The following is a 52,848-nucleotide window of genomic DNA, read 5'->3' on the forward strand; positions in this document are numbered from 1 at the left end:
TTCATCAAGGACAAGCTGATCCACCCCTACCTGGACATCAACCTGGACTACTACGACCTGGGCATCGAGCACCGGGACGCCACCGACGACCAGGTGACGATCGACTCCGCCAACGCCATCAAGCGGCACGGCGTCGGCGTCAAGTGCGCCACGATCACGCCGGACGAGGCGCGGGTCGAGGAGTTCGGCCTGAAGAAGATGTGGCTCTCGCCCAACGGGACGATCCGCAACATCCTCGGCGGCGTCGTGTTCCGCGAGCCGATCATCATCTCGAACATCCCGCGGCTGGTGCCGGGCTGGACCAAGCCGATCATCATCGGCCGTCACGCCCACGGCGACCAGTACAAGGCGACCAACTTCAAGGTCCCCGGCGCGGGTCAGCTGACCATCACCTTCACGCCCGAGGACGGCTCCGAGCCGATCCAGCACGTGGTCGCCAACTACGGCCCCGACGGCGGCGTGGCGATGGGCATGTACAACTTCAACAAGTCCATCGAGGACTTCGCGCGGGCGTCGTTCGCCTACGGCCTGCAGCGCGAGTACCCGGTCTACATGTCGACCAAGAACACCATCCTCAAGGCCTACGACGGTGCCTTCAAGGACATCTTCGCGCGGGTCTTCGAAGAGGAGTTCAAGGCCGAGTTCGACGCCAAGGGCCTGACCTACGAGCACCGCCTGATCGACGACATGGTCGCCGCCGCGATGAAGTGGGAGGGCGGCTACGTCTGGGCGTGCAAGAACTACGACGGTGACGTCCAGTCCGACACCGTGGCGCAGGGCTTCGGCTCGCTGGGCCTGATGACGTCGGTGCTGATGACCCCGGACGGCAAGACCGTCGAGGCCGAGGCCGCGCACGGCACCGTCACCCGGCACTACCGCCAGCACCAGGCCGGCAAGCCGACCTCGACCAACCCGATCGCGTCGATCTACGCGTGGACCCGGGGCCTGGCCCACCGCGGCAAGCTCGACTCGACCCCCGAGGTCACCGGGTTCGCCGAGGCGCTGGAGCAGGTCGTCGTCGAGACCGTGGAGAGCGGCCGGATGACCAAGGACCTGGCCCTGCTGATCGGCAAGGACCAGGAGTGGCAGACCACCGAGGAGTTCCTGGGCACCCTCGACGAGAACCTGCAGAAGAAGATGGCCGGCTGAGCCTTCTCGGCTGTGCTTTCTCGGCTGTGACTGAGCGGCGGTGACCCGATCGGGTCACCGCCGCTCAGTCGTGTTCGGTGATGGCATGTTCGGTGGTGGCGTATTCGGCCACGAGGGCGGCGCCGATCTCCCGCAACCGGGCCCGCACGGACGCCGGCTCGAGCACCCGCACGTCCGCCCCGAACCCGGCCAGGACCGCCGCCGCGGCCGGGGCGGCGACGAACGCCAGCTCGAGGGCGACCCAGCCGTCCACCGCCGCGGGCAGGAGGTCCGGCGGCTGCTCGGTGAGCTGCGCGCGGCTCACCCGGACCACCCGCTCGGCCACCGCCGCGCGGGCGTGCAACGCGACCACCACGCGGGTGGGCCGGTCCTCGACCCGGGCCCGCAGCCGCTGCCACAGCTCCTCGACGTCCAGCCGGTCGGGCTGCACGGCGGCTTCGTCGAGCACGGTGGCCGCCAGGATCCGCGACGCGCGGTACAGGCGGGGCTCGCCGTCGCGGGCGGCGATCAGGTACCAGACGCCGGCCTTCGCGACCAGGCCGTACGGGTCCACGACCCGGTCGTCGGCCGCGGACCGGTAGGACAGCCGCAGCCGGCGCCGCTGCCAGACCGCCTCCTGGACCGCGGGCAGGAACTCGGGCACGTCCTGTTCGCGCATCCAGCCGTGCGGGTCGACCACCACGGTCGCGCTCGCCCGGTCGGCCACCGACCGCTGGGCCTGAGGAAGGCGCGCGAGCAGCTTGCTCAACGCGCCGCGCAGCTGCGTGTCCATGCCGAGCCCGCGGCCGGTGAAGGTGAACAACGCGCGGGCCTCGTCGGTGGTCAACCCGCTGACGTCGGTGCGGAACCCGGGGGTCAGCACACACCCGCCGCCACGCCCGCGCTCGGTGTAGACGGGCACGCCCGCGGCGGACAACGCCTCCATGTCGCGGAAGATCGTCCGCGGTGAGACCTCGAGCCGCGCCGCCAGCTCGTGCGCGCTCATCCGGCCGTGCGCCTGCAGCAACGACAGCAGGCTCAACAACCGGTCGGCACGCACCAAATCACTGTGACACGCCTTCGCCCGATCGTCCGGCAGACGTGGTTTCACTCGCGCGCGCGAAGGCAGCCCCCACCCTCCCGGGGGCACCCCTTAATGCCAGTCTATCGAGGTCAGCGGGGGTGTGGGGGCTGCGGCGCGGATCTGTGGACAACCCGGTGGCTGTGGAAAACTCAGCCGAACAGGGCCTGTTCGAAGTGGGCGGTGTCCAGGTACTCCCACACTTCGGCGATCTTGCCGTCGCGGACCTCGAACACCACCGCGTAGGAGTTGTCGTAGTCCGCACCGGTCACCGTGCGGCCGGTGGTGCGCCACTGCGCGATCGCGATCGGGCCGTCGGCGGTGATCGAGCGCAGGGTCAGCGTCGCGGGGGTCGCCGGGTCGAAGCGGGCGACGGCCTTGGCGTAGAAGTCGCCGAAGATCTCGTCCGGGCCGACGTAGTCGCCCGCGAGCGTGCCGTTGCCGGGGATGTGCCAGACCGCGTCGGGGTGGAAGCTCGCGATGCGGGTTTCGACGTCACCCTCCTGCAGCGCACGGACGTACCGCGCGACGACCATGCGGGCGTCGAGGGTGCGCTGGAGCGGCCGCACGGTCAGCACCGCGTTGCCGGTGATCCGGCGTCCCCGCAGGTCGTCGATCACCCGGGCGGTGTCCGCCCAGTCGGCCTCGACGCCGATCTCCGGGTGCAGCGCACCGGTCCGCACCAAGCGGACGAGCGTCGCCAGGTCCTCGCCGAACGGGTGCTGCGGCGGCTCGTAGGTGAACCGCTTGATGGTCGCGTCGACCGGCCACGTGTCGAAGTGGAAGAAGTCGAGGCTGATCGGTTCCTTGCTCGCCTGGCCGAACCAGATCAGCGTGCCGTGCTCCCGCAGCGCCTGCAGCGCACCGGAAAATGCCGCGCCACCAACGGATTCCAGCACGACGTCGAACTTGCCCTCCACTTCGTCGACCGTCGCGACGACGGCCTCGGCGCCCAGTTCCAGCAGCCGCTTGCCCCGCGTGCTGACCGCCGTGACGCGTGCGCCCTGCGCGGCGGCCAACTCCGTGAAGTAGTGCCCGACCCCGCCGCTCGCCCCGGTGATGAGCACCCGCTTGCCGGTCACCGGGCCCGCCGCGCGCAGCAGCCCCAGCGCGGTGATCCCGGCCAGCGGCAGTGCGGCCGCTGTCACCGGATCCACGCTCCCGGGCAGTTCCGCCACCGAGCCGGTGGGCACGGCGACGCGCTCGGCCCAGCCGTTCGCCGGCGGGTGGGCGACGACCCGCGTGCCCACGGCCGGGCCCGTGCCGTCGGCGGCCGCGCGGATCACCGTGCCGGCGACGTCCTTGCCCGGCCGCCAGTTCGCGCGGTCGAGGTCCAGCAGCATCGTCTCGCCGCGGTTGATCGAGAACGCGTCCACCTCGACCAGCAGCTCGCCCGGGCCGGGGACCGGCTCCGCCACGTCGTCGAACCGGACGTTGCCGTCCTTGCCGCGGACCAATGCGCGCATCGTGTGCTCCCTGTCGTTGTGCTTGGGAGCAGCGTGCGGCCAATGGTCACTTTTCGTAAGTAGGCACCTTTGCGTGGTATAGGTACCTCATGGTGACCAACGAGGTCAGGTCGCTGGACGGCCGGTTCAACGTGATGGCTCTCGCATGCCCGACCCGCGCCGTGATCGACCGGATCGGCGACAAGTGGACGCTGCTGGTGCTCTACGCGCTCGGCAGCGGCCGGTTGCGCTTCTCGCAGCTGCGTGCGCAGGTGCAGGGCGTCAGCCAGAAGATGCTGACCCAGACCCTGCGCGGGATGGAACGCGACGGGCTGCTCAGCCGCACCGTCCACGCCGAGGTCCCGCCCCGGGTCGAGTACGAGCTCACCGAGCTCGGGCGCGGCCTGCAGGAGGTCGTGGCCGGGATCCGGCTCTGGGCGTACGGGCATATGGACGAGATCGACGAGGCACGCGAGCGGTACGACACCAAAATATGACACAAGGTGTCTTGTTATGGCTGCACGATCCACGCCATGACGACGTTCACGATCGACCCGCGCGGCCCGTTCTCCCTCTACGAACAGGGCGTCTTCGGCTTCGGCCAGAACTTCGACACCAGGTGGGACGGGGTCATGCGGCTCGCCTTCTGCGTCGACGGCTACTCGGCGCACGCGGGCGTCGAGGTCCGCCAGGACGGCGAGCTGCTGCACTGCGAGATGACCGGCGACGCCGACCCAGCGGTGGTGCGACGCCAGGTGGCCCGGGTCATCTCCGCGGACCACGACGGGCACGGCTTCGCGGCCATCGGCGAGCAGGACCCCGTGATCGGTGCGCTGCAACGGGTCCGGCCTGGTCTTCGCCCGCCGCAGTTCTACTCGCCGTACGAGGCGGCGGTCTGGTCGGTGCTCTCGGCGCGCCGCCCCGCCCGGCAGATGGCGGCCGTGCGCGACGCGCTGAGCCGGGCGCACGGCACCGTCTTCACCCTGGCCGGTCGCGAGTGCCCGGCCCTGCCGGCGCCGGCCCAGCTCTTGCGCGTCACGGAGTTCCCGGGCATCCCCGAACTCAAGCTGCGCCGGTTGCACGAGGTCGCGAAGGCGGCGCTCGACGGGCAGCTGGCCATCGACCGGCTCACCGCGATGGACCCCGACGACGCGATGCGCGACCTGCAACGGCTGCCCGGCATCGGCCCGTTCTACAGCGCGCTCGTCGTGATCCGCGCGTGCGGGCTCACCGACGTGCTGCCGACGCAGGAGCCGAAGGCGCTCGACCTGGTGCGCAGGCTCTACGACCTGCCCGCGACGCCGAGCCCGCAACAGCTCGCCGTGCTGGCCGAGCCGTGGCGGCCTTACCGCACCTGGGCGACGGTGCTGGTCCGGGCGGCGGGGGCCCGATTGCTCGAATCGCGCGCCGCGGCGTGACCCTGCGTGCAGGGCGTTGGCCCTGCCGGGTGGGTTTCCCGACCCGGTCTTCCGTTGCTCGAGCAGCGTGCGTTATACCTGGCTGGAGACCGTATGCGGGGCACGGCCAGGTAAAGGGTGAAGATCATGCCGAAGCGAACGGTGATCATCGTCGGGCTGCTCGCCGCGGTGGTCTTGATCTACCTCTTCAACGGCACGAAGAGCAACGCCAACGGCAGCACGCCGGCGCCCGCGGCCAACCAGTGCCAGGTGGCGGTGACCGCGGACGTGCTCAACATCCGCAAGGCCGCCGACCCGAAGGCCGAGGTCGTCGGCAAGTACAAGCAGGGCGCCAAGGTGAACGTGGACAAGAAGGTCACCAACGGCTTCCGCCAGGTCGGCCAGGACCGCTGGGTGGCCGCGCAGTTCGTCAAGCCCGTCTCGGGCAGCAACTGCGGCTGACCTTCACAGCTCCAGCACCAGCCCGTCCCGGGCGGCGATCACCTCGCCGGTGAACTCCTCGGCGGCTTGCGCGACGGCGGCCGACCGGTCGGTGCCCGGCCAGAAGTGCGTCAGCAGCAGTCGTTTCGCGCCCGCGGCGCGTGCCGCCGCCCCGGCCTCGCGTGCGGTGAGCAACGTGTGGCTGCCGCGGGTGTCGTCGTCGAGGAACGTGCTGTCCACGATGTACAGGTCGGCGTCCGCGCCGAGCGTGGCCAGCTCGTCGCACGGGGCCGTGTCGCCGGTGTAGGCGAGGGTGAAACCCGGTGCGGTGAGCCGGATCCCGGCGTTCGGCACGTAGTGCGGCAGCAGCACCCCGTCCACCCGCAACGATCCGATGTGGTGGGTGCCGGGCAGTTCGAAGACGTCGAAGACGTCGGACAGCTGCGCCCTCGGTTCCAGTGGCTCCACTCTGGACACCACGTCCGGCGGGCAGTACAGCGGAATCCTTGGCCCGTCGACGAAAGCGCGTTCGCGGAACAAGGCGTTGAGATCGACGCAGTGGTCGCTGTGGCTGTGCGTGATGACCACGGCGCCGACCGCGCCGGAGCCGTTGGCGTCCAGCAGCCGCGGGAACGTGGCGAACCCGAGGTCAAGCACGATCCGCAGGTCGTCGTAGGCCAGCAGGAACCCGCTGCACGCGCTCCCGGCCTCCGGGTGCGCGCCGCAGCTGCCGAGCACGGTCAGCCGTCGCATCCGCACATTGTGAGCCGTTCACCGCATGGGAGTGCGAACGGTTTGGCACAGTGTCCGCATTCGCGCTCATCGACCAGGGGGATTCCGGTGTTCGTTCGTCGTCGTGCTGTGTTCGCAGGTCTTGCCGTGGTTCCGTTGTTGTTGCTCGCCTCGGCGTGCAAGGACGACGGCGGGTCGGCGTACGGCGGCTTCCCGGGTGCGGGTGGCGACGCCAAGGCACCGGCGGCCGCGGGCACCGATGGGTCCAGTGGTGACGGTGGTGGCGCGACGGCAGCGCCCCGGCAGCCCACGTCGGCGGGCGTACCCGACAACGGCGGCGGCAACAGCGCGACGGACGCGTCGGTGCTGAACGGCGTCTGGGAGGGCCACTACGTCTGCCACCAGGGGCCGAGGAAGATGCGGTTGCACCTGTCGGGGCTCAACGAACAGGTCACCGGCACGTTCGACTTCGGCGACGGGGACCCGTCCAGCAGCGGCTCGTACATGGTGAGCGGCACCTTGTCGGGTGGGCAGGTCACGTTGCACGCGGGGCAGTGGATCAAGCAGCCGGACGGCTACGTCACGATCGACCTCGTCGTCACGACGATCACGCCGGGCGCGATCTCCGGCAGCGTCGACGGCCCGGACTGCACGACCTTCGAGGCGACCAAGACGAGCGGCGACTGACGTCGAGCGCGGAGCGTCACCAAAACCGCCACGATCGAGGGACGCGGCGCTGGGAAGGTCATCGCTAGCTGGCCTTACGGCGCCGCCTGGCTCGCCCGGGGTGGTTACCCCGCGACACGCCGACCACCCCTCGCCGTACCCCTTTTCCGACAGCGCTACGCTCGCTCGCCATAACCCGTTGTGTGAACTCGACCTCGCTGGGTTGACACACTGGGTAACTTCTTGGCAGTCGCGTCACCCATGTGGGTTACGCGGAACGCGGGTTGACGACCAGGAGGCGCAGCAGTGCGCGACCGAGGAATCCACACCGACTCGTCGGTGCGGGATACCGCGACCCATCCGGTGCAGACCCTCGCGAAGCTCGTCACCGCGTTCGTCGCGGTCCCGGCCGTGATCCTGCTGACCGGCGCCGGCATCGCGAGCGCGGACACGCCGGGTAGTGGTCAGCTCCCGTTCAACGTGGCGGGGCCGGTCGGCATCGGCGCCGTCGTCCTCGGCATCTTCGGCGTCGTCATCGGCCTGGTGCGCCGCCGCAAGCTCGCCAAGGTCATCCCGGCCAACCGCCCGGTCGCCATGGCCGCCAAGGCCCAGCAGGCCGTCACGAGCGCGCTCACCACCCCGATGGAGCGCGTCGTCGACGAGCGGGTGGCCTGAGCGCCACGCCCCGGCCCGCGCCTGGAACAATCGTCGGCGTGTCCAGTCCCAGCGCTCAGCCTGAGCGGATCCGCAGGGTTCTGTCCGGCATCCAGCCCACCGCGGGCTCGTTCCACCTCGGCAACTACCTAGGCGCGCTGCGCCAGTGGGTGCGCATGCAGGACGACCGGGAGGCGTTCTACTGCGTCGTCGACCTGCACGCCATCACCGTCGAGCAGGACCCGAAGCAGCTGCGGGAGAACACCCGGGTCTCCGTGGCGCAGTTGCTGGCGCTCGGCATCGACCCGGAGCGCTCGACGCTTTTCGTGCAGAGCCACGTGCCCGAGCACGCCCAGCTGGCCTGGGTGCTGCAGTGCATGACGGGCATGGGCGAGGCCGGCCGGATGACGCAGTTCAAGGACAAGGCGGCGCGGCAGGCCGCCGACCACGTGAGCGTCGGCCTCTACACCTACCCGATGCTGATGGCCGCCGACGTCCTGCTCTACCAGGCCGACGAGGTGCCGGTCGGCGAGGACCAGCGCCAGCACCTGGAGCTGACCCGCGACCTCGCGCAGCGGTTCAACTCGCGCTACGGCAAGACGTTCCGGGTGCCGGAGGCGTACATCCCCAAGGAGACCGCGAAGATCTACGACCTGCAGGACCCGACGTCGAAGATGAGCAAGTCGGTGCCCAGCGGCGTGATCGAGCTCCTCGAGGACCCGAAGCGCTCGGCGAAGAAGATCCGGTCCGCGGTCACCGACACCGGCCGCGAGATCGTGTACGACCCGGAGCACAAGGCGGGCGTGAGCAACCTGCTCTCCATCTACTCGGCGCTGTCCGGCAAGCCGGTCGAGACGCTGGTCGCCGAGTACGACGGCAAGGGCTACGGCGACCTCAAGGGCGACCTGGCCCAGGTGCTGGTCGACTTCGTGACGCCGGTGCAGGAGCGGGTGCGCGGCTACCTCGACGACAAGGCCGAGCTGGACAAGATCCTGCGGCGCGGGGCCGAGCGGGCCCGTGAGGTCGCCGCGCCGACGCTGGCCAAGGCGTACGCCAAGGTCGGCTTCATGCCACCCGCCTGAGGTCTTCGAGATGCGGTCGCCGTGACCGCTGGTTAGCGTCGACAGGTGACCGAGGCCGAGCCCAAAGAGTCCAAGCTGGACGCCATCCGGCGCAAGCGGCCGGGTATCGACCACCTCCTGCGCGCCAACGAGGCGTACGGCGAACGCTACGGGAATCATTACGCGGCCGCCATCACGTATTTCAGCGTGCTGTCGTTGTTCCCTTTGTTGCTGGTCGCTTTCTCGGTTCTCGGTTTCGTGCTGGCCGGTCAGCCGGAGCTGGTGGCAAAACTGCAGGACGACATCACCAGCGCGGCCCCGGCGAACCTGCGGGACCTGTTGAAGCAATTGGTGGACACGGCGATCAGGCAACGCAGCACCGTCGGCATCATCGGTTTGGTTTCCGCGCTCTACACCGGGCTCGGGTGGATGAGCAACCTGCGCGACGCGCTCACCGCGCAGTGGGGCCAGGAGAAGGTGAAGCAGCCGTTCCTGCGCGGGATGGCCGTGGACCTGTTGTCGCTCTTGGGTTTGGGCGTCGCCATGGCCGTGTCGTTCGGGTTGACTGCCGTGGGCAGCGGGCTGGCCGACACGTTGCTGAAGCTGGTCGGGCTCTACGGCTACGGGTGGGCCAAACTCTTGCTGGTCGTCATCACCGTGGTGTTGTCCATCGGCGCCAGCTGGGTGATTTTCCTGTGGGTCCTGTCGCGATTGCCGCGCACACCCGTCAGTGTTCGCAGTGCTGTTCGCGGGGCTTTGGCGGCGGCCGTCGGGTTCGAAATCCTCAAGGCGGTCGCGACGTTTTACCTGCAGGGCGTGACGGGTGGCCCGCTCGGCGCGTTGTTCGGGCCGATCATCGGTTTGCTGCTGTTCGCGAACCTCGTGTCGCGATTCCTGTTGTACGTCACGGCGTGGGCGGCCACGGCCAAGGAGAACATGCTGCCGGAGACCGTCGAGCCGCCCCCGCCGGCCGTGATCCGGCCCGTGGTCCAGGTGCAGGGTTCACCCGGCCCCGCCAAGGCGGCGGGCCTGCTGGGCGCGGGCGCGTTGCTGGGCTTGGCGTTGCGCCGGCGCCGCTAGCCGATCGGCCGGGTTTGCTCGGACTCGTCCGGCGGAGGCACCGCAGTGGCCGGGGAAGTGGTGACTAGGGAAGGGCTGACCAGGGAAGGCTTGCGCCGGCGCCACAACAGCAAACCGACCACGGCGACCAGGACCACCGCGATCAGCACCGGCAACACCACCGACGCCATCGACGACGAACTGGCCGAACCGGGCGAGGTCGTCGCCCGCACGCCGGAACCCTGCGCGCCGCCAGGTTGGTTCGGTTGCGCCGGCGTGACCTGTTCTTCCACCAGTTGCCCGACCGGCGGCTTGCCGAGCAGGCCGAAGCCGTAGTCGAAGAGGTGCGCGCCCTGGTCGGCCATCCGCACGGGGTGCTGCTCGCCGTGCATCAGCACGACCTCGACGCGGTGACCGCCGCGTGAAGCGCCACCGAGGTAGGTGTGGCGGGCGTCGTCGGTGAAGCCGGTCTTGCCGCCCAGGAAGCCGGGGTAGACGCCGAGCAGCTTGTTGTCGTTGTTCACCTGGAAGCCGGGCTTGTCGGCGTAACCGGGGAACTGCACGTGCTTGGTGGCGACCGCCTCGGCGATGCGCGGGTCCTTCATGGCGGCACGGAAGATCAACGCCAGGTCGTACGCCGACGTGCACATGCCGGGGGCGTCGAGCCCGGACGGCGTGGCCGCACGCGTGTCGAGCGCGCCCAGCTCCTTGGCCGTGGCGTTCATCTTCGCGACGGCCTGGTCGACGCCGCCCAGCTGCATGGCCAGGGCGTGCGCCGCGTCGTTGCCCGAGCGCATCAGCAGGACCTTCAGCAGCAAGCCGACCGTGTACTTGCCGCCAGGCCCGAGACCCACGCGGGTGCCCTCCTGGTCGGCGTCCTGCTGGGTGCCGACGACCTTCTTGCCCATGTCGAGCTCGCGCACGACGACCAGCGCCAGCAGCGTCTTGATCAGCGACGCGGGCCGCAGCCGGGCGTGCGGGTTGTGGGCGGCCAGCACGGCGCCGGTGTCCATGTCGGCGACCAGCCACGAGGAGACCGTGACGTCCTTGGGCGGGTTGCTCGCGCCGGCCGGCTTGGCGATCCCGCAGGTGCCCATCTGCGCGCCGCCCACCGGCGGGTTCGGGACCGGCAGCGGCGTCGGAGCCGGGTTGCCCGGCTTGAGGTCCTCGGAGGCGTCGATCGCCTTGGCCGGCTTGTGCTGGAACGGGCAGTCGGCCTCGGCCGCGCCGGCGGCCGGGGCGAGCACGGTGCCGAACAGCAGGACCGCGGCCAGGACGAGGGAGGGCAGTCGCACAGGGAGCAAGGTTATCGGGCTCGTGTTCGCACGGCCGCCGGGCGTGACCGACCGACCTAGTGAACCGGGTAGTTGCTCGCGCGGGCCTGGGCTCGCCTGCGCCGCATGGCGGCGGCGCGGTCGGCCTTGCGCTTGAGGGCGAGCACGAACATCAGCAGCACGGCGAGCCCGCCCGCCGCGACGACGAAGCCGCCGACGTTGCCGAACATCGACCGGTCCATGGCCACCCGCTGGGCGGCCGCCGGGTCGTTGTCCGGGGTGTTGGACGCGGGCCCGTCGGCCGGGGGCTGCGGCGTGACCACGCCCGCACCCGCCTTGTTGTTCAGGTCGCCGACCGGCGCGGTGTGCGCCGCCGTGAGCTTGAAGCCGTAGTCGAGCAGCTTCGTGGCCTGGTCGAACGCGCTGCTCGCGCCGAGCAGCGCCACCACGATGCGGCGCCCGCCGCGGGCGGCGGAGCCGACGTAGATGTTCTTGGCGGCGTCGGTGAAGCCCGCCTTGCCGCCGGTCGCGCCGTCGTAGGTGCCGAGCAGCTCGTTGTCGTTGGACCGGACGATCTTGGCGCCGCCCCGGCCGACCGGGCTGAGCTGCACGCTGGGCGCGCCGGTGGCCGCGGCGAAGTTCTGGTTGCGCATGGCCTGGCGGTAGATCAGCGCCGTGTCGTAGGCCGAGGTGGTCATGCCGTCGGCGTCCAGGCCCGTCGGGTCCTTGATGTTCGTGTCCAGCGCACCCATGCTCTGCGCGAGGTTGTTGACCCGCTTGAGCGCCTCGCCCTCGCCGCCGAGCTGGCGGGCCAGTGCGTTGGCCGCGTCCGCCGCCGGCGAGACGATCAACGCGACGGTGAGGTCGCGCACGGTGTAGCGGCCGTCGGCGACCAGGCCGATCCGGCTGCCCTGCTGCGCGGTGTCCTCGCGGGTCGCGGTGACGACGGTGTCCGGGTTGAGGTCGCGCAACGCGACCATGGCCAGCAGCACCTTGGCGATCGACGCGGGCGGGCGGTGCACGTGCGGCGCGTTCGCGGCGAGGACCTGGCCGCTGTCCTGGTCGGCGAGCAGCCACGAGGCGGCGTCGAGGCCGTCGGGCGGCAGGTCGGCGTTGGCCGGCAGGACCACACCGCACTCGGCCATCCGCGGTCCCCCGACCGGGGGCTTGGCGCCGTCGCCGCCACCGCAACCGGGCTGGGCGGAGGCGATGGGTGCCATCCCGGTCACCATGCCGAAAAGGGTGGCGACCAGCGCGAGGATCGTCAGCCGGCGTGTGGACGCGACGGACGGGCGAACTCGTCGAGGCACTCGTTCAGGTTAGTCATCCGTTCGTGACCATCCGCAGCGGGTCGGGCGCTCGCGGGTGACCTGGGCCGACCAGGCACGATGACCGGGTGCGGTTGACCCGACGGACTTCGTTGCTCCTGCTGGCCTTCGCCGTGTGGTCGTGGATCATCTGGCCGACGTTCCTGAAGAACGTGTGGTCCGACCCGCGATCGTTCGCGCCGGGGCCCACGTCGTTCTTGATCGTCCACGTGGTGCTCACCGGCGCGTCGCTGATCTTCGGCACGGCGATCGGCGTGCTCGGCTGGCGCGGCTACACGGCCTCGCGCCGGAAAGGCTGACCGGTGCGGGTGCTTTCCTCGGCCCTGCCCGGCGCGATGGTTGGTGACTGACACACTGTCGCTCGTGCGTGTGTTGCTCCGGTTGGCCGTGGTCGTTGCGCTGCTCGGCCTCACGCCCGTGCCCGCCGCGGCCGAGCCGGCACCGCCGAAGTTCGACGTGGGGGCGGCCATCGCGGCGCTCGGGCACCAGCCGATCTACGTGGCGCCCGGCTCGGTGGCGCGGATCGACCTCGACGCCGTGCGCGGGACCATGGGGCCGGCCAGCCGGCTGCTGGTCATGCCCTGGCGGTCGAAGGAGATGTCCGGCGACCAGTTCTACAAGGACATCTACACGCCACTCGACGACTGGGCCACGAAGAACCACCTCGAGCTGACCTATGTCGAGGGGATCCAGGTGTCCAACGGTGCGGTGACCACCGGTCCCACGTCGCTCGCCGACCTGCGGGAGCAGACCGCGTACCACGAGGTCACCGGGCCGGTCCTCGGGTCGATGGCCTGGTTCAAGAACCACAACGCCCCGATCCCGTACCCGCCGTACCAGGTCATGGCACCGACAGCCGCCCAGCTCGACGCCCTGACCGCCAAGCTGCGGGCGAACCCCATCTACAACGCCCCCGGCGTCGACGACCCCCTCGTCCAGTTCACGCCCGACCTGTTCGCCACGGCACGCAAGGCGGTCGGCCACGACCTGCGGGTCGCCGCCCTGCCGCTGCTCACGCCCGGCGAGCCGTTCGTCGACTACGCCCCCGCGCTGGCCAAGCGGTTCCCCGGCTCCGTGGTCATGGTCGGCCAGGGCGACTGGCTGGAGGTCAAGGGGCCGAACCAGGCGCTGCTCACGTCCGCCCGCGACTACGCCTACGGCCGCTACCAGTACTCGTCGTTCACCGACGGCATGGTGATGGCCGACCGGATGAGCACCGTCGCCGGTCGCTACTTCGAGCTGACGCAGCGCAAGCCGTTCGGCCGCCCGCAGCCGGCGTCGCAGCCCAAGCCGGTGCCCTACGACGTGCGCCGCACGATCAGCAACGCGGCGCCGTGGGCGTTGCTCGGCGCCGCGATCGTGCTGACCGGCTCCGGCCTGGTCTTCCGGCGGCTGCGCACGGCCCGCGCGGACGCCGAGGAGAAGACGGCGATGCGCCGCGAGCGGGCCCGCACGTTCGCCCGGATCGGTGACCTGGACGCGAAGCTGCTCGCCGTCGAGGACGCGGGCGGGCGGGTCGACCCGGCGGTGGCCGAGCGGCAGTCGACCGCGCACACCCTCTACGGCCAGGCGCTCACGGCGGCGGCCATGCGGGAGGTCGGGAAGGTCGCCGACGAGGGACTGCACATGCTCGTCGAGACGGCGGACCGGTGAAGCGCATCCTCGGACTGCCGCGCTGGCTCGTCGGTGGCCTCGCCGTGGGCATCCTGTTGTCCTACCTGTTCTTCGCCAACCCGCCGAAGCCCGAGCACGTGCCGTCGCCGTTGGTCGGTCCGATCATCGAAGGCCTGCGCACGACGTCGGTCTACGCCGCGCCCGGCGCGCCGCCGCTGGTCGACGTGGCGCGGGCCCGCCACGTCATCGGCGACCGCCCGATCGTCGTCGCCGTGCTCGACCGCACGCCCTTGCCGCACGAGAACATGAGCCTGGAACGGCAGAACCTGTGCGAGGACGTCGCGGACGCCACGCCGACGAACATCGTGATGGTCTTCGCGCAGGACTCCCGCGAGTACGGCTCCAGCATCTGCATGGGGCCGGAGTTCTCGAACCCGACCAACCCGGTGGACGCCGACGACTTCGACCTGGGCCTGACCGTTGCCGCCGAGACGGCGTGGGAGTACCGGGCGACCGCCACGAACCTGACCCCGCAGATCGAGGAGTACGTCCTCGCCTTCGACGCGCAGGCGGCCAAGAAGTACCCCGAGTTCGTGCCGCGGCGGGCGATCGTGCCACCGGCGCCACCGACGGCCTCGGCGTTGCAGACCCGGCAGATCGTCCTGGCCATCGTGGGCCTGATCGTCGCGGTGATCGCCGTGTTCGCCTTGCTGCAGCTCGTCGTCCGCCTGGTGCGGCGACGCCAGGACCTCCGCGCGGCGAACGACAGCCGCACCGTCGCGATGACCGCGCGGCTGAACCGCCTGGCCGACAATGTTTTGCGGCCGGACAAGCCGCGCGGCGCGGACGACGCGGCCCACCAGGCCGAGGTCGCGCGCCGGTACCTGCTGGCGTTGCAGCAGTTCGAGCAGGACGGCCCGAACGACGAGACGGAGACCCAGGTCCGCGAGCTCGAGGAGTTGGTGAAGTGACGACGGGCGTGGTCGTGGCCATCGTGGTGGTGATCCTGGTGGCGGGGGCGTTGCTGCCGCTGGTCGGCCGGTCCCGGCGGCGGCGCCTCGCCGGCAACGACGAAGCCATCGCCGCGCGGGCGGCGTACAGCAAGCTGGGCTTCTACGTGGAGGACCTGCCCGCGGCCGCCGACGCCGACGCGGCCGACCTGCTCGCCCAAGCCCGCGAACGCTGGAACACCACGGGCGCGATGCTGGCCCGTGCACGGTCCGAAAAGGACTTCACGCTGGCCCAGGCGACGGCGGAGCAAGGGCTCGGTCTAGTCAAGGACGCCTACGAGAAGATGGGCAAACCCTTCTAGCCCTTGGCTTCGGTCAAGTACTCCCGCAGTTGTTCGTCGTCCGGGTCGAGGCGCAGGCCTTCGGTGATGGCCTCGAGGGCGTCGTCGCGGCGGCCGAGATCGAGCAGCGCTCGGCCGAGCACGGTGTACCCGTCGGCCGCGTCCGGAGCCAGGGCCACGTAGGCGCGGGCCACGGCCACGCACTCCTCCAGCCGCGACAGGGCCAGCAGGAACAGCGAGTGGAGCCACAACAACGGCGGTGTCCCGGGGAATCGCGCCCGCGCGTCGAGCGCCAGGGCCAGACCCTCCTCGTACTTCTCGAGGTGCCACGCACTGGTCAACGCCGCCGAATACGCCCGCAGGTCGTGGTAACCACCGCGCAGCACCGAACTCGCCAGCGCGAAGGCCTCCTCGTAGCGTTCGGCGTCGCGCATCACGCGGGCCACGTCGGCGCGCAGCTCGGCCACGTCGTCCGGCATCGACAGGCCCATCGCGGCCGCGATCCGCGCCAGCAACGGTTCCAGCTGGGCGGGGATCCCGGTGTCGGCCAGGGTCCGCACCACCGCCTCGAGGTTCTCCGCCGACGGGTCCTGGCGCAGCGCCGCCACGAACTCCTGCTCCGCGTCCGCGAGCTTTCCCTGGCGTGCCAGCACATCCCCCAGCACCAGGTGGCTGTCCGGGTGCATCGGGTCGAGGGCCACGGCTTCCTGCGCGGCCGCCCGCGCGTCGTCCAGGCGGTGCGCGGCGCGCAACGCGCGTGCGTGCATGCGGTGCAGGCTCGCTTGCCCGGGCGCGAGCTCGAGGGCCCGGCCGATGGCGGCCGCGGCCTCTTCGTGCAGCTCCGCGGCGACCAGGAGCTCGGCGAACTGACCGATGACGATCGGGTCGTCCGGGGCGAGCCGGGCCGCGAGCCGGCCGAACTCGACTGCCGGCCCGACCTGCCCGAGGTTGGCCGTCGCGATGGCCCGGAACATGGGGCCACGCGCGTACTCCGGCGCCACGCGCATCAGTTCGGCGCCGATGGCGGCCAGCTCGCTCCACCGGTTGCCGTGCAAGAGGATCAACGCCAGCACGTCCAGCGTGCCCACGTCGTCGGGGGTCACCGCCAGCAGGGCCCGCAGGCGTTCCTCGGCCTCGTCGTACCGCCCGAGGTCGTACAGCGCGCCCGCCTTGGCGAACTCGTCGTCGTTCATCCCAGCTCCGCAACCAGTTCGTCGGCTTCCGCGCCCGGCTCCAGCCGCGCGTACCGGGCGGCGAGCGGGCGCGCCGCCTCGACCTCGCCCAGGGCGAGCAGGTACTTCGCGTGAAACCACAGGTACGCGGGCACATCGGGGAACAGCCCGACCGCCTCCTCGGCCAGCCGCGCACCGTCGGCGAACGCCCCGGCCCGCAAGCACGACACCATGGCCGCCTGGTAGAGCGCGTCCGACCGGCAGCCCTCGGCGTGCGCGCGCACCAACAGCTCCGCCGCTTCTTCGTGTTCGCCGTCGTGCTTGCGGACGAGCGCACGCAAGAGGAGCGCGTCCGGGGAGGTGAGCCGCTCCACGACCCGGTGCGCGGCCGCCGGGTTCTCCTCGAGCAGCCGCCCCAACGCGTATTCGCGCACCGCGGGGATGTCCAGTTCCTCGCCGTGCAACGCCAGGCACGCCTGCTGGAACAGCCCGGCGAGCGGCGCCGGCACCAGTTCGGTCACCAACTCGTCGTGCACCCAGCGGACGTTGCGTTCCGACGGCTCGGCGGCCAGCATCGCCGACCACTGCTCGCGCACCTCGTCGTAGCGCCCCAGCCGCAACAACACGCAGCCGAGCCGGAACCGGTGCTGCGCGTTGAGCGGGTCCTTGCCGACGGCCGCGGCGAGGGGCGCGACCGCTTCGCCCCAGCGCTCGGTCTTGGCCAGCACGAAGCCCCAGATCTCCATGACGCCGGGGTCGTCGGGCGCCAGCCGCACCGCCTCGACCGCGGCTCGCACCGCCTCGGCACCCTGGCCGGTCATGGCGAGGGCCTCGGCCAGCCCGGCCTGCACCGACGCGTCGTCCGGACGCAGCCGCACCGCGGTGCGCGCCGGTTCGACGGCCTCGGCGAACCGCCGGTCGTTGCCCAGCCCGCTGGACAGCATCGCGTAGCCCACGAACGAGTCCGGGTCCAGCGCGATCAGCCGCTCGCTGATCGCCACCAGCTCGTCGTAGCGGCCGAGCCGGTGCACGCACAACGCCAGCACCGCGACCGCGTGCGGGTCGTCCGGGTCGGACGCCAGCACCTCCCGGACCATCCGTTCGGCCTCTTCGGGACGGCCCAGGTCGAGCAACGTGTGTGCCCGGTCGACTGGATCGCCGGGCACTACAACATCCGGTGCGCGCGCAGGTAGGCGGCGAGCTCGTCGTAGGCGCCGCCCTCGTTGGCGAACATCGCGACGCTGCGGGCCGCGTCGAACCACGGCCCGGTCGACGGCTTCACGTCCTCGAGCACCGCGTCGAAGTCGGCCATGCCGATCATGCGGACGTTGCCGGTGCGCGCGGAATCCATCAGCGCGCGCTCGGCGGTGGACTCGCAGAGGTGCGCGAGGTCGGCGCCGGAGAAGCCGTCGGTGCGCCGTGCGAGTGCGGCGACGTCGATCGACTCGATCGGCCGCTCCTTGAGGTGGTAGCGCAGGATGGCCTCGCGCGCGGGCTCGTCCGGCGGCAGCACCAGCACGGTCCGGTCGAACCGGCCGGGCCGGCGCAACGCGGTGTCCACGTCCCACGGCTGGTTGGTCGCGGCCAGCACGAAGACGCCGTCGTTGCTCGCCTGCACGTTGTCGAGCTCCATCAGCAGCTGGTTCACCGTGGCCCGCATGCCACCCGAGTGCGTCTGGGTGCGGCGCTGGCCGAGTGCGTCCACCTCGTCGAAGAACAGCACGCACGGCGCCTTGCGGCGGGCCTGCGCGAACAGTTCGGCGAGGTTGCGCTCGGACTGGCCGATGTACATGTCGAGCACCTCGGCGATGCCCACCGCGATGAAGCTCGCGCCGATCTCCCCGGCCAGCGCCCGGGCGATGAACGTCTTGCCGCAGCCGGGCGGCCCGTACAGCAGCAGGCCACCACGCAGGCTCTTGCCGTACAACTTGGACAGTTCGGGGTTGCGCATCGGGGCGAGGAACGCGGCGTTCAGCCGTTCCTTCACCTCTTCCATGCCGCCCACGTCGGCCAGGGTGACCGCCGGCCGCTCGGTGTCGTAGGCCGGTTCCTCGGTCTTCTCCTGCGCGCCGTCGACGAAGCGGGGCGCGACGATGTTGTCGACCTGGCTCTCGGCCGCCTGCCAGTCGAAGCCGTGCTTCTCGGGCGGTGGCGCCGCGGCGGGGACGCCGAGTGCGCTGGTCATCAGCTCGCGCGCGTCCACTGAGGTCGGGTCCACCCGCAGCGCCTGCGCGATCTCGGCGACCGCGGCGTCGCGTTGGTCGGCCTCGATCAGCAGGCGCGCGAGGTGCAATCGCAACGGAACGTCATCGGGCGCGGCGGTCACCGCGGCACGCAGGCTCACCAGCAAGGCGTCTTCGGCCATCACATCTCTCCCCAGGTCACAAGCAGGATAGGGGGCGTTCAACGGCCACGGCGCGCTGACCTGGGGCAATCACAGTCGATCACGGCCGGTCCCAGTTCGATCACCGTCCGTCCGCCGCGCAAACGATTCGGTTACGTGGTGGCATCTGCCGGGGTCGAAACCTTGACGTCGGAGTACGGTCTCGCGGACACGTGCGTTCGGGTGACACCTGGACGAGAAGTTGGAAGGAGAACGCCTTGCGCCGAGTGCGAGGATTGCGACTCGCCGCCGGGTTGCTCGCGGTAGGCCTGACCCTGGCCGCGTGTGGCGGCAGCGGAGACGACAGCGGCAACACCGCGACGCCCGGATCGGGCGGCGGAACCTCCGCGGCCGGACCCAAGATGAAGGTCGGCATGGCCTACGACATCGGTGGTCGTGGCGACCAGTCGTTCAACGACTCGGCCGCCCGCGGTCTTGACAAGGTCAAGGCGCAGTACGGCCTGGACGTCAAGGAGCTCGAGGCCACCGCTGGTGAGTCCCCGGCGCAGAAGGAAGACCGGCTGCGCCAGCTGGCCGATGGCGGGTACAACCCGATCATCGCGGTGGGCTTCGCTTACAGCGAGTCGATCGGCAAGGTCGCGAAGGACTACCCGGAGATCCACTTCGCGATCATCGACGACTTCACCGAGGGCACCGACACCGGTGACAACATCGCGAACCTGACCTTCGCCGAGAACGAGGGCTCCTTCCTGGTCGGCGCCGCGGCGGCGCTCAAGTCCAAGACCCACAACGTCGGCTTCGTCGGTGGCGTGAACACGCCGCTGATCAAGAAGTTCGAGGCGGGCTACACGGCTGGTGCGAAGGCCGTGGACCCGAGCGTCAAGGTCCAGGTCAAGTACCTGACCCAGCCGCCGGACTTCGGTGGCTTCAACGACCCGGGCAAGGGCGAGACGGCCGCGAACGGCATGTTCGACGCGGGCGCCGACATCGTCTACGCGGCGGCCGGTGGTTCCGGTTCCGGTGTGTTCAAGGCGGCCAAGGCCAAGGGCAAGCTGGGCATCGGCGTCGACTCCGACCAGTACAACCTGCCGGCGCTGGCCAGCGTCAAGGACGTGATCATGACGTCCATGGTCAAGCGCGTCGACCTCGCGGTCACCGACTTCGTGACCTCGGTGCACGACGGCAAGTTCGCCGCGGGCAACAAGGTCTACGACCTCAAGGCGGGTGGCATCGAGTACGCCACCAGCGGCGGCAAGATCGATGACATCAAGACCAAGTTGGAAGAGTACAAGGCCAAGATCGTGTCGGGTGAGATCAAGGTTCCGGCCAAGGTCTGACCGAGAGCTGAAGGCCAACCGAGACAGGCCCGGGGACAAGCGCCCCGGGCCTGTCCCATCTACGAGGATGCGGCAGTGTCAACCCACGAGCCAACCGAAGCCGCCACGGACGGGGCCACCGCCCCGCTCGCGGTCGAGCTGACCGGGATCACCAAGCGGTTCCCCGGCGTCGTCGCCAACTCGGACGTGAACATCTCGGTGCGGGCAGGCACCGTGCACGCCCTTGTCGGCGAGAACGGCGCGGGCAAGTCCACCCTGATGAAGATCCTCTACGGGATGCAGCGCCCCGACGAGGGCACCATCGCGGTGGACGGCCGGGAGGTCGTGTTCCACTCCCCGGCGGACGCCATCGAGGTCGGAATCGGCATGGTGCACCAGCACTTCATGCTCGCCGACAACCTGACCGTGCTGGAGAACGTCGTGCTCGGCGCGGAGCCGAGATCCGGTCTGGGCCTCGACTTCGCCGCGGCCCGGCGCAAGATCAGCGAGCTGTCCACCACCTACGGCCTGGGCATCGAGCCGGACGTGCTGGTCGACGAGCTCGGCGTCGGCGCCCGCCAGCGGGTGGAGATCCTGAAGGTGCTCTTCCGGGGCGCACGCACGCTGATCCTCGACGAGCCGACCGCGGTGCTCGTGCCGCAGGAGGTCGAGGAGCTCTTCGACAACCTGCGTGACCTCAAGGCCGAGGGCCTGACCATCCTCTTCATCTCGCACAAGCTCGACGAGGTGCTCTCCGTCGCCGACGACATCACGGTGATGCGCCGGGGCACCACGGTGGCCAGTGTCGTGCCGAGCGAGGTCAACTCCCGCCAGCTCGCCGAGCTGATGGTGGGCAGCGCCCTGCCCGTGCCGGAGCTGCGCGAGTCCACGGTCACCGACCGCCCGGTGCTCACCGTCGACGGGCTGACGGTCACCGCCGCCGACGGCCGGACGGTGCTCAACGACCTGAGCTTCACCATCCACGCCGGTGAGGTGCTGGGCATCGCGGGCGTCGAGGGCAACGGCCAGGCCGAACTGGTCGAGGCGCTGATGGGCATCCGCGCGCTGGCCCACGGCTCGGTGCGGCTCGGTGCCCTGGACATCACCAGGATGCCCACCCGCAAGCGGCGCGAGCGGGGCATCGGCTACATCCCCGAGGACCGCCACCGCCAGGGCGTGCTGCTCGAAGGCACGTTGTGGGAGAACCGGATCCTCGGTCACCAGACCCGGCCGCCGAACGTGCGCGGCCCGCTGCTCAACCGCGCGGGCGCGCGCAAGGACACCGAGCGCATCGTCGCCGAGTACGACGTGCGCACCCCGGGCATCGAGGTGGCCGCGGCCGCCCTGTCCGGCGGCAACCAGCAGAAGCTGATCGTCGGCCGGGAGATGAGCGGCGAGCCGGTGCTGCTGATCGCGTCGCACCCCACCCGCGGTGTCGACGTCGGCGCGCAGGCCGCCATCTGGGAACACATCCGCCAGGCACGGGCGAACGAGCTGGCCGTGCTGCTGATCTCCGCCGACCTCGACGAGCTGATCGGCATGTCCGACAGCCTGCGCGTGATCCTGCGCGGCAAGCTCGTCGCCGAGTACGACCCGAAGACCGTCACCCCCGAGCAGCTCGGCTCGGCGATGACCGGCGCCGCAGGCGAAGTGTCCACTGGGAATGGGGAGGTGGCGTGATGGGCAGGTTCTCCCCGCGTTCGATCCTGCTCGGGCTCGCCGCGCCGATCGGCGCGCTGATCTTCGCCGCGCTGGTCTGCTCGGTCATCCTGGGCGTCACCGGGCACAGCCCGATCGACACCATGGACGCGATGGTCGACTCGCTGACCAAGCCGAGGCTCGGCCCGCGCACGTTCGTCAACTCGCTGAACAGCGCGACGACGTACTACCTCGCCGCCGTCGCGGTCGCCATCGGCTTCCGGATGCGGTTGTTCAACATCGGCGTCAACGGCCAGTACCAGCTGGCCGCCATGGTCGCGGCGGCGCTGGCCAGCGCGAGCTGGATGGTCGGCGCGCCGTCGTTCCTGCGGATCGCGCTCACGCTGATCGCCGCCATGCTGGTCGGTGCGGCGTGGGCCGGGCTCGCGGCCCTGCTCAAGGTGACCCGCGGCGTCAGCGAGGTCATCTCGACGATCATGCTGAACGCCATCGCGACCAGCCTGATCACGTTCCTGCTCAGCCCGGACCGGATGGGCGCGGTCGACCCGAGCGGCAACGACACCCGCACGGCCAAGATCGACGTGGGCGGCCAGGTCGACGGCCTGTCCTACCCGGGCACCGGGTCGAAGATCTACGGCTTGGTCTTCCTGGCCGTGCTCGTGGGCCTCGCGTACTGGTTCGTGTTGTCGCGCACCAGGTTCGGCTTCGAGCTGAAGGCCACCGGCCTGTCCGAGGAGGCCGCGGTGGCCAGCGGCGTGAGCGTCAAGCGGATGGTCGTCTACTCGTTGCTGCTCTCCGGTGCGGCCGCGGGGCTGGTCGGCATGCCGGCGTTGCTCGGCGACATCTACACGTACTCGTCGCAGAACTTCCCGTCCACGGTCGGCTTCACCGGCATCGCGGTCGCGCTGCTGGGCCGCAACCACCCGCTCGGCATGGGGGTGGCCGCGCTGCTGTGGGGCCTGCTGGACAACACGGCGAACTCGCTGGACGTGGCGGGCGTGCCCAAGGAGATCGTCGCGATCATGCAGGGCGTCATCGTGCTGTCCGTGGTCGTGGCCTACGAACTGGTCCGCCGTTACCGCGTGCGGCTGGAACAACGCGACGTCGGGCGCGCGCTGGGCACCACCAAAGCCCCGGTGAACGCGGACGCCGAGGAGGTGCCGGCATGACCGCCGGGGGACTGACTGTGGGGGCAGAGGCGACCGCGGCTCCCGTGCGGCGCAAGCGGATCACGCCCGTGACCTACCTGATCGTCGTGGTGCTGGCGTTCCTCGTGCTGGCCGCGGTGCGGACCATGACCGGGGCGACCGACCTGACCTCGTCGGGCACGGTGGCCGCGGCGCTGACCGCGGCCGTGCCGATCGCGCTCGCCGGTCTGTCCGGCATGTGGGCCGAACGCGCGGGCGTGATCAACATCGGCCTCGAGGGCATGATGGTGCTCGGCACGTGGGGCGCGGGCTTCGCCGGTTACCAGTGGGGCGCCTGGGCCGCGGTGTTCTTCGGCCTGCTGCTCGGCGCGATCGGCGGCCTGCTGCACGCGGTCGCCACGGTGACCTTCGGCGTCGACCACATCATCTCCGGTGTGGCGATCAACCTGCTGGCGCCGGGGCTCGCGCTCTACCTGTCCAAGCTGTACTTCTCGGACGCGCCCGGCGGTGGGCAGAAGCAGTCGCCGCCGACCGGCGATGTCGCCCACATCACCATCCCCGGGGTGTCCGACGGGCTGGGCACCATCGAGAAGAAGGAGTGGTTCTTCGTCTCCGACCTCGCGGGTTTGCTGCGGGGCATCACGACGAACCTCTCGCTGCTGACCGTGCTCGCCGCGCTGCTGATCATCGCGAGCTGGTACGTGCTGCGCCGCACGCCGTTCGGTCTGCGGTTGCGCTCCTGCGGTGAGGCGCCGATCGCCGCCGAGTCGCTGGGCGTGAACGTCTACCGCTACAAGTACGCCGCCGTCGTCATCTCCGGTGCGGTCGTCGGCCTGGGCGGCGCGATCCTCGCGATCAACTCGGGCCGGTTCAACGACGGCCAGACCGGGGGCCGCGGCTTCATCGGCCTCGCCGCCATGATCTTCGGCAACTGGCGCGCGGGTGGCCTGACCACCGGTGCGGGCCTGTTCGGCTACACCGACGCGATGCAGCTGCGTGGTGAGTCGGCGGTGCACGCCCTGGTGCTGCTGCTGGGCATCGCGTTGCTGGTGCTGGCGGTCGTGCAGTTCCGCAACCGGCACCTGGTGGTCAGCGGGGTCGCGCTGGTGATCGGCGCGGTGCTGGTGTTCTGGTTCGCCACCACCGACAAGATCCCGGCCGAGCTGGTCGGCGCCGCACCGTACGTGGTGACGATCCTCGTGCTGGCGCTGGCCTCGCAGCGGTTGCGTCCGCCCAAGGCCGATGGTGTGCCGTACCGCCGTGGTGAGGGTGGATGACCCTCGAACCCGACTGGACCGCCCTGCGGTCCGCGGCCGTCACGGCGGCGGCGCTGGCCTACTGCCCCTACTCGGGGCTGCAGGTCGGTGCCGCCGCGCTGGTCGACGACGGCCGGGTGATCACCGGTTGCAACGTCGAGAACGCGGCCTACGGCGTCGGCCTGTGCGCGGAGTGCGCGCTGGCCGGACAGCTGCGGCTGACCGGCGGCGGCCGGCTGGTCGCGGTGGCGTGCCGCAGCGGTGAGGCCGAGTTGCTGATGCCGTGCGGGCGGTGCCGCCAGATCTTGTTCGAGCTCGGCGGGCCCAGGTGTCTTGTGGACACACCACGCGGCCCGCTGCCCATGAGCCAGGTGCTGCCGGACGCGTTCGGTCCGGAAAATCTGCCTTAGGCATGTCGATTCGAACCCCTCGGCTTCGACGCACGTGTAGAAGCCGAGGAGGACCCAATGAGCACCGTGATCGCGTTGCCGACAGCGTTGAGTCGGCGGATGGTCGAAGAGGACCTGGCCGAGGACGCAGGCCTGCTCGCGCCGGACGACCGGCGGACCTGTGCGGTGCACGGGCGCTGGATCCACCAGTGCGTTTCCTCGTCGCTGCACGTGAACCAGGTGACGCGCCACCGGTGGTGCCGCGGGTGCGCGCGGGAGCTGACCGTGGCCGTCGACGAGCTGACCGGTGACGTCACCATGTCCTGCCCCGGGTGCGGTGGCGGCGTCAGCGCCGCGTCGGCCCGGCTGATCGCCGCGTGCCGCGCGAGCCTGACGGCGTCGCGTCGCGTGCCCGCGCCGGCCCTGATCGCCGCGTGAGGTGTCGAGTTAGCCGTCCCGGCTCCGACTCACGTGCATGAGCACATACGTGATGATCCACGGGGCGGGCGACACCGGCTGGTACTGGCACCTCGTCACCCCATTGCTGCGGGCCCATGGCCACGACGTCGTAACCCCGACCCTCCCCGGCGGTCCGGTCGGCCTCACCGAGTACGCAGACACGGTGGTCGAAGCGGTGGGCTCCCGAACCGGTGAGTTCGTGGTGGTGGCCCAATCCTTCGGAGGGTTCACGGCACCGCTGGTCGTCGACCGGCTCGGCGCGTCAGCGCTGGTGTTCGTGGCCGGGATGGTGCCGAAGGCCGGCGAGTCGCCGGACGGGTGGTGGACCGGCACCGGCTACCCCGGTCCTTCGGGTGACGACGACCTCTTCTTCCACGACGTGCCCGCCGAGCTCGCCGCCGAGGCCGAGAAGCGCCCTGGTGCGCACTCGACGACCTCGTTCGACGAGCCCTGCGCGCCGTTGCCGGACGTCCCGACCCGCTACGTCCTCGGCCTGCGCGACCGCTTCTTCCAGCCGTCGTTCACCCGCCGCATGGTCGCCGAGCGCCTGGGCATCGAGCCCGAGGAGATCGATGCCGGCCACTGCGTGGCGCTGGCCCGGCCGAAGGAGCTCGCGGAGCTGTTGCTGGGCTAGCGTGTCCAGCATGTTCAACGCGGTGGACGTGATCAGGACCAAGCGTGACGGCGCGGTGCTGAGCGACGGTCAGATCGACTGGGTGATCGACGCCTACACCAGGGGCGACGTGGCCGACGAGCAGATGTCGGCGCTGGCGATGGCGGTGTTCCTCAACGGCATGACGGCGGCGGAGACCGCGCGGTGGACCGCCGCGATGGTCAACTCCGGCGAGCGCCTGGACCTGCACGTCGACCGGCCGACCGTCGACAAGCACTCGACCGGCGGGGTCGGCGACAAGATCACGTTGCCGCTGGCGCCGCTGGTGGCCGCGTGCGGGGCGGCCGTGCCGCAGCTGTCCGGGCGCGGGCTCGGGCACACGGGCGGGACGCTGGACAAGCTCGAGTCGATTCCCGGCTGGCGAGCGCAGCTGTCCACCGACGAGATCCAGCGGCAGCTCTCGTCGGTCGGCGCCGTGGTGTGTGCGGCGACGACGGGCCTGGCGCCGGCGGACCGGAAGCTCTACGCGTTGCGCGACGTGACCGGGACCGTCGAGTCGATCCCGTTGATCGCGAGCTCGATCATGAGCAAGAAGATCGCCGAGGGAGCCTCGTCGCTGGTGCTGGACGTGAAGGCGGGGTCCGGGGCGTTCATGAAGTCCACTTCGGACGCTCGGGCGCTGGCCGAGGCGCTGGTGTCGATCGGCAAGGAGCACGGGCTGGGCATCGCGGCGTTGATCACGGACATGTCGGTGCCGTTGGGTGCGGCCGTGGGCAACGCCGTGGAGGTCGCGGAGTCGGTCGCGGTCCTGCAGGGCGGCGGCCCCGCGGATGTCGTGTCGTTGACGGTTTCCCTGGCGCGGGAGATGTTGTCGCTCGCCGGTCTGTCCGATGTGGACCCCGCGGAGGTGCTCGCCTCCGGTGCGGCCTACGAGACCTGGTGCCGGATGATCGCCGCTCAGGGCGGGGACCCCGACGCGCCCTTGCCGAAGCCGAAGCACGTGCACGTCGTGTCCGCGCCCTCGTCCGGCGTGCTGACGTCGTTGGACGCCTACGCGGTGGGCGTCGCCGCGTGGCGGCTCGGCGCGGGGCGCACGCGCAAGGAAGATCCGGTGCAGCACGCGGCGGGAATCCTGTGCCACGCCAAGCCCGGGGATCGCGTGTCGGCCGGGGACCCGGTGCTGGAGCTGCACACCGACACGCCCGAGCTGGTCGAGCCCGCGCTCGCCGTCTTGACCGACGCCTTCGAGATCGGTGCCGCCGCGCCGGAACGAAAGATCCTGCTCGACACGGTGCGGTGACCCACGCCACTGTCACACTTCGCCGGGCCACGGTGTCAAACGAGCATGAGCGATCACAAGAACACGAAGGTCGTGGTGGTCGGCGGGGGCTACGCCGGCGCGCTGGCGGCCAACCACCTGCACGTCCGGTCCGACGTCGACGTCACGCTGGTCAACCCGCGCTCGCGGTTCGTCGAGCGGATCCGGCTGCACCAGCTGGCGGCGGGCAGCGGCTCGGCCACCACGGACTTCGCGCGGGTGCTGAACCCTAAGGTCCGCTTGGTCGTCGATGAGGCGACGGAGATCGACGCGGCCGCACGCGAGGTGCACCTGGCCTCCGGTGACGCCCTGCCCTACGACTACTTGATCTACGCGGTCGGCAGCACCGCCCCCGCGCCGGCGGTGCCGGGCGCGGCCGAGCACGCGTTGCGCATCGCCGAGTTGTCCTACGCCGAGGAACTGCGGGAGCGCGTGTCGACCCTGGACCCGGACGCGCCCATCTGCGTCGTCGGTGGTGGCCTGACCGGCATCGAGACCGCGGCCGAACTCGCTGCGCGGCACAAGTCCGTGCACCTGCTCGGCGGCGGGCGGCTCGGACCCTCTCTCGGTGACGGCGGCCGCGCGTCGGTGGCCCGTCAGCTGCGCAAGCTGGGCGTGACGGTGCTCGAGCAGGCCGTCGTGACCGAGGTCCGCGCCGACGCGGTGGTGCTGGCGGACGGCTCGTCGCTGCCCAGTGCGTTGACCGTGTGGACCGCCGGGTTCGGCGTGCCGCAACTGGCCGCGCGCAGCGGGTTGTCGACCGATGCGTTGGGCCGCTTGCGCACCGACGAGACGCTGACCAGCGTCGACGACCCCCGCATCGTGGCGGCGGGCGACGCGGCGGCGCCGTCGGACCAGCCGCTGCGGATGAGCTGCCAGGCTGCGTTGCCGCTGGGCGCACAGGCCGCCAACACGGTCCTGAGCCGCATCGCGGGTACCGACCCGGCGGCGTTGAGCCTGGCGTTCTTCGCGCAGTGCATCAGCTTGGGGCGCGCCATGGGGACTTTCCAGACCGTGCACGCCGACGACCGCCCGCGGCGCCTGCACCTCGGCGGGCGGACGGCTGCCTGGGTGAAGGAGTACATCTGCAAGGGCGCGCTGAACTACGTGGTCAAGGAAGGCCGCAAGCCCGGCTCGTACTGGTGGCTCAAGGGCCGCCGGAAGCTGAGCGCGACCGCGTCGGCGTGACGCTCGCGCACAACAAAACGCCCCCGGGCGAACCCGGGGGCGTTTCGGTGTCCAGCGGTGCTCAGGCGCCTTCGGCGATGTCGTTCTCCTCCGAGGACGACTTCTCCGAGCCCTTGCCGTTCTTCGGGGTGTTCCGGCGCCGGCCCTGACGCGGGAGCGTGGTGGGCGGCGGCGGGGGCGGGGTGCCGCCACCGAGCATGAGCTCGGCGAAGGTCGCCATCGCCTCGTCCAGGTGACCGCCGATGCGGCGCTCGGTCTCCTCGTTGCTCTTGCGCACCAGCGACGTCACCGACTCGGAGTCGGGCTGGTGGGACAGGGTGCTGTGCACCTGCGACAGGCTCTGCTCGATCGTGCCGCCGAGTTCCTTCAGCCGCGCGGTGAAGCCGTCCTCCACCGTGTCCAGGCGGGTGGCCATCTCGTCGAGGCGCGTGGTCACCTGCTCGAGGCGGCCGGCCAGACCCTCCAGGCGCTCGCTCGCGTCCACGGTCTCGCGGGCCTCGTCCAACGCCGCCTGCAGGGCCTGGCGGGTCTCGTCGAGCTTGGCCTGGACCTCGGCGTGCGTCCCGTCCAGCTTGCCGTGCAGGGAATCCGCGCGCTCCACGACCGCGCCACGCAGGTTCTCGGTGTGCTCGCCGACCTTGGTCTGCACCGCGGCCTGCACCGCCTCCGCGGTCTCGGCGACGGTGCGCTGCACGCCCTCGCGGCCCTCGGTGACGACCTTGTGCACGCTGTCGCGGCTCTCGGTCACCGAACGCTGCAGCGTGTCCTTCGCCCCGTCGAGGTGCTCGTGCACGCCCTCGTCGACCTCGTCGATGCGGGCCCGCAGCACGGTCTCCATCGACTCGATGCGGTCGCGGACCGGGCCGTGCACCGCGCTGGGCAGCGCCTCGATCTTGGTGTCCTGCTTGTCGAGGTGCAGCTCGAGCTCGTCGAGGCGGCGGTGGATGTTCGACAGCTTGTCCTCGAGCCCGTCCATCCGGCCCGCCACGCCCTCGAAGCGGCCGGCGACGCCGTCGAGGCGGCCGTCCAGCTGGGCGAAGGGCTTGGCCAGCTTGTCCACGATGCCCTCGACCGCGCGGGTCATGGCCTGGATCGCGGTGTCCTGGGCCTCGAGCTTGGCCATCGCCTCGTCGAGGCGCTCGGCGAGAACGCTGGTCTCCGTGCGGTCCGGCAGCTCCGAGAGGCGCTTGCGCATGGACCCGATGGCGTCCAGCGGGGACATCCGTGCGTGGATCTCGTCCAGCGCGTCGAAGATCTGTTGCTGCTCGCTCTCGCGGATCTCGGCCGCGCGCGTCAACATGGTGCGCATCCGGTCGAAAGAAACCGTGGAGTTGTTGCTCTCGTTCACGGGCGTGGCCTTCATCCTGGGGAGGGGAGTCGAAGGCGACTCTAGCCATTGCCAGAAGGCGTCCATACACCACCCGTTGTTTCGCATCGTCCACAAAGGCCGTCGTTGGGCCGATTGGTCGACGTTCTCGCACGTCGCCGTACGGCCGTATGGACGATACGTGTAGGCCGGTCTCACCCATACGGGCGACGGGTAGCGTGGCCGCCATGCCGACTTCGACGCCGGTCGCGGTGACCCCGCAGACCATCCGGATGGCCCCCAAAGTTCTCCTCCACGATCACCTGGATGGCGGATTGCGCCCCCGGACAGTGATCGAGCTGGCCGACGCCATCGGCTATCCGGGGTTGCCGACGACAAACGAGGAAGAGCTGGGCCGATGGTTCGTGGCGGCCGCGGACTCGGGTTCGCTGGAGCGCTACCTGGAAACGTTTGCGCACACGTGCGGCGTGATGCAGGACGAGGCCGCGCTCATTCGGGTGGCGGCGGAGTGCGCCGAGGATTTGGCCGCCGATGGGGTCGTGTACGCAGAGGTGCGATATGCGCCCGAGCTGTTCACCGAACGTGGGATGTCGCTGGACACGATCGTGTCCGCTGTGCAGGAGGGTTTCCGGCTCGGCACGGAACGCGCGGCCGAACAGGGGCACCGGATCCGGGTCGGCACCCTGTTGTGCGCCATGCGCCAGAACGCCCGGTCGCTGGAGATCGCCGAACTCGCCGTGCGCTACCGCGACGCCGGCGTGGCCGGGTTCGACATCGCGGGCCCGGAGGCCGGGTTCCCGCCCACCCGCAACCTCGACGCGTTCGAGTACCTGCACCAGCAGAACGCCCACTTCACGATCCACGCGGGCGAGGCGTTCGGGCTGCCGTCGATCTGGGAGGCCATCCAGCACTGCGGGGCCGAGCGGCTCGGGCACGGCGTGCGCATCGTCGACGACATCAAGGTCGACGAGAACGGGTCCATCCACTTGGGACGGTTGGCCGGGTTCGTGCGGGACCGGCGCATCCCGCTGGAGATGTGCCCGAGTTCGAACGTGCAGACCGGCGCGGCCGCGTCCATCGCCGATCACCCGATCGGATTGCTGACGAAACTGCGCTTCCGGGTGACGGTCAACACCGACAACCGGTTGATGAGCGGGTGTTCGATGAGCAGCGAAATGGCCGCGCTGGTCGAGCACTTCGGTTACGGGTGGGCCGATCTGCGGTGGTTCACCATCAACGCGATGAAGTCCGCGTTCCTCGGGTTCGACGAGCGGCTGGCGATCATCGACGACGTGATCAAGCCGGGCTACGCCGAGCTGATGGGCAGCTGACAGAAAATGGCCCCGGCAGCGCCTGCTGCCGGGGCCATTTCCTGTCTGCGAAGCCTCAGTGCACGCGCAAGCGGTCCTCGAACTCGGTGACCAGCTTGCGGAAGGCGTCGACCTCGTCGGTGAACGGCGGGCTCGGCGCCAGGCGGGTCGGGTCCGGCTGCAGGATGAACGACACCAGCCAGCCCAGGCTCTCCGACTGCTTCAACGCGTTGTCCACGCTGTCGTCGTCGGCCCACTCGGCCGCGTCGGTCAGCAGTTCCACCGCCAGGTCCAGCTGGACCGGGTCCACCGAGTCCGGCCCGTCGCCCAGGTCGTCGGCCAGGCCCGACAGCACGTAGGTGTTGTCGGTGTGGACGTCGATCTCCAGGCTGCCGTCGGTCGCCTTGGTCTGGACGTCTTCCCACGTCGAGACGTCCGACAGGTCGTTGCCGTGGTCCTCGTCCGGCTCGGCGATGTACTTGGCCAGGGCGCGCGCCGAGCCGAACGCGTCGATCTTGCCGCCGCTGCCCAGGAAGATCGGCTCGTCGTCGAGGTAGCAGCGCAGCGTGTAGTACTCGGAGCCGTCGGTGATGATCTTGATGGGGTCGATGCCGACCTCGGCCCAGAAGCCGGTCGGCTCTTCCTCGTCGTCCTCGTCATCGTCCTCGTCGGACTCGTCGTCGAGGTCTTCGTCCGCGTCGTCGTCATCGTCGACCTCGTCGAGGTCTTCCTCGTCCGACTTGGCGCTCGCCGCGGCCTCGGCCAGCTCCGCCTGGAACGCGGCCAGCTCGTCGGAGGTCTGGTCCAGCGTGGCGGCGTCGACGTCCGGCACGGTCACCACGTCGTCGAGCGCGTCGAGGACGTCGTCCCAGCGCTCGACGATGGTCTCGGCCAGCTCCGTCCACAGGCGCTCGCCGTCGCGGCCGGTGAACGGGATGGTGCCCTGGTCCAGCAGCGAGAAGCCGTCCGCGGAATCCAGGACCTCGTGCACCTCGTCCAGCTCGCACACGTCGGCCAGCGAGCGGACGATGGCGACGATCTCGGCCAGCTCGCCGATCGTCCACGTGTCCGGCTCCTCGGCCGCGAGCTCCGGCACGCCGACCAGGTCGTAGGTGTGCGCGTCGTCGGGCACCAGTTCGGCGACCGCGAGCCCGGGCACCACGCTCCACGCGGGGTGGTCGGCGAGGTCGTGCTCGTCGACCGTCCGGACGAACGCGGCGAGGTGCGCGGCGTCGGGGAAGGCGAACAGGTCGTCCTCGTCGCCGAGGAACGCTTCCCACTCCTCGCCGTCCTCACGCCAGCGCGGCGCCCACAACGTCACGAGATCGCCCTGGGGCAGACCCAGCTCGATCGGGACGATGTCCTGAGCCATCGGGAGCTCCTCCTGCTCGGCCGGTGGTGCGAGTGCGCGGATGGCACACCGAGGCGCAGCCTACGGGGTCAGGCAACCACCATTGATCGGGAGGTGGAGCGGACTATTCAAACCCCCATCGGGTGCCAGACGGTCTTGGTCTCCAGGAACCGGCGCAAGCGCGACACATCGGGCTGCTTCGTCCAGTCGGGTTCGTTGCCCCGCACCGCAAGCACGCGCTTGACGGTCCCGGCCGCCGCCTCTTCGAGATCGGCGATGGTGTCCTTGGGCGCACCGGTCAGGTCCAGCGCGTTCACGTCGGCGTGCGCGGCCAGCCACGGCGCCAGCTCGGCGGTCCTGCCGGTCAGGATGTTCACCACGCCGCCGGGCACGTCCGAGGTGGCCAGCACCTCCGACAGCGTGATCGCCGGCAGCGGCCGGTCCTGCGAGGTCAGCAGCACCGCCGTGTTGCCCGACGCGATCACCGGCGCGAGCACGCTGACCAGGCCCAGCAACGACGAGGACTGCGGCGCGCAGATCCCGACGACGCCGGTCGGCTCCGGCACGGAGAAGGAGAAGTACGGCCCGGCGACCGGGTTCGCGGCGCCGAGGACGGTCGCGATCTTGTCCGTCCACCCGGCGTACCAGACCCACCGGTCGATGGCTGCGTCCACCACTGCCTGCGCCCGCTTGGCCTGCCCGCCCTCGCTCGCGGCGACCTCGGCGATGAACTGCTCGCGCCGGCCTTCCAGCAACTCGGCGACCCGGTAGAGCACCTGGCCGCGGTTGTACGCCGTCGCGCCGCTCCAGCCACCGAACGCCTTGCGCGCGGCCACGACCGCGTCACGCACGTCCTTGCGGGAGGCCTGCGCCGCATTGGCCAGGAAGGTGCCGCGCGAGTCGCGCACCTGGTAGGTCCGGCCGGACTCCGAGCGGGGGAACTTCCCGCCCAGGTACAGCTTGTAGGTCTTCGCGACCGCCAACCGGTCAGACATCGAGGTACGCCTCCAAACCCGCGCGGCCGCCCTCACGACCGAAGCCGGACTCCTGGTAGCCGCCGAACGGCGCGGTCGGGTCGAACCGGTTGAACGTGTTCGCCCACACCACGCCGGCCCGCATCTTGTTCGCCATCCACAGGATCCGCGAACCCTTGTCCGTCCAGATCCCGGCGGACAGGCCGTACGGCGTGTTGTTCGCCTTGGCCACCGCCTCGTCCGGCGTGCGGAAGGTCAGCACCGACAGCACCGGGCCGAAGATCTCCTCGCGGGCGATCCGCATCGACTGCGAGACCTGCGAGAACACCGTGGGCGCGAAGAAGAAACCCTTGTCCGGCAACGGACACGGGCTGGTCCAGCGTTCCGCGCCCTCCTCCTCGCCGGAGGCCGACAGCTCGCGGATCTTGGCCAGCTGCTCGGCGGAGTTGATCGCGCCGACGTCGGTGTTCTTGTCCAGCGGGTCGCCGACACGCAGTGTGGACACGCGGTGGCGCAGCTTCTCCAGCACCTCGTCGGCCACCGATTCCTGCACCAGCAACCGCGATCCGGCGCAGCACACGTGGCCCTGGTTGAAGAAGATGCCGTTGACGATGCCCTCGACCGCCTGGTCGAGCGGGGCGTCGTCGAACACGATGTTGGCGGCCTTGCCACCGAGCTCCAGCGTGAGCTTGCGGCCGGTGCCGGCCAGCGAGCGCTGGATGAGCTTGCCGACCTCGGTCGACCCGGTGAACGCGACCTTGTCGATGCCGGGGTGGGTGGTCAGCGTGGCGCCGACGTCACCGGCGCCGGGCAGGATGTTCACCACGCCGGGCGGCAGGTCCGCGTCGCGGATGATCTCGGCCAGCACGAGCGCGGTCAGCGGCGTCGTCTCGGCCGGCTTGAGCACCACCGTGTTGCCGCAGGCCAAGGCGGGCGCGAGCTTCCACGCGGCCATCAGCAGCGGGAAGTTCCACGGGATCACCTGCCCCGCGACGCCGAGCGGTTTCGGGTCGGGGCCGTAGCCCGCGTAGTCGAGCTTGTCGGCCCAGCCCGCGTGGTAGAAGAAGTGCGCGGCGGCGATCGGCACGTCCGAGTCGCGCGACTCCTTGATCGGCTTGCCGTTGTCCAGGCTCTCCAGCACGGCGAGCTCACGCGAGCGCTCCGCGATCATCCGCGCGATCCGGAAGATGTACTTGGCCCGCTCGGCGCCGGGCATCTTGCCCCACACCTTGTCGTAGGCGCGGCGGGCGGCCTTGACGGCGCGGTCGACGTCCTCGGCGTTGGCCGTGGCGACCTCGGCCAGCACCTCCTCGGTGGCCGGGTTGATCGACTTCAGCGGCTCGCCGCCGCCGTCGACGAACTGGCCGTCGACGAACATCTGGTAGTTGGGCTTGAGGTTCGCGATGGCCCGCGATTCCGGTGCGGGCGCGTACTCCCAGTTCATCAGTCCACCGTCACGTAGTCGGGGCCGCTGTAGTGGCCGTCGAGTTGGGTGCGCCGCTGCATCAGCAGGTCGTTGAGCAGGCTGGACGCGCCGAAGCGGAACAGGTCCGGGGTCAGCCACTGCTCGCCCGCGACCTCGTGCACGGCGACCAGGTAGCGGATCGCGTCCTTGGTGGCCCGGATGCCGCCCGCGGGCTTGACCCCGCGCAGCTGGCCGGTCTGGGCGTGCCAGTCGTGCACGGCCTGCAGCATCACATGCGTGACCGGCAGCGTGGCCGCCGGCGACACCTTGCCGGTCGAGGTCTTGATGAAGTCGCCGCCCGCCAGCAGCGCGAGCCAGGAGGCGCGCCGCACGTTGTCGTAGGTGGCCAGCTCGCCGGTCTCCAGGATCACCTTGAGGTGCGTGTCGCCGCAGGCCTGCTTGATCGTGCGGATCTCGTCGAAGACCTGGCCGTAGCGCCCGGACAGGAACGCGCCGCGGTCGATCACCATGTCGACCTCGGTGGCGCCCTGCTCGATGGCGAACTCGGTGTCCGCGATCTTGATCCGCAGGCTGGAGCGGCCGGACGGGAACGCGGTGGCCACGCTCGCGATGTTGATCCCGGTCCCGCGCAGGGCCTCGGCCGCGGTGGCCACCATGTCCGGGTAGACGCAGACGGCAGCCACCTGCGGCACGTCCGGGCGCTCCGGGTCGGGACGCTTGGCCTTGGCGCACAGCGACTTGACCTTGCCTGCCGTGTCCGCGCCCTCGAGCGTGGTCAGGTCGACCATCGAGATCGCGGTGTCGATCGCCCAGAGCTTCGACGCCTTCTTGATGCTGCGGGTCGCCAGACCCGCGGCGCGTTGCTCGACGCCGACCTGGTCCACGCCGGGCAACCCGTGCAGGAAGCGGCGCAGTGACGTCTCGTCGCGGGTGGCGTCGTGCAGCTCGGGCGGTAGCCCCGTGCTCGACCCGGTTGTGGTGTCCACGGCCATGGGACGAGTCTAGGCGGAGCGACACGCAACTCATTTCGGTTGCCGACAGGACGGTCGCGGGGCCAGCATCGGGATGGTGACAAGCATCGCCGATCCCCCGATCCGCCGCCTTGACGAGACCGATGTCGCCGCGTGCGTGGCGTTAGCCGAGAAGCACGGCTGGCCGCCGGAGCCGGGCAAGTGGTCGCTGCTGATGCGGGTCGGCGAGGTCTACGGCATCGGCGACGACGAGCTGATCGGCACGGTCGCGCTCGTGCGCTACGGCGACGGGTTCGCCGTGGTCAGCATGATGGTCGTGAGCCCCGAGCACACCCGCCGCGGCCACGGCCGGCGCCTCATGGCCCACGTGCTGCGCGCCGCCCGCCGCTGCACGCTCGCGCTGTACGCGACCGCCGCCGGCCGCCCGCTCTACCTCGACCTCGGCTTCCGGACCATCGGCTGGTCGTCGAGCTACCTCGGCGTCCTCGACCAGGGCAGCGGCCAGACCCGGGTCGCCGCGGCCACCGACCTCGCCGCGATCGCCGCGGCCGACCGCGCCGCGTTCGGCGGTGACCGGTTGCCGCTGCTGCGCCGGTGGGCCAGCGAGGGGCGCTGGCTGCGGGTGGCCGAGCGCGCGGACCGGATCGCCGGCTTCGCCGGGGCGTGGCGGTCGCGCGAGGCCCAGACGTTGATCGGCCCGGTCGTGGCCGACGACCTGGCCACCGCCACCTCGTTGATCACCGACCTGGCCGCCGACGCGGGTGGCCAGGTCCGCCTGGACGTCGACCGCGCGGTGCCGGGGCTGGAGGCGTGGGCGCTGGCCCAGGGCATGATCCCGTCCGGTCCGGCGTTCCCGCTGATGACCGTGGACGGTGAGCCGTTGCCGGGTGATCGCGGACGGGTGTTCGCCCCGATCGGCAGCGCCCTGGGCTGAATCCTCTGGCTGGGTCCGGCTTGGCTACTCGCCGATCCGGCCCTACTCGCTGATCCGGCGCCGGCGCTTGGTTCGCTGCACGGCGACGCCGCCCATCATGGCGAAGCCGGTGATCCGCACGACCGGGCTGCCGGGCGGGCCGACCACGTGCGCCTCGTCGACGAACGCGCCGAGGAAGCCGAACCCGTTGACGTGCACGGTGATGTCGTCGGGCACCTTGATCTCCGCGCCACCCATGATCGCCGTGACCTGGATGGTCACCTCGCCCGCGGCGAAGCTCGCCTCGGTGAGGTCGAGCTCGGCGCCGCCCATCACGCAGACGACGTTGAACTTCTCCGGCACCACCCAGTGGCCGTGCCGTTCGACACCGGACATGACCGCGACCGCGTTGTGGCTGACCGGGCGGCCGCCGATGCGCCGGTCGGGTGGCTGGAACCCCGCCACCGCGGGCACCGGCCGCGTGCCGGGGGTGACGTCGTGCAACTCGACGGGCAGGTCGCTGAGCACGGGCTCGAGCTGGCCGATGGTCTTGGCCGCGTAGACGGTGGTCAGGCGTTCCTCGAGTTCGGCGACGGTGAGCCGGCCCTCGGCCATGGAGTCGTGCAGGACCTTCGCCACCCGCTCCCGATCGGCGTCCGACGCACGCAGGTTGCGCGGATCCGGCCGGTCCACCTCGTCGTTCACGAAGCCAGCGTACTGGTTCGGCCCACCAGGTCGGACGGTGTTCGGCGAAGCACCACCGGGGTGGCCGGGTGATCGCCCGGCGGCCGCGGACCAGGGGCGATCAGACCTGGCGGAGCCCGAACCGGACGCCCTGGTCATCGGCGCACTCGGCCCAGCGGCCGAAGCCGGGGCTGTCGTGGAGCTCGCCGTGCACCTGGCCACCCAGCTCGCGGACGCGCGCCAGGCTCGCGTCGAGGTCGTCGACGGCGAAGAAGACCTCGAACAGGGCCGAGGGGTCGCCGCCGTGGAAGCCGATCGACAAGCCCGCGGTGTCGGCTTGCCCGGGTCCGGTGAGCTGCCAGCCGAACAAGGCGCCGTAGAAGGCCTTCGCCGTGTCGCGGTCGGGCACGCCGAGTTCGATGTAGGTCGGTTCGCCAGCCATTGCTGGACTGTAGCCCCTGCTGTCAAGCATCCTTGACAGTCAAGGTATCTTGACGCCTGTGCTGGAGATGATCGACGAGATCGGCGCCCACCGCGGGTCGTACGAACTGGCGGGCGAGCCCGACAACACCATGTGCCTGCCCGTGTGCGACTGCGGCTGGCGCGACGTGCGCTGGTTCGGCGCCGACGACGCGGGCCGCTCGGCCGCGCGGGAGCGGTGGGCGCGCCACGCGTTGCTGGAGAACGAACTGCGGCCGCCGGACTGGCTGGTCACCAAGGCCACGATCCTGCGCGAGCAGATCACCGAGCTGATCCGCACCAGCCCGCCCGCCGCGCTCAGCCTGCTCGCCGACATCGACGGCTGGCACGGGGCGTTGCTGCGCGACGCCGTCGCCGCGGCCCGCGCCGGCGGGGCGTCGTGGGCCGACATCGGGGAGAAGCTCGGCATGAGCAGGCAAGCCGCGCACGAGCGGTTTCGCGGCGTGGCCTGACCGGTAGCGTGTCGCGCCATGGACGTCCTCGCGGTCGATCACCCGCTCGTCAAGGCCCGGCTGACCGTCATGCGGGACGCCCGCACCGACAACGCGACCTTCCGCGCCGCGTTGCACGAGCTCACCGTGATGCTCGTGTACGAGGCCATGCGGACCGCGCCGGTGCGCACCGAGCGGCTGCACACCCCCGTCGCCCGCACGGAGGGCTACTGGCTGGCCAACCCGCCGCTGCTGGTGCCGGTGCTGCGGGCCGGGCTCGGCATGGCCGACCAGGCGCACAAGCTGATCCCCGATGCCCAGATGGGTTTCGTGGGCCTGGCCCGCGACGAGGAGACGCTCAAGCCGACGCCGTACATGGAGTCGCTGCCCGAGACGCTGGCCGGGCGGCCGGTCTTCGTGCTCGACCCGATGCTGGCCACCGGCGGCTCGATGGAGTACACGATCCGCCTGCTCACCGGCCGTGGCGCGACCGACGTGACCGCGATCTGCGCGCTCGCCGCCCCCGAGGGCATCGAGCACCTCGAGAAGTCCGGCCTGCCGGTCCGCCTGGTCACCGCCAGCATCGACGAACGCCTGAACGACTCGGGCTTCATCGTCCCCGGCCTCGGTGACGCCGGTGACCGCCAATACGGCGCCGTTTGAGACAGGACTGCGCCGTCTGGCGCGGAGTTTTCCACAGCCGGGCGGTTGTCCACAGATCCCGCCATCACCCCCATTTCCGCAGGTCAAACCGATAGACTGGCTGAGGGGGTGCCCCCGGGACGGGTGGGGCCTGCCAACGCGCGCGCGAGAAAACGAGCGCGGCGAATCGGGCCGCGGACGGCTGGCGGACCGGCCAGCGGACCCCGGCGCGACGCGAAAAAACCCGATCTGATTTGACCTGGAGTGCACTCCAGCTCCTACGGTCGGAGGCGTGACTTATTCGATCGCCGAAGCGGCCCGGCGCACCGGGCTCTCGATCGACACGCTGCGGTACTACGAGCGCATCGAGCTGATCGACCCACCCGCCCGCGACACCGGCGGCCGCCGCACCTACAGCGAGGACGACATCGGCTGGCTGGGCTTCCTGACCAAGCTGCGCACCACCGGCATGCCCATCCGGCTCATGCGCGAGTACGCGAAGCTGCGCCGTGGCGGCCCGGCCACCGCGTCGCGGCGCAAGCAGATCCTCGTCGAGCAGCGCCGCGACGTCCTGGAGCGCATCGCCGAGCTGCAGGGCTCGCTGGACGTCCTCAACTACAAGATCACGAACTACGAGCAGATCGAGAAGGACATGGCCGGTCTGCTCGCCGCACCGCAGGAAGCAGCGTCATGACCATCCCCACCCGCAAGCTCGCCGCCCTCGAAGTCAGCGCCCAGGGCCTCGGCTGCATGGGCATGAGCGAGTTCTACGGCGATCGCGACGACGACGAGTCGATCGCCACCATCCACCGGGCCATCGAGCTCGGCGTCACCTTCTTCGACACCGCCGACATGTACGGCATCGGCGACAACGAGGTGCTGGTCGGCAAGGCCATCCACGACCGGCGTGACCAGGTCGTGCTGGCCACCAAGTTCGGCAACGTCCGCAGCAAGGACTCCGACGAGCGTGGCATCCGCGGCGACGCGGCCTACGTGCGCCAGGCCTGCGACGCGTCGCTGCGCCGGCTCGGCGTGGACCACATCGACCTGTACTACCAGCACCGCGTCGACCCGAAGACGTCGATCGAGGAGACCGTCGGCGCGATGGCGGAACTGGTCGAGGCGGGCAAGGTCCGCCACCTCGGGCTGTCGGAGGCGAGCGCGCAGACCATCCGCCGGGCGCACGCCGTGCACCCGATCACCGCGCTGCAGACCGAGTGGTCGCTGTGGACGCGGGACATCGAGGACGAGATCGCCCCCGTCTGCCGCGAGCTCGGCATCGGGATCGTGCCGTACTCCCCGCTGGGCCGCGGCTTGCTGACCGGCCGCTACCGCTCGGCGTCGGACTTCGGCTCCGACGACTTCCGGGCCGGGCACCCGCGGGTGGCGAACCTCGACCACAACCTCGCGATGGTGGACGCCCTGACCAAGCTCGCCGAGGCCCGCGGCGTGACCGCGAGCCAGCTCGCGCTCGCGTGGGTGCAGGCCCGGGGCGAGGACGTCGTGCCGATCCCGGGCACCAAGCGGCGCAAGTACCTGGAGTCCAACGCGGCCGCGGCCACGCTCGACCTGAGCGCCGAGGACCTCGCCGCGATCGAGGCGGCCGTCCCGCGCGACGGCGTGGCCGGTGGCCGCTACACCGAAGCGGGGATGCGCACCATCGACGCTTGATCGACAGGAACCCTCGCCCTGCCTGGTGCGTCCCTTTTGTGAAGGCCGACACTGGGGGAGGCATTCACGATGGGCGAGGGTTTCTACGTCGACCCGCACTACCTGTACGGGTTCGGCGACATGCTGTTCGCGGAAACCAAGCGTGACAACCAAAGCAGCTTGTGCCGGATGCGTGACCACGCGCGCCGCCACTGCATGGCGACGGACAAGTACACGGGCCTGATGTCCGTGATCAAGGGCGCCGTGTCCCGGTACGCGAACTCGCTGCACAACCGGCTGGACGACATGGCGGCCGTCGGCTGGGGCACGGCGAACGAGTTGCAGCACGCCACCTGGGTGTACGTGCACAAGGAGGCCGAGAACTCCAAGCGCCTGCACGACGGCAGCTACGACAACGCGCCGGACGCCGCCGCGGAGCCCTTCCCGGCAACGCACCCGAAGCTGGGCAAGCCGACCGTCTCCATCGACTGGCCGGCGATGTTCGACGAGTTCGGCAAGGACCTCAAGGACGTCGACTGGTTCGTCAGCGACCGCCTGGGCTGGCAGGTGCACCGCGAGCTGATCGTGGACATCACCGGCGACTGGACCGCGCTGGCCAACGCCGGGCACGCGCTGATCGCGATCGGTGACGCGGCGGACACCGTGTCGGCGAACATCAAGACCAACCTGGTCATCCTCGACCAGCACTGGGACGGCGCCAGCGCGCAGTCGGCGTTGGCGCTGCTGACCCGGTTCCACGAAGGGATCCAGGAAGAGGCGCCGATCAACCGGACCGTCGGGCGGATCTACATGTACGTCGCCGACGAGATCAAGAAGGTCGCCGGAAAGATCATCAGCACGCTCGACGGCCTGATCCAGAAGCTCAAGGACATCCTGGCCGACTATTGGGAAGTGCCCTGGCCCTTCGGTTCGTGCGTGTGCGAGGCCTACGACCTCGTCGACCAGAACAAGCACCTGTTCGACGGCCTGCGGACCTTGCTGCAGAACGTGCGCGTCCTGCTCGACGACACGCGGCGCCTGCTCGACGCGCTCCAGGATCCCGTCAAGGCAGCGGCGAACGTCGTTCCCGGCGTGAAGCACGTCCAAGAATCTTTCGACATCGTCAACGGCGCGGTCGAGAAGTCCACGAAGGTGCTGGCGATCGAGGCGGACGTCGACGACCTGGCGGATCCGCACGAGTTCGTCAACGCGCCGCACGAGCAATACCGTTTGCCTGGCGACGCCGAGGCGCCTGCCTGAGCACGAGGAGCAGTTCATGGCCGAGAAGTTCCGGGTCGACGCGCACTACCTCTACGGCTACGGCGCGATGCTGTTCCACGAGACCAACGGCGGCGACAACGGCAACCTGCACTTCATGCGCAGCTACGTCGACAACTCGTGCAAGTCCACCGACGGCTACAAAGGCTTGATGTCGCAGCTCAAGGGCCCAGTCGACGGCTACGCGGACGCGTTGCACAACCGGCTGACCAACCTGATGGGCGTCGGCTACGGCACCGCGAACGAACTGCAGCACGCCACGTGGGTGTACCTGGAGAAGGAGAAGGAAAACACCCACCGGATGGACGACGGCAGCTGGTACAACGCCGAGGACTACGCCGCCTTTCCGTTCCCGGAAAGCAATCCGGAGCTCAAGGAGCCCGACGCCGAGATCGACTGGCCGGCGATGTTCGAGCAGTTCGGCAAGGACGTCAAGGACATCGACTTCTTCATCAGCGACCTGCTCGGCTGGCAGGTGCACCGCGAGCTGATCGTCGACCTCACCGGCGACTGGAGCGACCTGGCCAAGGCGGGCCAAGGCCTGACCAACGCGGGCAACGCGGCCACCACCGTGTCGTCGACGATCGCGACCGGGTTGAAGACCCTCGACCAGCAGTGGGACGGTGCCGCCGCGCAGGCATGCATGGACTTGGTGACCAAGCTCTACCGCGCGGTCGACGAGGAAGCCGCGCTGAACCGCGTCGTCGGACGGATCTACGCGAAGACCGCCGACGAGGTGAAGAAGGTCGCCGGCGAGCTGATCTCGACGCTCAACGACGTGGTCAAGAAGGTCAAGTCGATGCTCCCGGACTTCTGGGACGGCTTCTGGAACATGTTCACCGGCTCGGCGGACAAGGCCTACCGCAAGGCTGCGGAGTACTTGTGTGGCAACCAAGAGCTGTTCACCTGGGCGCGCAACTTGATGAACGCGCTGCGCAAGCTGATCGACGACGTCAAGAACCTGATCGACGCCCTGAAGAAGCCGATCGACGAGGCGAACAAGATCAAGGAAGACGTGGACAAGGTCATCACCGAGGTCAAGGACAAGGCCGAACTGGCCGGCGATCTGGTCGAACTGGCCGACCCACACGGCTTCGTCGACGTGCCCACCGACCAGTACCACCTCCCCGCGGACCCGAAGGCGGACAGCAGATGAGCCACCCCGACTACCCGGACCTGCCCGATCTCCCCGAGCACGCCGTCGCCGCCGTGCGCCGCTTCGAGGAGTCGCGCGCCGAGGTCGCGACCATGCGGGAGCGGCTGTCCCAGCTGCCCCAACCAGATCCGGAGGAACTGCGGGTCGATCCGGTGGACGAGGCGGAACGCGTGCAGCGCCTGCGCGCGGCCGCCGAATCCGGCACGGCGCCGCCCGAGCTGATCCGGCTCGGGCGTGCGGTGCGGGCCGGTGAGACCACTTACGAGGCGATCGCTTCTGGTGCGGCCGATGACCTGCCGGTGGTCGCCGCGGCGCGGCAGGCAGCCTTGGAACGTTTCCACCAGGCCGTCGCGGACGGTTCGATCCGCTTGGTGCCGGACCACGACGCACCGGCGCCTTCGTCTTCACCCGCACGCGAGGATGAGCCACCGGAGTCGTTCATGAAACCGAGCTGGTAGCCAGCCGCCTCATCGTCAGTCCCATGAGGACGGTCGCGGCGCCCGCGGCGGCGATCAGGATCGGCAGGCCGTCAGGGACGTTTCGATCCGCTTGGTGCTGGACCACGACGCGCCGCCGCCTGCACCTTCGGCTTCGGCTTCACGCGAGGACGAGCCATCGGAGTCGTTCATGAAGCCGAGCTGGTAGCCAGCCGTCTCATCGTCAGTCCCATGAGGACGGTCGCGACGCCCGCGGCGGCGATCAGGACCGGCGCCGCGACCACTGTGGACAGTCCGCCGCACAGGGCCGGACCGAGGCCCTGGCAGGTCATCAGGCCCGTGCTGAGCAGCCCGAAGGCCTGACCGCGGCGGTCCGGGGGCACGGCGTCGCGGAACCGGCGCTGCACCGACAGGCCGTAGGCGAAGCCCGCACCCGAGCAGACCAGGGCCACGCCTGCGATGGTCGGCGGCAGCGGCGCGGCCAGCAACACCAGCGGCGCGCCGAGCAACACGACGAAGGCGACCAGCAGGCGTTCGCGGGTGGCCGGGGCCAGCAACCGCGCGGCGACCACGTCACCGACGAGCATCCCGACCGGCAGGCACGCGAGCAGCAGACCGCCGGCCGACGCCGGATACCCGCGCCCTGCCGCGTAGGGCACCAGCAGGCTTTCGGCACCGGTCACCAAGGCGGGCGGCAGCCACTGGGCGAGCAGCAGCGCGCGGATGACCGGGTCGGCGAGCAACGCCCGGTGGCCCGCGATGCTGTGCCGCACGAGCGAGCCGTCGGCCGGTGCGGGCTTCGGCAGGTCGGGCAGGCCGAACCGCACCCACGCGGTGGCGACGAAGTAGGCGCCTGCGGAGATGAGCAGCGCGCCCTGCGCGCCGAGCACGCCGATCGCGAGCCCGCCGCCCGCGAGACCGGCGAGCTGCGCGGCCGAGGCGGCCATGCTGTTCAGCGACCGGCCGAGCACGTAGTCGTCGCCGGTGAGGACCTCGGCGACCAGCCGCCCGGATCCGCCGAGGCACACCGGCGTCACCACCGCGCCGATAGCGACGAGCAGCAGATCACCCCAGACCGGCAGGTGGCCGAGCGCGAGGGCCAGGCCGGTCACGCACTCGAACAGGTTGCCGACCGCGATCAACGGCCGCGGCCGCACCCGGTCGGCCAGCGACCCGAGCAACGCCGCCCCGAACACCTGCGGCAAGAAGCCGCTCCCGAACGCCAGCGCCGCGAGCAAGGCGGACCCCGTCGCCGCGAACACCAGCACCGACAGGGCGAGGATCCGCAACGTCTGCGCGGCGATGGACAGGACGGTGCTGCCGAACAACACCCGGAACCGAGGCTCGGCGAGCACCCGCAGGTAGCCGCGAGAACGCACACCGGAACTCATGCCGTCACCCTCACGGCGGCAGCCGGCCGAGGCGATTGTTTCGCCCTGTGGCGTAACCTGATCCGTCGGCTACTGTGGTTCCCGAGCTCATTCGCGCTGGTCACTCGATCGGGTGGACACGCCCGGGATCTTGCCCGGATTTGGGCGTGTCGCCCGTCTGCTGTAACAGAGCAGCGCGGGCAGCCAGCGCCGGCGCAGCCACAGGACACGTTGGGTGAGCTACGCCCGGAAGGTGGTCCAGGATCGAAGCCCTCTCTCGGACGTAGGCTCGGCGGCGTGTGGCGGTTCGCGACGGAGCCCGAGGACCTGGCCCGGACGAGGTTCGCCGTTTCGCCGTTGTTCGAGTTGGTGAGCCTGCTCCGCACCCTCGCCGGCATGGGCTCGCGGCTGCCGCCCGCGTGGGCCGCCCGGTTGCGACCCGAGTTCACACGCCTGCGTGCGGAGGCGAACCTGGACCTCGTGCTCGCGCTGGAATCGCGCTACTCGGGTGCCTCGATCCTGGCGCCGCCACCGCAAGGGCTGGCGCAGACGATCGAGCAGGACCTCGCGGCGGTCCGCGCGACACCTGCCGAGGTGGCTCGGGCGGTGATCGACGCGCAGCTGACCCTCGCCGGCCCGGTGCCGGACGACGTGCCGGACCACGTGCTCGACCGGTTGCGTGGCCCGCGGCCGGTCCCGTTGCTCGCCGACGCCCTGGAAGCCGCCTGGCACGGCTTGCTCGCCGCCGACTGGCCGCAGCTGCGGGCGATCTGCGAACGCGATGTCGTGCACCGCGCGGGCGAGCTCGGCCGGACCGGCTGGGGCGGCGCGCTCGACGGCCTGCACAAGATGGTGCGCTGGCGTGGCGGTGCGATCGAGGTGCGGCGCCGGGCTCCGGGCGCCGATGTCACCACCGAACTCGGGGGCGCCGGGTTGCTGCTGGTGCCGTCGGTGTTCGTGTGGCCGGGGGTCGCGATCTTCAACGAGGACCCGTGGCCGCGGGCGTTGATCTACCCGGCTCGGGGGATCTCCGCGTTGTGGGCGACCGGATCCGAGCCGGGGGCCATCGGCGCGCTGCTGGGGTCGGCACGCGCGCGCATCCTCGTGGCGCTCGCCGAACCCGCGAGCACGACGCAACTCGCGCGCAGCATGGGCATGGCCGTCGGCGCGGTCGGCGACCACCTCGCCGTCCTGCGCGACGCGCGGCTGGTCGACCGGGCCCGGACCGGGCGGTCGGTGCTCTACCGGCGCACGCCGCTCGGCGACGCGCTGGCGGCTCAGGCTGATCCGTGAACCGGCACCCAGAGCTCGATTTCGTTGTGGCGCTTGTAGAACTCCACCAGGTACCGCTCTTTGTCCACAGTGGTCAGTGACTCGAGCTCCTGCATCGCAGGGCCGATGCGGGAGTACAGCTCCGGCGGCTCGCCACGCAACACCGTGCGCAGGTAGTCGCCGCCGGGCAGCTCGAAGCGCGCCAGGCCCCAGGCGTCCGCTGGGTCGTCGTCGCGGGGGACCGTGGCCAGGAGGTACTCGTTGGCGGCGACGTCCACGAGCCCGTAGAACTTGCGCCCGCGCAGGCCGACCAGCTCCTCGAACTCGGCCCAGCCCTGCTGCAGTGCGGGCAGTTCGTCGGGGACGCGCCGCACCAGCAGTGGCCGCGGCTGCTTGGTCACCCTGGCCGTCTCGATCACATGTTCGACACTACCACGCGGATGACTTGTCGTTAATTGTGGTGATTTACATGATTTATCGGCCACGCTAGCGTTTCGCGCATGACATTGACGATTGATCGCGTCACCCCGGATTCTCTGGACGGCTTCCTCGGCTCGGTGGCCGGGTTGTTCGTCGAGGACGCCGGCACGCACGACACGGCGTGGGATCTCGACTGGCCCGAACGCGAGGGCCGTGCCTACTACACCGGCCTGCTCGGAGACGAGAATTCCTTGTGCCTCTTGGCATCCACCGAGAACGGACCGGCCGGGCACCTGGTCGGCCAGGTCGGCGGGCACCGGATGCGGCCGGGCGAGGTCATCGCCACGCTGGTGAGCATGCGGGTCGCCGAGCACGCGCGACGGGCGGGCGTCGGCTCCGGGCTCATCGCGGAATTCATGAAATGGGCGAACGCGAAGAATGCGACCGAGGCGCAGGTGACCGCATTCGCGGCCAACGCGGGCGCCATCGATTTCTACCAGCGCAATGGTTTCGCGCCCTATGAGCTGACCTTGAAAACCCGCTCAGGCCTCGGTGGTTGACGAGAACACGGCTTCTCGCGCCCGCTCCAGCGCCGCCGACAGCGCACCCCGCAGCACGGGGTTGCCGTCCACTTCGGTCACCGCGACCCGCGGCTGGGTGGGGCAGATCCGCCCGACCTCCCGCTGGACGAGTTCGGCCAGCCGCGAGCCGCCGGCCCGGCCGAGCGGGCCGGCGATGACCAGCAGCGAGGGGTCCAGCACGATGTTGACCGACGCGACACCGTAGGAGATCCGGGTCGCGAGGTCGCCGAGGAACGCGGCCCCGCCCTCGATGTCGGCGCTGGCCTCGGCAACGCACTGCACCGCCGTGTCCGCGTGCCAGCCGTGCTTGCCCGCCAGTTCCAGCACCGCGTCCGCGCCGATCAACGATCCGAAACCGCCGGCGAGCGCGGGCTGGCCCCACGACTCGGACTCGCCGACCTCGTCGGGCAGCGGCACGCCGGGCACCGGCAGGTAGCCGATCTCGCCCGCCGCGCCGGACGCGCCGCGGTGCAGCTGACCCCGCAGCACCACGGCGAGGCCGATGCCACGGCCCATCCAGATCAACGCGAAGTCGTCGGCGTCCCCGGCGATGCCGAACTCCCGCTCGGCCACCGCGACCAGGTTGACGTCGTTCTCGATCACCACCGGGCGCTGCAGGTCCTGGGTCAGCCGGTCCAGCACGCCGTCGTGCCAGTGCGGCAGGTCGAACACGAACTGCACGTCGCCCGAGCGCGGGTCGACCACGCCCGGCGTCCCGATGACGACCTCGGAGAGCCGCGACACCGGGATCGCCGCGGCTTCGCACGCCTCGGTCACGGCCGCGTGCACGACGCCGACCGGGTTCGTCGTGTCGGTCACCGTGGCCTCGCCGACCACGTCGCCGGTGATGTCGGTGACCGCCGCGGTCACCGAGCGCGGCCCCACTTCCAGGCCCGCGACGTAGGCGCTGGCCGGCACCACCCCGTACAGCGCGGCGTTCGGTCCGCGCCCGCCGGCCTGCGCGCCGACCACCTCGACCAGCCCGCGTTCCTCCAGCCTGGACAGCAGTTGCGAAGCGGTCACCTTGGACAGCCCGGTCCGCTCGCCGATCTGCGTCCGGGTCAGCGGACCCGCGCTGATCAGCAGCTCCAGCGCCGCGCGGTTGTTCAGCTCGCGCAGGAGCTTGGGCGTTCCAGGACGCTGCGCCATGGTGGGGTTCCGATCTCGGTCTGCTAACGGGCTGTTTTAAACAGGAAAGTTTCCTGTTAGTTTACCGGAGGGATCGACGCGGGACCGGGTCGAGGGGCTGGTTGGGCATGGCTTGGACTTTAGGGCCGCCGAGCCGCCCAGGCGCGCACCACGATCACAACACGAGGCATTGAGCACGCAGAGACAGCGTTGTCGAAAGGGAGTTCCCGCAGTGAAGCTCGTGAGGTTCACCAGAATCGCCGCCCTCGGGGCCGCGATCGCGCTCGCCGTCACGGCGTGCGGCAGCGATGACGGCGGCAGCGCAGGCAAGGGCTCCAGCGCCGCGCCGGCACCGGACCCGGCCACCCTGACCGTCTGGCAGATGGGTTCGGGCAGCCCGGAGCAGACCGCCTTCCTCGACGGGGTCGAGAAGGAGTTCAAGCAGAAGCACCCGAAGACCGACGTGGTCATCAAGTACGTGCCGTGGCCGGACGTGGCGACCACCTTCCAGAAGGCTTCCGCCGGCGGCGAGGGCCCCGACGTCACCGAGGTCGGCAACACCGACGTCCAGTCGCACATCGCGCTCGAGGACTTCGCCGACATCACCGACATGGTGAACGCTTGGCCCGAGGGCAAGGACCTCAACAAGGGCGCGCTGGCCAACGACCAGTCGAACGGCAAGACCTACGCCGTGCCGTGGTACGGCGGCGTTCGCGGCATCTGGTACCGCAAGGACTGGTTCCAGGAGCTGGGCATCCAGATCCCGACCACGTGGGACCAGCTGACCGCGGCCGCGCAGAAGATCCAGCAGGCCAAGCACATCCCCGGCATCGGCGCGCCGAGCGACCAGACCAACGCGCTGGTCAGCTTCATCTGGGCCGACGGCGGTGACGTCGCGGTCAAGGACGGCGAGAAGTGGGTCGGCAAGCTCGACCAGCCCCAAGCCCTCGACGCCGTGAACTACTACACCGGCCTGGTCACCCAGTCCAAGGTCGCGCCGACCAAGTACATCGGCAAGAACGAGCTGCAGGGCCCGCAGCAGGACTTCGCGCTCGGCCAGCTCGGCATGTACATCGACGGCAGCTGGGCGTACCCGCAGCTGGAGAAGATCAGCAAGGCGAACTCCACCAAGTGGGGCACCTTCCCGATTCCCGGCAAGACCGGCGGCCTCGCCCCGGTGTTCTCCGGTGGTTCGGACCTCGCCGTGTGGAACGCCAGCAAGAACAAGCAGGTCGCGTTCGACTACATCACCGTGTTGAACAGCAAGAAGAACGCGGCACAGTTCGCCGACACGCTGAAGTTCCTGCCGCAGTTCGACGACGTGCTCAAGAGCGACAAGTACACCAAGGACCCGCTGATGGGCGCGTTCGCGCAGGCCACCGCGGCCGGGGTCAAGTTCACCCCGACCAGCGCGGGCTGGGCGGAGTTCGAGCAGTCCAAGAAGGTGCTGCCGAACGCGGTCAAGTCCATCATGCAGGGGCAATCCGCCGCTGAGGTGCTCAAGAAGGCCAACGAGCAGGCCAACGAACTCCTCAACGCGAGCTGATCTCTCGCGGGGTGTGCCGGCCGCTGCCGGCGCACCCCGCGAGGACCCACCGTCGATCCGGAGGCGAGCCATGGCCGACACGGCCACGCTGGTGCGCGGCGCACCGGCCACCCCGGCACCACCGACACCGTCGCGCAGGAAGTGGCCGAAGCTCAAGTTCGGGCCCTACCTGCTGATCCTGCCCACGCTCGCGGTCATCGGGCTGCTGCTGTTCTGGCCGATGATCCAGATCGGCATCATGGCCTTCCAGAAGGTCGGCACCCGCCAGCTGCGCGGCGAGCCCGCGGAGAACGTGGGCACCCAGAACTTCACCACCATTTTCGCCGACGACGAGTTCTGGCTCAGCCTGCAGCACACCCTGTACTTCGCGGTTGTCGCCGTCGGCGCGACGATGCTGGTCGGCACGCTGGTCGGGCTGCTGCTCAACCGGCTCGGCAAGCGGATGTCGACGTTCGTCGCCGGTGGCGTGATGATCGCGTGGGCCACCCCACCGATCACCGCCGCGATCATCTTCACCTGGCTGTTCGGCACCACCGGTGGGCTCGTCAACTGGGTGTTGGACCGACTGCCCGACTGGCTGGTCGGCGGCGGCTGGCTGGACTACAACTGGTTCGGCACGCCGCTCTCGACCTACACGGTGCTGACGATCTGCGTCGTGTGGCAGTCCTTCCCGTTCGTCGCGGTCTCCGTGCTGGCAGGGCTGCGCAGCGTGCCGGGGGAGCTGTACGAGGCGGCCAAAGTGGACGGTTCCAGCCCGTGGCGGACCTTCTGGAGCGTGACGTTCCCGTTGCTGCGCCCCATCTTCATGGTGCTGCTGGTGCTGTCGATCATCTGGGACTTCAAGGTGTTCACCCAGCTGTTCATCATGTCCGGGCTCGCGAACCGCGACGCGTTCAACCTGTCCCTCTACGCGTACTCCGAGGCCTTCGGGTCCCTGAGCCCCAAGCTGGGGGTGGGCTCAGCGATCTCCGCGGTGCTGACGGTGATCCTGCTCGTGGTCACCGCGGTCTATGTCCGTTACATGGTGCGGCAGGGGGAAACCGCATGAACCCGAGCTTCTTCCGGCGCTTCTCGCTGAACGCGGCCGGCGTCATCGTGTTCATCGGCGCGGTGTTCCCGGTGCTGTGGATGGTGTCCACGGCGTTCAAGCCGAACGACGAGATCTTCAGCGTCACCCCGCACCCGGTGCCGTTCCACCCGACCGTCGAGCACTTCGACTTCGTGCTCAACGGCGGCATCGCGGACGTGTCGTTCTGGACCTACCTGCGCAACAGCGTGCTGCTGGCGATCGTGACCGTGCTGATCTCCGGGTTCCTGGCGCTGCTGGCCGCGACGGCGGTGGCGCGCTACCGGTTCCGGTTCCGCACCACGTTCCTGATCATGCTGCTCGTCGTGCAGATGGTGCCGGCCGAGGCGCTGGTGATCCCGCTGTTCCTGGACGTCAAGCACCTGGGGATGATCGACAGCCTGGCCGGGCTGATCGTGGTGTACGTCGGCTTCGCGCTGCCGTTCTCGATCTGGATGCTGCGCGGGTTCGTCGCCGCGGTGCCCAAGGAGTTGGAAGAGGCCGCGGCCATCGACGGGGCGGGCTCGATCCGGACGTTCTTCAGCGTGCTGCTTCCCCTTGTGGCGCCGGGACTCGTGGCCACGAGCATCTTCTCGTTCATCACCGCGTGGAACGAGTTCATCTTCGCCTACACGTTCCTCGACGACCAGACCAAGTACACCCTGCCGATCATGCTGCAGTACTTCTTCGGACGCAGCGGCAACGAATGGGGATCGATCATGGCTGCTTCGACGTTGCTGACCTTGCCGGTCATCGCGTTCTTCCTGTTCGTCCAGCGCCGGATGGTGTCCGGGCTGACCTCCGGGGCGGTGAAGGGATGAGCGAGCTGGAGCGGCTGGCGCGGGCCACCCTGCTGCCCGGGTTCGAGGGGTCGACCGCACCCGACTGGGTACTGTCCGAATTGGACGCGGGTCTGGGCGGCGTGACCCTGTTCGCCATCAACGGCAACGTGCCGGACACCGAGTCGTTGTCGGCGCTGACCGAGCAGCTGCGTTCGGTGTCGGTGCCGGTGATCACCATCGACGAGGAGGGCGGCGACGTCACCCGCCTCGCGCACCTGACCGGCAGCCCGTACCCGGGCAACGCCGCGCTGGGGGCCGTCGACGACGTGGAACTGACCGCCAACGTCTACCGGTCGATGGGCGCCGAGCTGGCCCAGGTCGGCGTGACGCTGAACTTCGCGCCGACCGTCGACGTGAACACCGCGGACGACAACCCGATCATCGGGACGCGCTCGTTCGGCGCGGACCCCGAGCTGGTCGGCCGGCACGCCGCGGCCGCGGTGACCGGCCTGCAGTCCTCCGGGATCGCCGCGTGCGCCAAGCACTTCCCGGGTCACGGCGCCACCGTCGCCGACTCGCACCTGGAACTGCCGACCGTCGACGCGGACCTCGACCTGCTCGACCGGCGCGAGCTCGTGCCGTTCAAGGCGGCGATCGCGGTGGGCACCAAGGCGGTCATGATTGCCCATTTGAACGTTCCAGCGGTCACCGGCGGCGAGCCCGCTACCCTGTCCCGGGCCGCCATCACCGGGCTGTTGCGCGACAAGCTCGGCTACGACGGCGTGATCGTCACCGACGCGCTGGACATGCGGGGCGCGAGCGGCGTGATCGGCATCCCCGAGGCCGCCGTACGGGCCCTCATCGCGGGCGCCGACCTGCTCTGCCTCGGCCCGCGCGAGCACGCGGAGTCGGTGGCGGCCACCGCGGCCGCGATCGTGCGTGCGGTCGAGGACGGCCGGTTGCCGATGGAGCGCCTGGCGCAGGCCGCGGCCCGGGTCGCGGACATGCAGTCGTGGGTGGCCGAGCCGTCGGTGTCCACAGTGGATTGGTCGACGGGCCTCGCGGTGGCGCGGCGCGCGTTGCTGGTGGCCGGCGTCGACGGCGTCCAGGGGCTGGGGACGCCCTTGGTGGTGGAGTTGGAGGCGCCGGGCAACATCGCGGTGGGCCCGGTGCCGTGGGGCCTCGGGCCGTGGGTGCCGGATGACGACGTGCTGCGGGTCGACGCGGGCGCGGCAAAGGTCGCCGACACGGTGGCGGAGATCCTGGCCAAGGCGGGCGAGCGCCCGCTGGTGGTGGTCGTGCGGGACGCGCACCGCCACCCGGAGCAGCGTGAGCTGGCCGCCGCCCTGGCCGCGGCCAGGCCGGACACGACGGTCGTGGAGATGGGCTTGCCCATCTGGCGCCCCGACAACGTCCGCTACATCGCCTCCTACGGCGCGACGCGCGCCAACGGCCGCGCGGTAGCCGAACGCCTGGGCTTGATCGCCGGCTAGCCCCCAGGGTGTGTCCCACACTCCCGCGGGGTGTGTCCCCGTTACCTTTTTCGTGGTTCCTGATCAAGGAGCTGTGGTCGCCGGGCCCGGCATGACTGATGTCCCCAGTCGAACGCATGATCCGAAG

The 52,848-nt window shown here is 70.3% G+C and carries 54 protein-coding genes (1 of these 54 only partly in view); 36 read left to right on the forward strand and 18 right to left on the reverse strand.

Annotated elements, in window-relative coordinates; genetic code table 11:
* Window positions 1-1,149, forward strand: the 3' portion of a protein-coding gene (locus EV186_RS09350) for an NADP-dependent isocitrate dehydrogenase (RefSeq protein WP_133848585.1). 72 nt of this gene lie to the left of the window's left edge; the window shows 1,149 of its 1,221 coding nt (coding positions 73-1,221); its start codon lies beyond the left edge, outside the window; it ends in the stop codon at window positions 1,147-1,149.
* A gap of 64 nt (window positions 1,150-1,213) precedes the next feature.
* On the opposite strand, the gene EV186_RS09355 is transcribed toward EV186_RS09350, so the two are convergent.
* Both EV186_RS09355 and EV186_RS09360 read right to left on the reverse strand, forming a co-directional pair.
* Window positions 1,214-2,188 carry a helix-turn-helix transcriptional regulator gene (locus EV186_RS09355; protein ID WP_133848586.1) on the reverse strand — a complete coding sequence of 325 codons (975 nt, stop codon included), beginning with the start codon at window positions 2,186-2,188 and terminating at the stop codon, window positions 1,214-1,216.
* A 173-nt stretch (window positions 2,189-2,361) separates the two neighbouring features.
* Window positions 2,362-3,675, reverse strand: coding sequence for a nuclear transport factor 2 family protein (locus tag EV186_RS09360; RefSeq protein WP_133848587.1), 1,314 nt, complete (start codon window positions 3,673-3,675; stop codon window positions 2,362-2,364).
* Between the two features lie 89 nt (window positions 3,676-3,764).
* Here EV186_RS09360 and EV186_RS09365 point away from each other — a divergent pair, with 89 nt between their 5' ends.
* The 3 genes from EV186_RS09365 (at window position 3,765) to EV186_RS09375 (ending at window position 5,513) form a co-directional block, all read left to right on the forward strand.
* Window positions 3,765-4,151: a winged helix-turn-helix transcriptional regulator gene (locus EV186_RS09365; protein ID WP_133848588.1), complete on the forward strand. Its 387-nt coding sequence runs from the start codon at window positions 3,765-3,767 to the stop codon at window positions 4,149-4,151.
* 36 nt (window positions 4,152-4,187) lie between these two features.
* A complete protein-coding gene (locus tag EV186_RS09370; RefSeq protein ID WP_133848589.1) occupies window positions 4,188-5,072 on the forward strand; it encodes a DNA-3-methyladenine glycosylase family protein in 885 nt (294 codons plus the stop codon).
* Between the two features lie 126 nt (window positions 5,073-5,198).
* Entirely contained in the window at window positions 5,199-5,513 is a 315-nt protein-coding gene (locus tag EV186_RS09375) for an SH3 domain-containing protein (protein WP_133848590.1), read from the forward strand.
* 3 nt (window positions 5,514-5,516) lie between these two features.
* On the opposite strand, the gene EV186_RS09380 is transcribed toward EV186_RS09375, so the two are convergent.
* The gene (locus tag EV186_RS09380) at window positions 5,517-6,245 is read right to left on the reverse strand and encodes an MBL fold metallo-hydrolase (protein ID WP_133848591.1); all 729 of its coding nucleotides are present in this window, start codon (window positions 6,243-6,245) and stop codon (window positions 5,517-5,519) included.
* Between the two features lie 126 nt (window positions 6,246-6,371).
* Between EV186_RS09380 and EV186_RS09385 the strand changes: the two genes are divergently transcribed.
* The 4 genes from EV186_RS09385 to yhjD all read left to right on the forward strand — a co-directional run bounded on the left by EV186_RS09385 (window position 6,372) and on the right by yhjD (window position 9,685).
* Window positions 6,372-6,911: a hypothetical protein gene (locus tag EV186_RS09385; protein WP_133848592.1), complete on the forward strand. Its 540-nt coding sequence runs from the start codon at window positions 6,372-6,374 to the stop codon at window positions 6,909-6,911.
* A gap of 285 nt (window positions 6,912-7,196) precedes the next feature.
* Window positions 7,197-7,565, forward strand: coding sequence for a hypothetical protein (locus tag EV186_RS09390; RefSeq protein ID WP_133848593.1), 369 nt, complete (start codon window positions 7,197-7,199; stop codon window positions 7,563-7,565).
* Window positions 7,566-7,603: 38 nt separating this feature from the next.
* Entirely contained in the window at window positions 7,604-8,626 is a 1,023-nt protein-coding gene (trpS, locus tag EV186_RS09395; RefSeq protein ID WP_133848594.1) for a tryptophan--tRNA ligase, read from the forward strand.
* Window positions 8,627-8,671: 45 nt separating this feature from the next.
* A complete protein-coding gene (gene yhjD, locus EV186_RS09400) occupies window positions 8,672-9,685 on the forward strand; it encodes an inner membrane protein YhjD (protein ID WP_133848595.1) in 1,014 nt (337 codons plus the stop codon).
* Here the strand turns inward: yhjD and EV186_RS09405 are convergent.
* Both EV186_RS09405 and EV186_RS09410 read right to left on the reverse strand, forming a co-directional pair.
* Window positions 9,682-10,959, reverse strand: coding sequence for a D-alanyl-D-alanine carboxypeptidase family protein (locus tag EV186_RS09405; protein WP_243753892.1), 1,278 nt, complete (start codon window positions 10,957-10,959; stop codon window positions 9,682-9,684). The genes yhjD and EV186_RS09405 overlap by 4 nt on opposite strands.
* Before the next feature lie 56 nt (window positions 10,960-11,015).
* The gene (locus EV186_RS09410) at window positions 11,016-12,248 is read right to left on the reverse strand and encodes a D-alanyl-D-alanine carboxypeptidase family protein (RefSeq protein WP_133848596.1); all 1,233 of its coding nucleotides are present in this window, start codon (window positions 12,246-12,248) and stop codon (window positions 11,016-11,018) included.
* An 86-nt stretch (window positions 12,249-12,334) separates the two neighbouring features.
* On the opposite strand from EV186_RS09410, the gene EV186_RS09415 reads away from it, so the two are divergent.
* From EV186_RS09415 to EV186_RS09430, 4 genes are all read left to right on the forward strand, one after another.
* Entirely contained in the window at window positions 12,335-12,565 is a 231-nt protein-coding gene (locus EV186_RS09415; protein WP_133848597.1) for an SCO4848 family membrane protein, read from the forward strand.
* A gap of 64 nt (window positions 12,566-12,629) precedes the next feature.
* Window positions 12,630-13,919, forward strand: a complete 1,290-nt coding sequence (locus EV186_RS09420) for a hypothetical protein (protein ID WP_133848598.1) — start codon at window positions 12,630-12,632, stop codon at window positions 13,917-13,919.
* Window positions 13,916-14,851, forward strand: a complete 936-nt coding sequence (locus EV186_RS09425; protein ID WP_133848599.1) for a hypothetical protein — start codon at window positions 13,916-13,918, stop codon at window positions 14,849-14,851. Before EV186_RS09420 ends, EV186_RS09425 begins: the two co-directional genes overlap by 4 nt.
* Window positions 14,848-15,192, forward strand: coding sequence for a hypothetical protein (locus tag EV186_RS09430; protein WP_243753893.1), 345 nt, complete (start codon window positions 14,848-14,850; stop codon window positions 15,190-15,192). Before EV186_RS09425 ends, EV186_RS09430 begins: the two co-directional genes overlap by 4 nt.
* Here EV186_RS09430 and EV186_RS09435 read toward each other — a convergent pair.
* From EV186_RS09435 to EV186_RS09445, 3 genes are read right to left on the reverse strand one after another with little or no spacing between them, the layout of a single operon-like run.
* A complete protein-coding gene (locus EV186_RS09435; protein ID WP_133848600.1) occupies window positions 15,189-16,364 on the reverse strand; it encodes a tetratricopeptide repeat protein in 1,176 nt (391 codons plus the stop codon). The genes EV186_RS09430 and EV186_RS09435 overlap by 4 nt on opposite strands.
* Complete coding sequence (locus EV186_RS09440) at window positions 16,361-17,509, reverse strand: tetratricopeptide repeat protein (RefSeq protein ID WP_166659069.1); 1,149 nt, start codon at window positions 17,507-17,509, stop codon at window positions 16,361-16,363. Before EV186_RS09440 ends, EV186_RS09435 begins: the two co-directional genes overlap by 4 nt.
* Window positions 17,509-18,708 carry an AAA family ATPase gene (locus EV186_RS09445; RefSeq protein WP_133848602.1) on the reverse strand — a complete coding sequence of 400 codons (1,200 nt, stop codon included), beginning with the start codon at window positions 18,706-18,708 and terminating at the stop codon, window positions 17,509-17,511. Before EV186_RS09445 ends, EV186_RS09440 begins: the two co-directional genes overlap by 1 nt.
* Before the next feature lie 236 nt (window positions 18,709-18,944).
* On the opposite strand from EV186_RS09445, the gene EV186_RS09450 reads away from it, so the two are divergent.
* From EV186_RS09450 to EV186_RS09490, 9 genes are all read left to right on the forward strand, one after another.
* Entirely contained in the window at window positions 18,945-20,024 is a 1,080-nt protein-coding gene (locus EV186_RS09450; RefSeq protein WP_133848603.1) for a BMP family lipoprotein, read from the forward strand.
* 75 nt (window positions 20,025-20,099) lie between these two features.
* Complete coding sequence (locus tag EV186_RS09455; RefSeq protein ID WP_133848604.1) at window positions 20,100-21,683, forward strand: ABC transporter ATP-binding protein; 1,584 nt, start codon at window positions 20,100-20,102, stop codon at window positions 21,681-21,683.
* Entirely contained in the window at window positions 21,683-22,831 is a 1,149-nt protein-coding gene (locus EV186_RS09460) for an ABC transporter permease (RefSeq protein WP_133848605.1), read from the forward strand. The genes EV186_RS09455 and EV186_RS09460 overlap by 1 nt, the downstream gene beginning before the upstream one ends.
* Window positions 22,828-24,087, forward strand: coding sequence for an ABC transporter permease (locus EV186_RS09465; RefSeq protein WP_133848606.1), 1,260 nt, complete (start codon window positions 22,828-22,830; stop codon window positions 24,085-24,087). Before EV186_RS09460 ends, EV186_RS09465 begins: the two co-directional genes overlap by 4 nt.
* A complete protein-coding gene (locus EV186_RS09470) occupies window positions 24,084-24,476 on the forward strand; it encodes a cytidine deaminase (protein ID WP_133848607.1) in 393 nt (130 codons plus the stop codon). The genes EV186_RS09465 and EV186_RS09470 overlap by 4 nt, the downstream gene beginning before the upstream one ends.
* Window positions 24,477-24,533: 57 nt before the next feature.
* Complete coding sequence (locus tag EV186_RS09475) at window positions 24,534-24,893, forward strand: hypothetical protein (protein ID WP_133848608.1); 360 nt, start codon at window positions 24,534-24,536, stop codon at window positions 24,891-24,893.
* 37 nt (window positions 24,894-24,930) lie between these two features.
* Complete coding sequence (locus EV186_RS09480) at window positions 24,931-25,548, forward strand: alpha/beta fold hydrolase (RefSeq protein WP_133848609.1); 618 nt, start codon at window positions 24,931-24,933, stop codon at window positions 25,546-25,548.
* A 10-nt stretch (window positions 25,549-25,558) separates the two neighbouring features.
* Window positions 25,559-26,827 carry a thymidine phosphorylase gene (locus EV186_RS09485; RefSeq protein WP_133848610.1) on the forward strand — a complete coding sequence of 423 codons (1,269 nt, stop codon included), beginning with the start codon at window positions 25,559-25,561 and terminating at the stop codon, window positions 26,825-26,827.
* A 45-nt stretch (window positions 26,828-26,872) separates the two neighbouring features.
* A complete protein-coding gene (locus tag EV186_RS09490; RefSeq protein ID WP_133848611.1) occupies window positions 26,873-28,033 on the forward strand; it encodes an NAD(P)/FAD-dependent oxidoreductase in 1,161 nt (386 codons plus the stop codon).
* 61 nt (window positions 28,034-28,094) lie between these two features.
* Here the strand turns inward: EV186_RS09490 and EV186_RS09495 are convergent, their stop codons facing one another.
* On the reverse strand, window positions 28,095-29,396 hold the full coding sequence (locus EV186_RS09495; protein ID WP_243753894.1) for a hypothetical protein: 1,302 nt from the start codon (window positions 29,394-29,396) through the stop codon (window positions 28,095-28,097).
* 191 nt (window positions 29,397-29,587) lie between these two features.
* Between EV186_RS09495 and EV186_RS09500 the strand changes: the two genes are divergently transcribed.
* A complete protein-coding gene (locus EV186_RS09500) occupies window positions 29,588-30,691 on the forward strand; it encodes an adenosine deaminase (RefSeq protein WP_133848612.1) in 1,104 nt (367 codons plus the stop codon).
* A 55-nt stretch (window positions 30,692-30,746) separates the two neighbouring features.
* Here the strand turns inward: EV186_RS09500 and EV186_RS09505 are convergent, their stop codons facing one another.
* The 4 genes from EV186_RS09505 to deoC form a co-directional block, all read right to left on the reverse strand.
* Window positions 30,747-32,042: a primosomal protein gene (locus EV186_RS09505; RefSeq protein WP_133848613.1), complete on the reverse strand. Its 1,296-nt coding sequence runs from the start codon at window positions 32,040-32,042 to the stop codon at window positions 30,747-30,749.
* A gap of 107 nt (window positions 32,043-32,149) precedes the next feature.
* Window positions 32,150-33,016, reverse strand: a complete 867-nt coding sequence (locus EV186_RS09510; protein ID WP_133848614.1) for an aldehyde dehydrogenase family protein — start codon at window positions 33,014-33,016, stop codon at window positions 32,150-32,152.
* The gene (locus tag EV186_RS09515; protein WP_424982333.1) at window positions 33,009-34,439 is read right to left on the reverse strand and encodes an aldehyde dehydrogenase family protein; all 1,431 of its coding nucleotides are present in this window, start codon (window positions 34,437-34,439) and stop codon (window positions 33,009-33,011) included. Before EV186_RS09515 ends, EV186_RS09510 begins: the two co-directional genes overlap by 8 nt.
* A complete protein-coding gene (gene deoC, locus EV186_RS09520; protein WP_133848615.1) occupies window positions 34,439-35,413 on the reverse strand; it encodes a deoxyribose-phosphate aldolase in 975 nt (324 codons plus the stop codon). Before deoC ends, EV186_RS09515 begins: the two co-directional genes overlap by 1 nt.
* A gap of 76 nt (window positions 35,414-35,489) precedes the next feature.
* On the opposite strand from deoC, the gene EV186_RS09525 reads away from it, so the two are divergent.
* A complete protein-coding gene (locus EV186_RS09525) occupies window positions 35,490-36,326 on the forward strand; it encodes a GNAT family N-acetyltransferase (RefSeq protein ID WP_166659070.1) in 837 nt (278 codons plus the stop codon).
* 42 nt (window positions 36,327-36,368) lie between these two features.
* Here the strand turns inward: EV186_RS09525 and EV186_RS09530 are convergent, their stop codons facing one another.
* Window positions 36,369-37,010, reverse strand: a complete 642-nt coding sequence (locus EV186_RS09530) for a DUF1707 SHOCT-like domain-containing protein (RefSeq protein WP_166659071.1) — start codon at window positions 37,008-37,010, stop codon at window positions 36,369-36,371.
* 100 nt (window positions 37,011-37,110) lie between these two features.
* The gene (locus EV186_RS09535; protein ID WP_133848618.1) at window positions 37,111-37,431 is read right to left on the reverse strand and encodes a VOC family protein; all 321 of its coding nucleotides are present in this window, start codon (window positions 37,429-37,431) and stop codon (window positions 37,111-37,113) included.
* A gap of 58 nt (window positions 37,432-37,489) precedes the next feature.
* On the opposite strand from EV186_RS09535, the gene EV186_RS09540 reads away from it, so the two are divergent.
* From EV186_RS09540 to EV186_RS09570, 7 genes are all read left to right on the forward strand, one after another.
* On the forward strand, window positions 37,490-37,921 hold the full coding sequence (locus EV186_RS09540) for a hypothetical protein (protein WP_133848619.1): 432 nt from the start codon (window positions 37,490-37,492) through the stop codon (window positions 37,919-37,921).
* 18 nt (window positions 37,922-37,939) lie between these two features.
* Window positions 37,940-38,563, forward strand: coding sequence for a uracil phosphoribosyltransferase (gene upp / locus EV186_RS09545; protein WP_133848620.1), 624 nt, complete (start codon window positions 37,940-37,942; stop codon window positions 38,561-38,563).
* A 271-nt stretch (window positions 38,564-38,834) separates the two neighbouring features.
* Complete coding sequence (locus tag EV186_RS09550; RefSeq protein WP_133848621.1) at window positions 38,835-39,236, forward strand: MerR family transcriptional regulator; 402 nt, start codon at window positions 38,835-38,837, stop codon at window positions 39,234-39,236.
* A complete protein-coding gene (locus tag EV186_RS09555) occupies window positions 39,233-40,213 on the forward strand; it encodes an aldo/keto reductase (protein WP_133848622.1) in 981 nt (326 codons plus the stop codon). Before EV186_RS09550 ends, EV186_RS09555 begins: the two co-directional genes overlap by 4 nt.
* 69 nt (window positions 40,214-40,282) lie before the next feature.
* Entirely contained in the window at window positions 40,283-41,452 is a 1,170-nt protein-coding gene (locus EV186_RS09560) for a hypothetical protein (RefSeq protein ID WP_133848623.1), read from the forward strand.
* A gap of 16 nt (window positions 41,453-41,468) precedes the next feature.
* Window positions 41,469-42,626: a methyl-accepting chemotaxis protein gene (locus EV186_RS09565; protein ID WP_133848624.1), complete on the forward strand. Its 1,158-nt coding sequence runs from the start codon at window positions 41,469-41,471 to the stop codon at window positions 42,624-42,626.
* Window positions 42,623-43,084 (forward strand): DEAD/DEAH box helicase family protein, encoded by a 462-nt coding sequence (locus EV186_RS09570; protein WP_133848625.1) that lies wholly within the window; start codon window positions 42,623-42,625, stop codon window positions 43,082-43,084. Before EV186_RS09565 ends, EV186_RS09570 begins: the two co-directional genes overlap by 4 nt.
* A 167-nt stretch (window positions 43,085-43,251) precedes the next feature.
* Here the strand turns inward: EV186_RS09570 and EV186_RS09575 are convergent, their stop codons facing one another.
* Window positions 43,252-44,454 carry an MFS transporter gene (locus EV186_RS09575; RefSeq protein ID WP_133848626.1) on the reverse strand — a complete coding sequence of 401 codons (1,203 nt, stop codon included), beginning with the start codon at window positions 44,452-44,454 and terminating at the stop codon, window positions 43,252-43,254.
* 276 nt (window positions 44,455-44,730) lie between these two features.
* Between EV186_RS09575 and EV186_RS09580 the strand changes: the two genes are divergently transcribed.
* A complete protein-coding gene (locus tag EV186_RS09580) occupies window positions 44,731-45,726 on the forward strand; it encodes an ArsR family transcriptional regulator (RefSeq protein WP_208115513.1) in 996 nt (331 codons plus the stop codon).
* Here EV186_RS09580 and EV186_RS09585 read toward each other — a convergent pair.
* Complete coding sequence (locus tag EV186_RS09585; protein WP_133848627.1) at window positions 45,711-46,124, reverse strand: GyrI-like domain-containing protein; 414 nt, start codon at window positions 46,122-46,124, stop codon at window positions 45,711-45,713. The two genes, EV186_RS09580 and EV186_RS09585, sit on opposite strands and share 16 nt — an antisense overlap.
* A gap of 81 nt (window positions 46,125-46,205) precedes the next feature.
* Between EV186_RS09585 and EV186_RS09590 the strand changes: the two genes are divergently transcribed.
* Window positions 46,206-46,685 (forward strand): GNAT family N-acetyltransferase, encoded by a 480-nt coding sequence (locus EV186_RS09590; RefSeq protein WP_133848628.1) that lies wholly within the window; start codon window positions 46,206-46,208, stop codon window positions 46,683-46,685.
* Here EV186_RS09590 and EV186_RS09595 read toward each other — a convergent pair.
* A complete protein-coding gene (locus EV186_RS09595; RefSeq protein WP_133848629.1) occupies window positions 46,668-47,855 on the reverse strand; it encodes an ROK family transcriptional regulator in 1,188 nt (395 codons plus the stop codon). The two genes, EV186_RS09590 and EV186_RS09595, sit on opposite strands and share 18 nt — an antisense overlap.
* Window positions 47,856-48,075: 220 nt before the next feature.
* Here EV186_RS09595 and EV186_RS09600 point away from each other — a divergent pair, with 220 nt between their 5' ends.
* The 4 genes from EV186_RS09600 to EV186_RS09615 all read left to right on the forward strand — a co-directional run bounded on the left by EV186_RS09600 (window position 48,076) and on the right by EV186_RS09615 (window position 52,721).
* Window positions 48,076-49,380 (forward strand): extracellular solute-binding protein, encoded by a 1,305-nt coding sequence (locus EV186_RS09600; RefSeq protein ID WP_133848630.1) that lies wholly within the window; start codon window positions 48,076-48,078, stop codon window positions 49,378-49,380.
* A gap of 70 nt (window positions 49,381-49,450) precedes the next feature.
* Window positions 49,451-50,428: a carbohydrate ABC transporter permease gene (locus EV186_RS09605; protein WP_133848631.1), complete on the forward strand. Its 978-nt coding sequence runs from the start codon at window positions 49,451-49,453 to the stop codon at window positions 50,426-50,428.
* The gene (locus EV186_RS09610) at window positions 50,425-51,267 is read left to right on the forward strand and encodes a carbohydrate ABC transporter permease (RefSeq protein WP_133848632.1); all 843 of its coding nucleotides are present in this window, start codon (window positions 50,425-50,427) and stop codon (window positions 51,265-51,267) included. Before EV186_RS09605 ends, EV186_RS09610 begins: the two co-directional genes overlap by 4 nt.
* Window positions 51,264-52,721, forward strand: a complete 1,458-nt coding sequence (locus tag EV186_RS09615; protein WP_133848633.1) for a glycoside hydrolase family 3 protein — start codon at window positions 51,264-51,266, stop codon at window positions 52,719-52,721. Before EV186_RS09610 ends, EV186_RS09615 begins: the two co-directional genes overlap by 4 nt.
* Window positions 52,722-52,848 lie beyond the last annotated feature (127 nt).

Source organism: Labedaea rhizosphaerae (assembly GCF_004362825.1).
In the GTDB taxonomy this organism is placed as follows: Bacteria; Actinomycetota; Actinomycetes; order Mycobacteriales; family Pseudonocardiaceae; genus Labedaea; species Labedaea rhizosphaerae.

Bases quoted from the DNA above. Each gene is read 5' to 3' on its own strand.
- EV186_RS09485 (WP_133848610.1), top strand. From the start codon at position 25,559: ATGTTCAACGCGGTGGACGTGATCAGGACCAAGCGTGACGGCGCGGTG.
- EV186_RS09560 (WP_133848623.1), top strand. From the start codon at position 40,283: ATGGGCGAGGGTTTCTACGTCGACCCGCACTACCTGTACGGGTTCGGC.
- EV186_RS09595 (WP_133848629.1), bottom strand. From the start codon at position 47,855: ATGGCGCAGCGTCCTGGAACGCCCAAGCTCCTGCGCGAGCTGAACAAC.
- EV186_RS09500 (WP_133848612.1), top strand. From the start codon at position 29,588: ATGCCGACTTCGACGCCGGTCGCGGTGACCCCGCAGACCATCCGGATG.
- EV186_RS09365 (WP_133848588.1), top strand. From the start codon at position 3,765: ATGGTGACCAACGAGGTCAGGTCGCTGGACGGCCGGTTCAACGTGATG.
- EV186_RS09605 (WP_133848631.1), top strand. From the start codon at position 49,451: ATGGCCGACACGGCCACGCTGGTGCGCGGCGCACCGGCCACCCCGGCA.
- EV186_RS09465 (WP_133848606.1), top strand. From the start codon at position 22,828: ATGACCGCCGGGGGACTGACTGTGGGGGCAGAGGCGACCGCGGCTCCC.
- EV186_RS09360 (WP_133848587.1), bottom strand. From the start codon at position 3,675: ATGCGCGCATTGGTCCGCGGCAAGGACGGCAACGTCCGGTTCGACGAC.
- EV186_RS09375 (WP_133848590.1), top strand. From the start codon at position 5,199: ATGCCGAAGCGAACGGTGATCATCGTCGGGCTGCTCGCCGCGGTGGTC.
- EV186_RS09495 (WP_243753894.1), bottom strand. From the start codon at position 29,396: ATGAAGGCCACGCCCGTGAACGAGAGCAACAACTCCACGGTTTCTTTC.
- EV186_RS09460 (WP_133848605.1), top strand. From the start codon at position 21,683: ATGGGCAGGTTCTCCCCGCGTTCGATCCTGCTCGGGCTCGCCGCGCCG.
- EV186_RS09575 (WP_133848626.1), bottom strand. From the start codon at position 44,454: ATGAGTTCCGGTGTGCGTTCTCGCGGCTACCTGCGGGTGCTCGCCGAG.
- EV186_RS09475 (WP_133848608.1), top strand. From the start codon at position 24,534: ATGAGCACCGTGATCGCGTTGCCGACAGCGTTGAGTCGGCGGATGGTC.
- EV186_RS09470 (WP_133848607.1), top strand. From the start codon at position 24,084: ATGACCCTCGAACCCGACTGGACCGCCCTGCGGTCCGCGGCCGTCACG.
- EV186_RS09610 (WP_133848632.1), top strand. From the start codon at position 50,425: ATGAACCCGAGCTTCTTCCGGCGCTTCTCGCTGAACGCGGCCGGCGTC.
- EV186_RS09535 (WP_133848618.1), bottom strand. From the start codon at position 37,431: ATGGCTGGCGAACCGACCTACATCGAACTCGGCGTGCCCGACCGCGAC.
- EV186_RS09505 (WP_133848613.1), bottom strand. From the start codon at position 32,042: ATGGCTCAGGACATCGTCCCGATCGAGCTGGGTCTGCCCCAGGGCGAT.
- EV186_RS09565 (WP_133848624.1), top strand. From the start codon at position 41,469: ATGGCCGAGAAGTTCCGGGTCGACGCGCACTACCTCTACGGCTACGGC.
- EV186_RS09490 (WP_133848611.1), top strand. From the start codon at position 26,873: ATGAGCGATCACAAGAACACGAAGGTCGTGGTGGTCGGCGGGGGCTAC.
- deoC (WP_133848615.1), bottom strand. From the start codon at position 35,413: ATGGCCGTGGACACCACAACCGGGTCGAGCACGGGGCTACCGCCCGAG.
- EV186_RS09380 (WP_133848591.1), bottom strand. From the start codon at position 6,245: ATGCGACGGCTGACCGTGCTCGGCAGCTGCGGCGCGCACCCGGAGGCC.
- EV186_RS09445 (WP_133848602.1), bottom strand. From the start codon at position 18,708: ATGGCCGAAGACGCCTTGCTGGTGAGCCTGCGTGCCGCGGTGACCGCC.
- EV186_RS09435 (WP_133848600.1), bottom strand. From the start codon at position 16,364: ATGAACGACGACGAGTTCGCCAAGGCGGGCGCGCTGTACGACCTCGGG.
- EV186_RS09570 (WP_133848625.1), top strand. From the start codon at position 42,623: ATGAGCCACCCCGACTACCCGGACCTGCCCGATCTCCCCGAGCACGCC.
- EV186_RS09480 (WP_133848609.1), top strand. From the start codon at position 24,931: ATGAGCACATACGTGATGATCCACGGGGCGGGCGACACCGGCTGGTAC.
- EV186_RS09555 (WP_133848622.1), top strand. From the start codon at position 39,233: ATGACCATCCCCACCCGCAAGCTCGCCGCCCTCGAAGTCAGCGCCCAG.
- EV186_RS09515 (WP_424982333.1), bottom strand. From the start codon at position 34,439: ATGAACTGGGAGTACGCGCCCGCACCGGAATCGCGGGCCATCGCGAAC.
- upp (WP_133848620.1), top strand. From the start codon at position 37,940: ATGGACGTCCTCGCGGTCGATCACCCGCTCGTCAAGGCCCGGCTGACC.
- EV186_RS09370 (WP_133848589.1), top strand. From the start codon at position 4,188: ATGACGACGTTCACGATCGACCCGCGCGGCCCGTTCTCCCTCTACGAA.
- EV186_RS09510 (WP_133848614.1), bottom strand. From the start codon at position 33,016: ATGTCTGACCGGTTGGCGGTCGCGAAGACCTACAAGCTGTACCTGGGC.
- EV186_RS09590 (WP_133848628.1), top strand. From the start codon at position 46,206: ATGACATTGACGATTGATCGCGTCACCCCGGATTCTCTGGACGGCTTC.
- EV186_RS09615 (WP_133848633.1), top strand. From the start codon at position 51,264: ATGAGCGAGCTGGAGCGGCTGGCGCGGGCCACCCTGCTGCCCGGGTTC.